The organism is Pseudomonas macauensis, from assembly GCF_047902425.1.
GTDB lineage: Bacteria > Pseudomonadota > Gammaproteobacteria > Pseudomonadales > Pseudomonadaceae > Pseudomonas.
Genome location: NZ_CP138377.1, coordinates 2243952 through 2301622 on the forward strand (window position 1 = coordinate 2243952; position 57671 = coordinate 2301622).

Annotated in this window: 46 protein-coding genes and 3 tRNA genes (1 of these 49 only partly in view); 26 read left to right on the forward strand and 23 right to left on the reverse strand. The window is 64.3% G+C overall.

What is annotated here, in order from left to right:
- Nucleotides 1-74: 74 nt before the first annotated feature.
- The 7 genes from SD196_RS10695 to SD196_RS10725 all read left to right on the forward strand — a co-directional run bounded on the left by SD196_RS10695 (nt 75) and on the right by SD196_RS10725 (nt 10901).
- On the forward strand, nt 75-2783 hold the full coding sequence (locus SD196_RS10695) for a LuxR C-terminal-related transcriptional regulator (protein ID WP_416311425.1): 2709 nt from the start codon (nt 75-77) through the stop codon (nt 2781-2783).
- Nucleotides 2784-5507, forward strand: a complete 2724-nt coding sequence (locus SD196_RS10700) for a LuxR C-terminal-related transcriptional regulator (protein ID WP_416311426.1) — start codon at nt 2784-2786, stop codon at nt 5505-5507.
- Between the two features lie 229 nt (nt 5508-5736).
- Nucleotides 5737-6192, forward strand: coding sequence for a DUF6160 family protein (locus SD196_RS10705; protein ID WP_275607692.1), 456 nt, complete (start codon nt 5737-5739; stop codon nt 6190-6192).
- An 81-nt stretch (nt 6193-6273) separates the two neighbouring features.
- Nucleotides 6274-7035 carry a C39 family peptidase gene (locus SD196_RS10710; protein ID WP_416311427.1) on the forward strand — a complete coding sequence of 254 codons (762 nt, stop codon included), beginning with the start codon at nt 6274-6276 and terminating at the stop codon, nt 7033-7035.
- A 48-nt stretch (nt 7036-7083) separates the two neighbouring features.
- Entirely contained in the window at nt 7084-8088 is a 1005-nt protein-coding gene (locus tag SD196_RS10715; protein ID WP_416311428.1) for a transporter, read from the forward strand.
- 18 nt (nt 8089-8106) lie between these two features.
- Nucleotides 8107-9705 carry an outer membrane protein transport protein gene (locus SD196_RS10720; protein ID WP_275607689.1) on the forward strand — a complete coding sequence of 533 codons (1599 nt, stop codon included), beginning with the start codon at nt 8107-8109 and terminating at the stop codon, nt 9703-9705.
- Between the two features lie 11 nt (nt 9706-9716).
- Nucleotides 9717-10901: a MalM family protein gene (locus tag SD196_RS10725; protein ID WP_370601298.1), complete on the forward strand. Its 1185-nt coding sequence runs from the start codon at nt 9717-9719 to the stop codon at nt 10899-10901.
- Between the two features lie 413 nt (nt 10902-11314).
- Here the strand turns inward: SD196_RS10725 and SD196_RS10730 are convergent, their stop codons facing one another.
- The 6 genes from SD196_RS10730 to SD196_RS10755 form a co-directional block, all read right to left on the reverse strand.
- Nucleotides 11315-12301, reverse strand: coding sequence for an alpha-L-glutamate ligase-like protein (locus tag SD196_RS10730; protein ID WP_416311429.1), 987 nt, complete (start codon nt 12299-12301; stop codon nt 11315-11317).
- 3 nt (nt 12302-12304) lie between these two features.
- Nucleotides 12305-13840: an inactive transglutaminase family protein gene (locus SD196_RS10735; protein ID WP_331314095.1), complete on the reverse strand. Its 1536-nt coding sequence runs from the start codon at nt 13838-13840 to the stop codon at nt 12305-12307.
- A gap of 4 nt (nt 13841-13844) precedes the next feature.
- Nucleotides 13845-14384, reverse strand: a complete 540-nt coding sequence (locus SD196_RS10740; RefSeq protein ID WP_275607686.1) for an ATP-dependent zinc protease — start codon at nt 14382-14384, stop codon at nt 13845-13847.
- A gap of 269 nt (nt 14385-14653) precedes the next feature.
- On the reverse strand, nt 14654-15544 hold the full coding sequence (locus SD196_RS10745; RefSeq protein WP_331314098.1) for a DUF2950 domain-containing protein: 891 nt from the start codon (nt 15542-15544) through the stop codon (nt 14654-14656).
- Nucleotides 15545-15554: 10 nt separating this feature from the next.
- Nucleotides 15555-17156 (reverse strand): DUF3300 domain-containing protein, encoded by a 1602-nt coding sequence (locus SD196_RS10750; RefSeq protein ID WP_416311430.1) that lies wholly within the window; start codon nt 17154-17156, stop codon nt 15555-15557.
- A 161-nt stretch (nt 17157-17317) separates the two neighbouring features.
- On the reverse strand, nt 17318-18136 hold the full coding sequence (locus SD196_RS10755; RefSeq protein WP_152222596.1) for a pyruvate, water dikinase regulatory protein: 819 nt from the start codon (nt 18134-18136) through the stop codon (nt 17318-17320).
- A 165-nt stretch (nt 18137-18301) separates the two neighbouring features.
- Between SD196_RS10755 and ppsA the strand changes: the two genes are divergently transcribed.
- The 8 genes from ppsA to SD196_RS10795 all read left to right on the forward strand — a co-directional run bounded on the left by ppsA (nt 18302) and on the right by SD196_RS10795 (nt 26358).
- Nucleotides 18302-20671: a phosphoenolpyruvate synthase gene (gene ppsA, locus SD196_RS10760; protein WP_275607683.1), complete on the forward strand. Its 2370-nt coding sequence runs from the start codon at nt 18302-18304 to the stop codon at nt 20669-20671.
- A 67-nt stretch (nt 20672-20738) separates the two neighbouring features.
- Entirely contained in the window at nt 20739-21713 is a 975-nt protein-coding gene (locus SD196_RS10765) for an alpha/beta fold hydrolase (protein WP_331314105.1), read from the forward strand.
- Between the two features lie 105 nt (nt 21714-21818).
- The gene (rraA, locus tag SD196_RS10770; protein ID WP_152222602.1) at nt 21819-22307 is read left to right on the forward strand and encodes a ribonuclease E activity regulator RraA; all 489 of its coding nucleotides are present in this window, start codon (nt 21819-21821) and stop codon (nt 22305-22307) included.
- 94 nt (nt 22308-22401) lie between these two features.
- The gene (locus tag SD196_RS10775; RefSeq protein WP_275607681.1) at nt 22402-23400 is read left to right on the forward strand and encodes a zinc transporter ZntB; all 999 of its coding nucleotides are present in this window, start codon (nt 22402-22404) and stop codon (nt 23398-23400) included.
- Nucleotides 23401-23449: 49 nt separating this feature from the next.
- Complete coding sequence (locus SD196_RS10780) at nt 23450-23704, forward strand: CrfX protein (RefSeq protein WP_275607680.1); 255 nt, start codon at nt 23450-23452, stop codon at nt 23702-23704.
- A gap of 2 nt (nt 23705-23706) precedes the next feature.
- Nucleotides 23707-24531: a mechanosensitive ion channel family protein gene (locus SD196_RS10785; RefSeq protein ID WP_275607679.1), complete on the forward strand. Its 825-nt coding sequence runs from the start codon at nt 23707-23709 to the stop codon at nt 24529-24531.
- 72 nt (nt 24532-24603) lie between these two features.
- Nucleotides 24604-25194, forward strand: coding sequence for an RNA polymerase sigma factor SigX (gene sigX, locus SD196_RS10790; protein WP_275607678.1), 591 nt, complete (start codon nt 24604-24606; stop codon nt 25192-25194).
- A gap of 108 nt (nt 25195-25302) precedes the next feature.
- Nucleotides 25303-26358, forward strand: coding sequence for an OmpA family protein (locus SD196_RS10795; protein ID WP_275607677.1), 1056 nt, complete (start codon nt 25303-25305; stop codon nt 26356-26358).
- 69 nt (nt 26359-26427) lie between these two features.
- Here the strand turns inward: SD196_RS10795 and cobA are convergent, their stop codons facing one another.
- The 12 genes from cobA to acnB all read right to left on the reverse strand — a co-directional run bounded on the left by cobA (nt 26428) and on the right by acnB (nt 43424).
- A complete protein-coding gene (gene cobA, locus SD196_RS10800; RefSeq protein WP_275607676.1) occupies nt 26428-27165 on the reverse strand; it encodes a uroporphyrinogen-III C-methyltransferase in 738 nt (245 codons plus the stop codon).
- A gap of 37 nt (nt 27166-27202) precedes the next feature.
- Entirely contained in the window at nt 27203-29917 is a 2715-nt protein-coding gene (locus SD196_RS10805) for a molybdopterin-dependent oxidoreductase (protein WP_416311431.1), read from the reverse strand.
- Nucleotides 29918-29954: 37 nt separating this feature from the next.
- Nucleotides 29955-30296, reverse strand: a complete 342-nt coding sequence (gene nirD, locus SD196_RS10810; RefSeq protein ID WP_331314115.1) for a nitrite reductase small subunit NirD — start codon at nt 30294-30296, stop codon at nt 29955-29957.
- A 57-nt stretch (nt 30297-30353) separates the two neighbouring features.
- Complete coding sequence (gene nirB, locus SD196_RS10815) at nt 30354-32804, reverse strand: nitrite reductase large subunit NirB (RefSeq protein ID WP_416311432.1); 2451 nt, start codon at nt 32802-32804, stop codon at nt 30354-30356.
- A gap of 261 nt (nt 32805-33065) precedes the next feature.
- Nucleotides 33066-34871, reverse strand: coding sequence for a protein kinase domain-containing protein (locus SD196_RS10820; protein WP_416311433.1), 1806 nt, complete (start codon nt 34869-34871; stop codon nt 33066-33068).
- Nucleotides 34872-34873: 2 nt separating this feature from the next.
- Entirely contained in the window at nt 34874-36085 is a 1212-nt protein-coding gene (locus tag SD196_RS10825) for a nitrate/nitrite transporter (protein WP_275607671.1), read from the reverse strand.
- Between the two features lie 587 nt (nt 36086-36672).
- On the reverse strand, nt 36673-37164 hold the full coding sequence (locus SD196_RS10830) for a cytochrome C (protein WP_370601307.1): 492 nt from the start codon (nt 37162-37164) through the stop codon (nt 36673-36675).
- A 79-nt stretch (nt 37165-37243) separates the two neighbouring features.
- Entirely contained in the window at nt 37244-37672 is a 429-nt protein-coding gene (locus SD196_RS10835) for a thioesterase family protein (RefSeq protein WP_416311434.1), read from the reverse strand.
- Nucleotides 37673-37756: 84 nt separating this feature from the next.
- Nucleotides 37757-38446 carry a polysaccharide lyase family 7 protein gene (locus SD196_RS10840; protein ID WP_275607668.1) on the reverse strand — a complete coding sequence of 230 codons (690 nt, stop codon included), beginning with the start codon at nt 38444-38446 and terminating at the stop codon, nt 37757-37759.
- Between the two features lie 207 nt (nt 38447-38653).
- Entirely contained in the window at nt 38654-39232 is a 579-nt protein-coding gene (locus tag SD196_RS10845) for an ANTAR domain-containing response regulator (RefSeq protein ID WP_331314126.1), read from the reverse strand.
- 2 nt (nt 39233-39234) lie between these two features.
- Nucleotides 39235-40437, reverse strand: a complete 1203-nt coding sequence (locus SD196_RS10850; RefSeq protein WP_416311435.1) for a CmpA/NrtA family ABC transporter substrate-binding protein — start codon at nt 40435-40437, stop codon at nt 39235-39237.
- Between the two features lie 377 nt (nt 40438-40814).
- Entirely contained in the window at nt 40815-43424 is a 2610-nt protein-coding gene (gene acnB / locus SD196_RS10855; protein ID WP_370601310.1) for a bifunctional aconitate hydratase 2/2-methylisocitrate dehydratase, read from the reverse strand.
- Between the two features lie 430 nt (nt 43425-43854).
- On the opposite strand from acnB, the gene SD196_RS10860 reads away from it, so the two are divergent.
- Nucleotides 43855-44331, forward strand: coding sequence for a DUF1289 domain-containing protein (locus SD196_RS10860; RefSeq protein ID WP_331314132.1), 477 nt, complete (start codon nt 43855-43857; stop codon nt 44329-44331).
- 156 nt (nt 44332-44487) lie between these two features.
- Here SD196_RS10860 and SD196_RS10865 read toward each other — a convergent pair whose 3' ends face one another.
- A complete protein-coding gene (locus SD196_RS10865) occupies nt 44488-45351 on the reverse strand; it encodes a universal stress protein (protein WP_331314134.1) in 864 nt (287 codons plus the stop codon).
- Nucleotides 45352-45516: 165 nt separating this feature from the next.
- On the opposite strand from SD196_RS10865, the gene SD196_RS10870 reads away from it, so the two are divergent.
- On the forward strand, nt 45517-46134 hold the full coding sequence (locus SD196_RS10870) for a tRNA-(ms[2]io[6]A)-hydroxylase (RefSeq protein WP_331314136.1): 618 nt from the start codon (nt 45517-45519) through the stop codon (nt 46132-46134).
- A gap of 82 nt (nt 46135-46216) precedes the next feature.
- On the opposite strand, the gene SD196_RS10875 is transcribed toward SD196_RS10870, so the two are convergent.
- The 3 genes from SD196_RS10875 to SD196_RS10885 all read right to left on the reverse strand — a co-directional run bounded on the left by SD196_RS10875 (nt 46217) and on the right by SD196_RS10885 (nt 48905).
- Nucleotides 46217-47548 carry an SPFH domain-containing protein gene (locus SD196_RS10875; protein ID WP_331314138.1) on the reverse strand — a complete coding sequence of 444 codons (1332 nt, stop codon included), beginning with the start codon at nt 47546-47548 and terminating at the stop codon, nt 46217-46219.
- Between the two features lie 123 nt (nt 47549-47671).
- Entirely contained in the window at nt 47672-48394 is a 723-nt protein-coding gene (gene lpxH / locus SD196_RS10880) for a UDP-2,3-diacylglucosamine diphosphatase (protein WP_416311436.1), read from the reverse strand.
- Between the two features lie 4 nt (nt 48395-48398).
- The gene (locus SD196_RS10885; protein WP_331314142.1) at nt 48399-48905 is read right to left on the reverse strand and encodes a peptidylprolyl isomerase; all 507 of its coding nucleotides are present in this window, start codon (nt 48903-48905) and stop codon (nt 48399-48401) included.
- A gap of 121 nt (nt 48906-49026) precedes the next feature.
- On the opposite strand from SD196_RS10885, the gene SD196_RS10890 reads away from it, so the two are divergent.
- Both SD196_RS10890 and cysS read left to right on the forward strand, forming a co-directional pair.
- Complete coding sequence (locus tag SD196_RS10890) at nt 49027-50709, forward strand: glutamine--tRNA ligase/YqeY domain fusion protein (RefSeq protein WP_331314863.1); 1683 nt, start codon at nt 49027-49029, stop codon at nt 50707-50709.
- A 3-nt stretch (nt 50710-50712) separates the two neighbouring features.
- Nucleotides 50713-52101: a cysteine--tRNA ligase gene (gene cysS / locus SD196_RS10895; RefSeq protein ID WP_331314144.1), complete on the forward strand. Its 1389-nt coding sequence runs from the start codon at nt 50713-50715 to the stop codon at nt 52099-52101.
- Nucleotides 52102-52162: 61 nt separating this feature from the next.
- Here cysS and folD read toward each other — a convergent pair whose 3' ends face one another.
- Nucleotides 52163-53017, reverse strand: coding sequence for a bifunctional methylenetetrahydrofolate dehydrogenase/methenyltetrahydrofolate cyclohydrolase FolD (folD, locus tag SD196_RS10900; protein WP_416311437.1), 855 nt, complete (start codon nt 53015-53017; stop codon nt 52163-52165).
- Between the two features lie 263 nt (nt 53018-53280).
- On the opposite strand from folD, the gene SD196_RS10905 reads away from it, so the two are divergent.
- The 7 genes from SD196_RS10905 to lon all read left to right on the forward strand — a co-directional run.
- Nucleotides 53281-53357: transfer RNA gene (locus SD196_RS10905), tRNA-Arg, on the forward strand.
- Nucleotides 53358-53386: 29 nt separating this feature from the next.
- Nucleotides 53387-53462 (forward strand) — tRNA-His (locus SD196_RS10910).
- 52 nt (nt 53463-53514) lie between these two features.
- A tRNA-Leu gene (locus SD196_RS10915) sits at nt 53515-53599 on the forward strand.
- A gap of 142 nt (nt 53600-53741) precedes the next feature.
- A complete protein-coding gene (gene tig, locus SD196_RS10920) occupies nt 53742-55052 on the forward strand; it encodes a trigger factor (RefSeq protein WP_416311438.1) in 1311 nt (436 codons plus the stop codon).
- A 93-nt stretch (nt 55053-55145) separates the two neighbouring features.
- Nucleotides 55146-55784 (forward strand): ATP-dependent Clp endopeptidase proteolytic subunit ClpP, encoded by a 639-nt coding sequence (clpP, locus tag SD196_RS10925; RefSeq protein ID WP_041711910.1) that lies wholly within the window; start codon nt 55146-55148, stop codon nt 55782-55784.
- Between the two features lie 108 nt (nt 55785-55892).
- Nucleotides 55893-57173, forward strand: a complete 1281-nt coding sequence (clpX, locus tag SD196_RS10930; RefSeq protein ID WP_207888318.1) for an ATP-dependent Clp protease ATP-binding subunit ClpX — start codon at nt 55893-55895, stop codon at nt 57171-57173.
- A gap of 133 nt (nt 57174-57306) precedes the next feature.
- Nucleotides 57307-57671, forward strand: the 5' end (the start) of a protein-coding gene (gene lon, locus SD196_RS10935; protein ID WP_416311439.1) for an endopeptidase La. The gene runs 2032 nt beyond the window's last position; the window shows 365 of its 2397 coding nt (coding positions 1-365); its start codon is at nt 57307-57309; its stop codon lies beyond the right edge, outside the window.

A 57671-nucleotide genomic window follows, 5' to 3' on the forward strand; every position in this document is an offset into this window, starting at 1 on the left:
TTCTGTTAAGAATTGAATTATCCCGCGGGGATTATGCTCCGTACCACAACGATAATGACACAGGGATACAGGCCGTGGATGTAGTACTTGAGCCCGCAGCCGGCAGCCTTTCGCGCTCCAGATTAACACCCCCTCAGGTGCCTGCTGACTATTTGATTCGTCCCCGACTCCAGAATGCTCTGGATCGTCATCCATACGCCTCCGTGCTTTCGTTCAGCGCACCGGTCGGTTTTGGCAAGACCACCGCCCTCGCGGCGCTGGCCAGGTCGCGTGAACTGACCGGCGAAGCCGTCGCCTGGATTTCGCTCGAAGAACAGGACGACGACCCCGGCCGCTTCTGCCTGAAGCTCATCCAGGCGTTGTCCGGCGCCTTGCCGGGCATCGGCGAGGATGCGCAGGGTTACTTGCAGAACACCATGCGCGTGCCGGTGGTGGCGGTGATGGAAAGCCTGCTGATCGACCTGTCGCGCCATGAACACAAGGTGCTGCTGGTGCTGGACGATCTCCATGCGATCAGCCACGCCGACGTGTTCACCGGCCTCAACCGCCTGGTGCAGTACGCGCCGCCCGGATTGACCCTGGCCATCGGCAGCCGCTCGCAGCCCCCGCTGAACCTTGCCACCTGGCGCGCCAAGGGCCTGCTGCTGGAGATCGGCCAGGACGAGCTGCGCCTGAGCGAAGACGAAACCCGCGAATACCTCGCCCGCGACGGTCTGCAACTTGACGACACCTGCCTGCAGAGCCTGCACAGCCAGACCGAAGGCTGGGTAGCCGGAGTGCACCTGGTCAGCCTGTGGCTGCGCCAGCAGGCGGGAACGCCCGAGGACCTCAAGGCGCTGAGCAGCGACAAGGCTGCCGTGGGCGATTACCTGCTGCGGGTGGTGTTCGAGCACCTGCCGGGCGATATCCAGGACGCGCTGCTGGCTCTGAGCATTGCCAACCGGCTGAGCGGCGACCTGGCCAACACCCTGACCGGCCGCCAGGACGGCCAGGCCCTGCTGGAGCGCCTGGACAGCATGCAGCTGTTCCTCCTGCCGCTGGACCGTGATCGCCACTGGTACCGCTTTCACCAACTGTTCGCCGATTTCCTCCGGGCGCGCCTGCGCGAGCGCGACCCGGAACGCTTCAAGCAACTGCACTTCAACGCCAGCCTGTGGTTTACCAACCACCACATGCCGACCCTGGCCATCGAGCACGCGTGCCTCGCCGAAGACCCGGAGATGCTTGCAGCATTGGTGGATGGCTGCGGCCTGGAATTGATCAACCGCGGCCAGCTGTACCTGATCTCGCGCTGGCGCCGCCATGTGCCGAACGAAATCGCCGAGCGCTACCCGATCCTGGTGCTCAGCGATGTCTGGACCCGCGCCTCGGAGCTCAGCCTGCCAGAAGCCAATCGCATGATCGATGAGCTGCTGGCGCGCTGGGGCGACCACAAGGGCAGTGGTCCGATGGGCGACCAGTATCTCTCGGCGCTGGCGGTCAAGGCGGTGCTGGCGCTGCAGAAGGACGACCTGGAGCAGTGCATCACCCTGGCCAGGAAGGTCGAGAGCCAACTGGGGCGCAATTCCGCCTTCCTCGAAGGAGCGGTGCTGCTGATCGCCGCCTTCGCCCAGGTGGTGCGCGGCCAGGCCGACCAGGCCCGGCGGCTGATGGGGCTGGCGCAGCAGCGCAACCATTTCCTCGATGGCCGCTACCTGCACATGCAGCTCTCCACCATCGAGGTGGTGCTGGCGCTGGAGCAGGGCCAGGTCAAGCAGGCGCAGTTGCTCATCGAGCGCCTTCGCCAGCAGGCCATGCCGCTGTTCGACAAACGCTCCCAGGCCCTGGCGCTGCCGACCATCGCCGAGGCGCTGACCGCCTACTACCGCACCGACATCGACGGCCTCGAAGAGCGCCTGCGCTGGGCGTTGGGCCGGGTCGACGTGGTCAACCCGATCGACCTCTACGCCCAGGGCATGCAATGCCTGGCGCGCATCCAGCGCCTGCAGGGGCGCGGCAAGGAGGCGTTGGGCACCCTCGGGCTGATGCAGACCCTGGCCTCGCGCAACCACTCCTGGCGTTTCTTCGCCATGGCGGTGGGCGAGGAGATCAACCTGATCCTGCAGGAACCGGCCACCGACCGCTGCAAGCGCGCCGAGCAGCGCCTGAAAGCCATCGACTGGCAGAAGCTCGCCAGCCATTACAAGCAGATGCCGTTCAATCCGGTGCTCTGGGTGCTGGGCATCAGCCGCGTGCGCCTGTTGCAGGCGCGCGGGCATTTCAGCGAGGCGCTGCACGAGATCACCCAGCTGCGCGGCATGCTGCAGCCGGGCTGGCATGGCTTGCAGCGCCTGCGCCTGGACCTGCTGGCGGCGCTGAGCTACCAGCGCCTGGGGTACCAGGAGCGCTCCCACAGCCTGCTCGGGCAATGCCTGGTGGGCGCCGAGCGGGAAGGGGTGCGGAGCATTTTCATCGAAGAAGGTGAGGGGATTCGCCAGCTGTTGCAGCAGCTCGAGTCCACTGAGCGACAACCGGCCCTGCAGGCGTTCATTCGCGGTCTGCTGACCGTCTGGCCGGGGCAGGAAGCACGCAGGTCGCCCGAGGCGCTCGAGGAAGGTCTGACCGACCGCGAACGCGAGGTGGTGTGCCTGGCCGCGCAGGGGCTCTCCAACGAGGAGATCGGCCGACAGCTGTCGCTGGCGCTCGGTACCGTCAAATGGCACCTGCACAACATCTACGAGAAGCTCAAGGTACGCAATCGTACCCAGGCGATCCGCCGTGCCCGCGAGCTGAGTCTGCTCTGAATGACGACCCTGACCTCCCTGCCGCAGCCGCCGATGCCGCTGCTGCGTACCAAGCTGTTCCCGCCGCGCACCGACAGCAGTGTGCTGCTGCCGCGCCGTGCGCTGATCGATCGTCTGTTCGCCGCCCGCCAGCAGCGGGTGCTGGTGCTCAGCGCGCCGGCGGGGTTCGGCAAGAGCACCGCGCTCAGCCTGTTCCGCCAGCGCCTGCAGCAGAGCGGGGCGCGGGTGGCCTGGCTGTCCTGCGACGAGGGTGACAGCGAGCCGCAGCGCCTCGTGCAATACCTGGTGGCGAGCATCTGCAGTGTCGAGGAAGGCTTCGGCGTCAACACCTCGAACCTATTGCAGTCGGATATGACCCTGCCGCTGGAGGGCATCATCGATGCCTTCCTGTCCGACCTGCGGCGGCTCGACGGCCCGCTGTACCTGATCCTCGACGACTTCCACCAGATCCGCCATCCAGCCCTGGCCCACGGTGCGCGCTACCTGATCGAGCACCTGCCGGAGAATGTGCGGCTGGTCACCAGCACCCGCTATCGCCCGCGCTTCCTGGTGGATGAGCCGGCGCTTGCGCCGCTGACCTTCTGCCTGAGCGGCGACGACCTGCGCCTGACCCGCGAAGAGACCGACACCTACCTCATCGAACTCAAGGGGCTGTCGCTCAGCGACGCCGAGCTCAGGCTGCTGCACAAGCGCACCGAGGGCTGGATTACCGCGCTGCACCTGGCGGCGCTGGCGCTGGCGCGGCATCCGGATCGCGCGGCGTTCCTCAAGGGCTTGTCCGGCTCCGAGCGCGACCTCGCCGACTACCTGGCCGAGGATGTGCTGCGCAGCCTGCCTGAGTCGCTGCAGCAGTTCCTCGACCAGACTTCGGTGCTGGACGAGTTCTGCGCCGAGCTGTGCAACGCCCTGACCGGCCGCCGCGACGGCCTGGACATGCTGATGCGGCTGCAGAACGAGCAGCTATTCATCATCCCGCTGGACGACCAGCGCGAGTGGTTCCGCTATCACCACCTGTTCGCCGAGTTCCTCCAGGGCCGGCTGGCCCGGCACGCGGACCCGACGCCGTTGCTGCACGCCGCCGCGCGCTGGTGCGAGAGCCACGACCTGGCCGACCGCGCGATCAAGTACGCGCTGCGCGCCCGCGACTATGGATTTGCCGCTGACCTGCTGGAGCGCCAGGGCGCCAAGCTGATCGCCGGCAACCGCGTCTACGGCATCCTCGGCATGCTCGGCAACATTCCCGCCGAGGTGATTCGCGAACATCCGGTGTTCCAGATTTTCTATGCCTGGCAGTTGGCCTTCGAACAGAAGTTCGCCGAGGCCGAGGCGTTGATCGAAGAGCTCAGCGTCCGGCTGCTGCAGGGGCAGGGCAAGGTGCGCAACTTCGGCCTGGCCGAGTTGCTGGCGGTGGCCCAGGTGCTCAAGGCGCTGGTGCTGCTCTACCAGGACAAGCTGGAGGGGTGCCTGAAGGTGGCCCGTCAGTGGCTGGCGCTGGTGCCGGGCAATCAGCCGGTGTTCCGCGCCAGCCTGTCGTGCATCCAGGCGGCGGCCTATGCGCTGCTGGGGGATTATGCCGAGGCGGCGAGCGCCATCGGTGTCGCCCGGGAATGCCTGCGCATGGCCGATAGCGAATACCTGCAGGTGGTGGCGAGCATGATCGAGGCGCTGATCTGCAAGGAGCGCGGCGAACTGGAGCGCGGCCGCACCATCGCCGAGAGCGCGCGCGGCCGGGTGGAGCGAGTGTTCGGCCGCCGCAGCCGGGTCGGAGGGCCGCTGTCGCTGGCCTATGCCGACATTCTCTACGAGCAGGACCGGCATGCCGCGATCCTCGCTGAACTGCCCTTGGCGACCACTTGGCGCGATGTCGCCACACCCGTGGAGCTGCTCAGCCGTGGCCAGTTGGTGATGGCCAAGGCGCGCTTCTTCGCCGGCGAGTCCGAACAGGGATTGGCCCAGCTCGACGAATGGCTGGTCGACCTGCAGTCGCCGGGCTATGAGCGGGTCTACGCGCTGTCCATGGGTTGCAAGGTGCAGCTGCTGTTGTGGATGCGCCGGCCGAACGAGGCGGAGCGGGTGTGCCTGCAATTGGCGCGGCACCTCTCCGGACTCTCCGCCGAGCGCTACGCCGACGCCCAGGCCGCGCTGGTGATGGCCGAGGCACGCCTGGCGCTGTCCGAGCGCCATGCCGAACGTGCGCAGCAGCGTCTGGAAGCCTGTCTGGCGGGCTTCACCTCGCCCTACCAACGCGACCGGCGGTTGCGTTTGTCGTTGTTACTTTCTGTGGCGTTTTGGCAGAAAGGTAACAGCGAAAAAGCCTTCGCCTTGTTCGCGCCGACGCTGGAAGAGGCATGGAATCTGGGCTACCGCCGGCTGTTCCAGGACGATGCCCTGTGGCTGCTGCCGCTGTGGGAAGCCTGGAAGGCGGCCGAACCCAAGCGTGCCGCCGCCTGGCAAGGGGTGGCGGAAATGCTCCGCGAGCAGTGCCGGCGTCTCTCCGTCGACCCTGAAAGTTTCGATGAAAATCAAGATGTTAGTCACCGCGAGCGGGAGATCCTGCGGCTCGTGGCGGCGGGCTTGTCGAACCGCGACATTGCCCAGGCGGTGCATCTGTCGGAGGCCACCATCAAGTGGCATCTGCACAACCTGTTCGCCAAGCTCGGTGTGCGCAGTCGGACCCAGGCGGTACTCAAGGGCAAGAGCCTGGGGTTGCTCAGCGAAGCCTGAGTCGGGCGGTGGGTTTTGCGCCATCCCTTGGATGGGCTGGCAGGTGGGGGGCGGGTCAGTAGCTTGGAGATCAGGACGCGAAGCATGGTGCTTCACGAATCCATGCCCACGGCGCCTAGGGAAGTAGTCGTGGGTCTGGAGGGCCGGCGTAGCCGGCCGACCTGCAGCGGGGCAGGACGCCCCTTGCAGTGCCTGGGGCAACCCACCTGAACACTGGAGAGAAATAACAATGAAAAAAATCAAGCAACTGGTTCTTGCAAGCGCAGTTCTGGCTACTCCGTTCCTGGCACATGCCGACATGCAATCCATGGATGACGCTGCTCTGTCCGGTGTGACCGGCCAGGACGGCATCAGCATCGCCGGTACCTTCAACGCATCCATCGGTGCCGTTACCTACAAGGACTCCGACACCACCAACGGCACCCTGTCCCTGGAAGGCATCCACCTGCCCAGCCTGACCATCGCCGACAACGCTCCGATGACCATCGACGTGGTGACCACCAATATCACCCCGGCTGGTGGCGGCACCGCTGTTGCCACCCAGCAGCTCGCCATCGGCCTGCCTTCCGTGACTGGCGACGTGACCGTCGACGCCGTCAAGGTCGGTTCCGGCGCCAGCATTGGCTCCCTGACCATTTCCAACCTGAACCTGGCCGGTTCGACCGTCAAAGTCTGGGGTCACTGATCCCCGAGGTTGCAAGCGCAGTAACCCTTGCCGGCATCTGCCGGCAAGGTTCTTCCGGGTGTTGAGTAGTAGGGGGGTGGAATGTTCGAGATTCTGCTGGGAAGCCTGCTGGGGCTGTTCGGTTTCACCCAGGCCGTGGACACCAAGCCACAACAGCAGGGCACAGTGAACATCTCGCAGCCGCTCACGCCCAATGGCCCGTTCCGCGAGTCGGTGCAGCTTGAGCCGATGAGCCAAGTGCAGTTCCGCAACGTCATCCACCAGGCCTATGACTACAGTTGCGGCTCGGCGGCGCTGACCACGCTGCTGGACTACTACCTGGGGCGCAACCTGGAAGAGCGTCAGGTCATGGAAGGCCTGATCAAGTACGGCGAGGCCGACAAGATCGTCCAGCGCCGTGGCTTCTCGCTTCTGGACATGAAGCGCTATGCCGCCGCACTCGGCTACAAGAGTGGCGGCTTCCGTGCCGAGTTCTCCGACCTGGACTCGCTCGAACACCCGGCGCTGGTGCCGATCCACTATGCCGGCTTCAAGCATTTCGTCGTGGTCCGCGATGTCTATAACGACCACGTCTTCGTTGCCGATCCTGCCTTGGGCAACATCAGTTTCACCCGCGCCCGTTTCGAGGATATCTGGGACCAGAACGTCCTGTTCGTCATCTACCCCAGCGGCCAGGAACCCAGGAATGCCCTGGCGTTGCAGGACGCCGACCTGCGTCTGGTGGATGACCGCACCGTCAGCCTGCTGGCGTTCCGGGAGTTCCCGGAGATGAGCAAGTTCACCCAGAACCAGATCGGGGAGGCCGCCTCCGGCGGGGATGTCCAGTACATCCGCCGCAAATGATTGCCTGATCGGCCCGTACGAATAAGAACAAGACCAGGGGATAGCAACATGAATTTGAAGGGGTTTGCGTGCGTTGCCGCTCTGGCTTTGCTGGTCAGTACCGCCGCCGTGGCGGAAGAGGCGACGTCCGAGGACGCGCGCGATGCGCTGGCCAAGAAGGACAGCGATGCCGACAGCGCCAAGGCGCTGGAGCAGGTGTTCCAGGCCACCGAGAAGAGCTACACCCTGCTCAAGAAGGGCGAGCGCCAGCTCACCTATGGTTTCGATTACTCGCTGATGCGCGATACCCGCATCCAGGCCGTGCGCTCCGGTCAGAACGTCTACAGCGTGCTGGCGCAGAGCGAGGCGCAGCACACCTTCACCAACTCCTTCACCTTCGACTACGGCATCTGGGACAACCTGACCTTCAGCATGCGCCTGCCGTTCGTGGCCAAGTACGACACCGAACGCGACATCCATGCCTACAGCCTGGGCGACATTTCCGCGACCCTGCGCTGGCAACCCTGGGAATCGCGCCGCGGACGCCCGGTCACCACCCTCTACGCCACCCTCGGCCTGCCCACCGGCGACAGCCCCTACGAGATGGACGTCGAGAAGGACGTCTCCACCGGCAACGGCTATTACAGCCTGGGCGTGGGCGCCAACACTTCCTACGTGATCGATCCGGTCGTGCTCTATGGCTCGCTCGGTTACACCTACAACATGCAGGTCGACGACATCCACCAGGCCCAGTACGGCGAAGAACTGGAGAAGGTGGTGCCCGGCGATACCATCAACTTCGCCATGGGCATGGCCTACGCGCTGTCCTACGACGTCTCGCTCGCCACCTCCTACCAGATGGCCTACTCGATGAAGAACAAGTACTACTTCAACGACCGGACGGTGGAGGCACCCGAGCAGACCAGCGCGATCATGAACTTCTCGCTCGGCCTTCGAACGTCACCCGACTACATCGTCAACGTGAACGCCGGTTTCGGTCTGACCGAAGACTCGCCGGATGTACTGCTGGGGCTGTCCCTTCCCCTGGATATCCAAGGCCTCAAGGCCCAGTAACCGACGAGCGAACTCCACATGACAATGCGCATTTCGCCACTCGCGTTGGCGATGGCAGGGGTGAGCCTTGGCTGGTCGTCGCTGGCCGGGGCCCAACTGGCAAACGATCTGACCATCGGCAACCCCAAGGCCATGGCCATGGCCAACGCCGTCACCGCCGATTCCACCGGCATCGACGCGGTGCACTACAACCCCGCCGCGCTGACCAAGCTCAAGGGCCGGCAGACCCAGCTCAAGCTGGTCACCGGGGTGATGGACATCCGCGCCGACTTCAAGGCTCCGCCCAACTATGGCGATGCCGCCTTCGGCCTGGATGACGACCCGGTGGCCAACAGCAGCAGCCGTACCCTGACACCGACCATGTACCTGCCGGGCCTGGGCGGGATGACCGACATGCCGTTGCTGGTGGCGCCGCTGGCGGGGCTGTCGATCAACCCGCCGGGCTCGAAATTCACCTTCGCCACCAACGTCTACGCGCCCCAGGCGCTGGGCTACTCGCGCGACTCCGACAGCGATCCGGCGCGCTACGAAGGGCGCCGGGTATCCCTGCAGCGCATCACCTACTTCTCGCCCTCGGTGGGCTACGAGATCAACGACACGCTTTCGGCGGGCCTGTCGATCGGCTTTTCGCACCAGGCCATGGCCCTGGATACCGACTTCCGCAACCCCGGCCTGCTCACCGGCCTGCTGCAGACCCTGCACGACACCACCTGCGTGCCGGGCGCGCAGGAAATCGTCGAGCTGGTGTTCAACGTCTGCGGCGGCCGCATCGGTCCCTACGACTCGCTGGCCAACCTGAAGCTGGACATGCAGCAGAGCCTGTCGCCGAGCTTCAACCTCGGCATCCTCTGGGAGCCCCGCGACTGGTTCGCCTGGGGCGCGACCTACCAGAGCGAGTCGCGCATGCACCTCAAGGGCAAGTACCGGGTCGACTACAGCCAGGACTGGCAGGGCTTCTGGTCCGGCCTGCAGAGCTCGATCTTCGGCGCCTTCCTGAGCCCCCTGTTCCCCTACGGCAACACCGACGAGGAACACGGCGTGGCGACGCTGAACATGGTCAACCCGGACAGCTTTTCCACCGGCATCAAGGTGCGCCCGTTCGACAAGTGGCAGTTCAACTTCGACCTGAAGTGGACCGACTACAGCGACTGGAACAAGCTGGAGATCGAGTTCGACAAGGAGCTCGACCTGTTGCGCATCGCCAAGAACTTCGCGCCCAACGGCGCCACCGACCACAGCATCATCCTCGACCGCGGCTACCAGGACACCTGGAGCTACGCCATGGGCATGCAGTACGACGTCAACGATCGCCTGCAACTGCGCGCCGGCTACGAGTACCGTCCTTCGGCAATCCCCAAGGACAAGGCCGACGCCCTGGTGCCGATCGGCGACGCCGATCTCTACGGCCTGGGCCTGGGCTACCAGTGGGACAAGGACACGGTGATCGATCTGGGCTTCAACTACTTCGTGTCGAAGCAGAGCATCAAGTCCGGCAGCAGCTGCAACCTGAACTGCACCGGCATCGACAACCTGGTCTACAACCCCTATGCGGGGCTTGACGTCAGCACCACGGTGAAGGCCTATATCTTCGCCATGACGTATCGGACGACTTTCTGAGGGCATCGGACATGGGCAAGCGGACTTTGCTGACGGGCTGCCTGATCGCCGCCGGACTGGCCGCCCCGGCGATGCAGGCCGCCAGCGGGCGCTACCTGTCCTGGGTGGACGACAACGGCCAGGTGCACAACACCTTCGTCGACGCCAGCTTCAGCCAGCAACAACGCCAGGCCGACAAGCGCATTGACCAGAGCGACCGGGCGCGCCAGCTCGACGCATCCGGTACCCAGTGGCCGGGCGCACAGCCGGCCGGGGAGAGCAAGCGCCGCTACTTCACCTGGGTCGATGCCCAGGGCAACATCCAGAACAGCTTCTATGCCGCCGGCCAGGTACCGCCGGGGCGCGCCGACTACGTGCTGCCCAACGGCGACCACTCTTCCGAATACATCGATGCCGAAGCCTACGAGGACAAGGGCTTCGTCCGCAGCGAGAACGGTAACCCGTACTACACCTGGGTCGACGAGCAGGGGCGCATGCACAACTCGCCGATCAGCGCCGAGCAGCGGGCCGAAGCGTTCCGCCGGGGCGAGCAGGGTGGTGGCAAGGTCGCCTATACCGAAGGGCGACAGATCGATTTCAAGTCGCGTCCGGCGGACCTGCCCGGCCTGGATGGCAGCGGCGAGCAGACCGACGCCATGAAGGCGCTGCTCAAGGGCAGCGGCAAGACCCTCGACGACCTCTACCAGGACCTGCAGCGCCGCTGTTGCGAGCAGATGGCCGATGGCGACTTCACCGAGTTGAGCGCCGAAGAGCCGCGCTATGAAGAGCTGAACAAGTTCTCCCCGAGCTTCGACTTCCCCATGGGCAAGAGCTACTTCGTGGCGATGAAGCTGCCCAGCTCGCAGCGGGTCTACGGCCTGCGCGTGCGCAGCTTCGCCAACCACCAGGTGGTGTACCCGTCGCTGCTGTTCCTCGACGAACGCAAGCGCCCGACCCGCTTGGTGAGCGATGCGGTGTACAAGCTCAACCCGGAAACCTGGTACCGCTATGCCTTCATCGAGGGGACGGTGCCGGTGCGTGCCAACCAGGGCGAGCGTTACGTGCTGCTGCTCACCACGGATGAAGATCGCAGCTTGCAGACACTCGACAACAAACCCTACAAGCGCCCGCTGGAAAACCTGGCGGTGAACGAGGCGGGGATGAAGGTGCGCGAGCATGGCGACCAGGGTGGGTTCGAGCTGGCCGTGGTGCGCTGATCCGACGCCTTTCGTAGGAGCGAGCTTGCTCGCGAACCGCCCAACATCGAAGTCGTCAGGGAATCCGTTCGCGAGCAAGCTCGCTCCTACAGGTGCCACCCTGCGTTTCGTGGCCGCAACAAGCTCGGCAATCGCCGGACCTTTTCATGGGGCAGCACGTAGGGCGTACAACCGTTCGCGGTTGTACGCCGATACACCCGAAGCGCCGGCAGGAGCTGTGGTTGATCTCGAAGCGCTCGGCGACGGGCGTCCGAGTGGATCTCCGTGTAGGCGGGAACCAGGGGTAAACGGCGTATAACGTCGAACGTTATACGCCCTACATTCGTGGCTGTGGTGTGTTGAGCCGGGGGGCTACACCTCGCACCCATGAAAAAGCCCGGCAATCGCCGGGCTTTTTCATGGGGCAGGGCGCCTCAGACTTCCTTTGGCTGCACGTGTCCGAACAGCTCCTGGGCGAAGCGCACGCGCTCTTCCACGGTCTCCTTCACACCCTTGGCCTCCATCTCGGCAATGTGCGCCTCGACGGCATGGGTGCGCAGGGTCAGGCCGCAGTCGTTGGCGATCTGGATGTTCAGGCCGGGGCGGGCGTTCAGTTCGAGGATCAACGGGCCCTTGTCCTGGTCCAGCACCATGTCCACGCCGATGTAGCCCAGTCCGCAGAGCTCGTAGCAGCCAGCGGCGAGCTTCATGAAGCCGTTCCAGTTGGGCAACTGCACGCCGTCCACCGCGTTGGTGGTGTCCGGGTGCTTGCTGATCTTGTTGTTCAGCCAGGTGCCGCGCAGGGTATGGCCTGTGGCCAGGTCCACGCCCACGCCGATGGCGCCCTGGTGCAGGTTGGCCTTGCCGTTGGACTGGCGGGTCGGCAGGCGCAGCATCGCCATCACCGGGTAGCCCATCAGTACGATGATGCGGATGTCCGGCACGCCTTCGTAGCTGATGCTCTTGAAAATCTGGTCCGGGGTGACCCGGTACTCGATCAGCGCGCGGTCGCGATGGCCCCCCAGGGAGTACAGGCCGGTAAGGATGCTCGACAACTGGTGCTCGATTTCCTCGTGGCTGATGATCCGCCCGGAGACCGTCTTGTAGCGGCCCTCGAAGCGATCGGCGATCACCAGGATGCCGTCACCGCCGGCGCCCTGCGCCGGCTTGATCACGAAGTCGTTACGGTCACCGATGATTTCCGGCAGGCGCTCGATCTCTTTCTCGGTGGAGATGATCCCGTACATTTCCGGTACGTGGATGCCCGCCTCGATCGCCCGCTGCTTGGTGATGATCTTGTCGTCGACGATCGGGTACAGGTGCCGCTGGTTGTACTTGAGCACGTAGTCCGCGTTGCGCCGGTTGATACCCATGATGCCGAGGGCGCTCAGGGCTTTCCATCGCTTGATCAGGCCGAACATGGCTTAGTCCTTGAGGAAGGCTTTGAAGCGGAACAGTTCGGTCAGGCGGTACCCGCGGTAGCGACCCATCGCCAGCATGAACGCCACCAGGATCAGCAGCACGGCCGGGAAGGTGAACACGAAGTACACCAGCTCCGGAATGCGCATCAGGATGTGCGCCAGGGCAGCGGCGACCAGGGTGCCGATGGCGGCCTTCATGGCGTGCGCGGCGCCGCGCTCTTCCCAAGTGATCGACAGGCGCTCGATGCTCATGGTCAGGATCACCATCGGGAACAAGGCCACCGACAGGCCGCTCTCGAAGCCCAGCTTGTGGCTGAGCAGGCTGATGGCGGCGATCATCACCACCACGAAGGTCAGCACCACCGACAGGCGCGGCAGCATCTGCAACTTCAGGTGTTCGAGATAGGAGCGCAGCGACAGGCCCAGCGCGGTGATCACGGTGAACAGGCCGATACCCCATTGCAGGCCGGTTTCGCGGAAGGCGAGGGCGATCAGCACGGGGGTGAAGGTACCCAGGGTCTGGATGCCGATCAGGTTGCGCAGCACCAGGATCACCAGCACGCCGAACGGGATCATGATCATGATCTGGAAGGTCTGCTGGGTGGACAGTGGCAGGCCGTACAGCGAGTACTCGAGGAAGGCCGCGTCGGTGTTCTCGTCGGACAGCTTGGCCAGGCGGATGGCGTTCATCTCGCTGCTGTTGAGGCTGAAGTTGACCTGGGCCTTCTTGCCGCCTTCGATGGACAGCAGGCTTTCATCGCCCAGCCACCAGATCAGGCGGTCGGCGGGCAGGCCGCGCTCGCCGGTTTCCGGGTTGAAGTACAGCCACTCCTTGCCGTTGAAGCTGCGCAGCCAGAGCTCGGGCTGCTGCGGCTGGTTGGCCACCAGGCGAATGGTGTGCACGCGCTCCAGCGGCACGTGGGCCACGGCCAGCAGGGTCTCGACCACATGGGAGCGTTTTTCCAGGCTGGTGTCGCCGGCCAGCAGCAGCTTGACGTTGTCGTCGCTGAGGTTGTTGGCGCGCTTGATGGCTTCGCTGACGAAGGTCTCGACGTCCGCCGAATGCTGGCGGATGGGGGCGATCAGGGCTTCGGCGGCGATCTTCTCCGGGCCTTCCAGGGGCAGGCTGTCACGGAAGATCGGGCCTTTTTCCTTGGGCTTCTCGCCGGCGGCGCCGGTGTAGCGCTTGGTCAGCACCAGGCGATAGTAGAGGGTCTGCTGGCCGCTGGCGCGGCGCGAGGACCAGGTCACCTTGCGGTTGCCGTCGGCGCGGTTGATGCCCACGCCGTAGTTGTTGGAGACGAAGCTCTCGTTGAGGCTGACGTAGTTCTGGCTCAGCGGCGGGACGAACATCTGCACCTTCACCGGTGTCTTCGGCGTGGCGACGAATTCGACCTTGGCATCGATGTTCCACAAGTCGTCGGTCTCGGCCTCGGTCATCGGGATGCCGAGGATGAAGATCTGGTAGGCGGTGATCGCGACGCCCAGCGTCAGCAGGATGGCGATCAGGACCTTCAGATGCAGGGTAAGAGAGCGCATGGGATTACTCGGCAGGTTTCGCTACGGGTTGGCAGCCGGGCTTGCCGGCAGCGTATTTCAGGCTCGGGTCGACCAGGGCGCCGAAGCGCTTGAGCGCGTCGGAGCCGATCAGAAGCGGGTATTGGAAGGCGCTGCGGTCGGTAAGGTTCACTTCGATGGTGCGTCGGACCTTGCCCATGCAGACGTCCAGCTCGATCACCGGGCGGGCGGTATAGTCCTTGCCTTCGTCAGGGTCGTAGTCGCCATGACGGCGCTTGATCTTGCTGATGCGGGCCAGGGGCTTTTCGATCGGCTGGCTGTCGGCGGTGTCGGTGGCCAGGTAGAAGCGTACCCAGGTCTCACCGTCGCGCTTGAAGCGCTTGATGTCGCGGGCGCTGAGCGAGGCGGTCTTGGCGCCGGTGTCGAGCTTGGCTGCCAGCTCCAGGCTCAGGTCGTCGATGCGGGCGTATTCGTTCAGACCGTAGACGGTCTTGCCGGCAGCGGCGCTGACGCCGGAAAACAGGACGATGCTCAGGAGCAGCAGGGCAGTGGGCTTGATTCTCATGGGTCTTGATGAGTGGGTGGCCGCAAAGCCTTGGAAAAGTGGGTGTCCCGGTCGTCACCCTCGCTCGGACATGGCCGGATTGCCACCGGGCTGGGCCCAGGGACGCCAGGCAATAGCGCGGCGAATTCTACCATGTGGTTTTTACGTGGCGACAGTCGGTTGGTCTCTTGGCAGGGTATTTGTCAGCGACTGCCCCGTGCACAGTAGACGCAGGGGCAGTCGCTGCACCCGCTCTCGACAGCCTGGCTGCCGCGGGCGGGCGTTGAGGCTCAGGGACTTTCCGGGACCTTGACTTCGCTCCAACTGCTGTCGGGGTCGAAGCGGGTCATCTTCAGGGCGATCTTGTCGCCATTGGGGCCCAGGTTCTTGGAGAAGACCTCCCCGTCGTGGCTGATCATGAAGCTCATCACGCCCGTGTCGCCATAACGGACCGGCCAGGCGATCAGGGCGAAGCCTCGGGTCATCTTGCCGCCGATCAGGTAGTCATAGGCGCCGCCGGGGGCCGAGGGACCCTGGGCGGTGAGTATGCGGTAGTGGTAGCCGTGCCAGCCGCCGTCCGGGAGTTCGTCGCCGAACAGGGGGCCGAGCGGGCTTTCCTCGCCGTCTTCCTCTTGCGGCCAGTACAGGCCGTCGTGGCGGCCATCGCTGCTGACGAATTTCTGGGCGTATTCCAGTACGCCGTCGCCATTGCGGTCGACTTCGGCAAAGTCCATCTGCGCATCGTGATAGGCCTGCACCGCGTTTATCGCTGCTTCTTCGTTGCGGCCGATGCGGCGGACGCGAATTTCCTCGCCGCCCGCCTTGGCGTTGAATGCCCAGCCCTGCTTCTCGTGGAGGATCGGCAGGGGCAGTGTCCATGGATCATTGCCGACTACCAGGTGGGCACGGTCGGGGCCGTCTTTCTCGATCTGGTGCTTGTCCTTGTAATGCGCGAGGAAGGCATCCACTTCATCCCGGTCGATGCCTTCGGGCGGGATGTAGCTGCGCCAGTCCTTGCCGAGTAGGGCGGTCAGGCGCTCCGGGTCGGCCTTCTCGGTGCCGAGCGCGGCGACGAAGGCATCGGCGGCGGCTTCCGGTGTGGGAAAGGTTTCCTGCGCCAGCAGGCTGCAGGGCAGTGCGCCCAGGAGGGCGAGCGCCAGTAGGCGCGATGCGAAATGCATGATTCGTCTCCTATCGGCGCCGTCCGCCGCCGGAAAATGCGCGGGCTGGACGTTGTACGGTGTGCCCGGCGCGTGCGGCCTGAGGCCGGCTGGCGACGGCGCGGCTGGCTTGTCCGCGCTCGGAGAACGCTCGGGATTGCCTTGGGTTGTTGGCTCCGACGAAGGCATTGTTCCGCGGCGCCTGGGTCCTGGCGCGCTGCTGGCGGGCCTGCTCGCGGATTTGCGAGTTGTTCTGCGCACGTGGCCGTTGCTGTGCCTGGGCGCTGCGGTTTTGCGCAACGCTTTGCGCACGCTGCCGGGCGTCGGGGTTGTTGCGCAGTTCCCGGGTGGCGGCCTGCGCGCGCTCGCGGGCTTGCGGATTGTCCCTCAGGTCGCGGGTGGCAGCCTGGGCGCGTTCGCGGGCCTGCTCATTGTTCACCGCCGGTGGGGTGATGCCGCGCTGGGCAAGGCTCTCGCGGGCCCGGGCACGCTCCTGGGTGCGTGCGGAGTCGAAGCCGCGCAATGCCTCGCGCTGCTCGCCGCCTGCCAGCCGGCGGTTGTACTGCTCGCGGCTGGCCGCGTCACGGTAGGGCACGCCATTGCGGTAGGTGGGGTCATGGCGCCAGGTGGCGCGGTTGCCGTTGAACTCGCGGTTCACGTTGCGATTGATGTTCCGGTTGCTGTTGAAGTTGTTGTAGTGCTCTACATCCACGTCGATCTCATGGTCGTCCCAGTCGCAATCGCCCCAGAGCGAATTGACGATGGCGATGCCCGCGCCGAACGCCAGGCCGGTGGCCAGCGCGGTAGCGACGGGGTACTGGTATTGGGGCGGAGGCGGGTAGTAGGTCGGCGGGCTGGAGGGATAGGCCCAGGTGCCGTAGACCTGATTGGGGTTATAGCTGGGAACGTAGACCACCTGCGGGTTGGTCGGCTCGATGACGATCGTCTGCGAGGGGGCGGGCTGCTGCACGACCACCGTGTCGCCGCCGGGAGCTGGTTGCGTGGGAGGCGGGGCCGCCGGCTTGATGCTGATGGTCTGCTGTTCGTTGGATTTCAGGTTGCCGGCAGCCTGGGCCTGGCGGCGCAGGCGCTGGACGGAATCCATCACGGCGTCGGGCTGCGCCAGGAAGGCGTCGCCGACGCGTTGAACCCAGGCGGGGTCCTGTTCCAGTGTGGCCAATACGACAGGGAACGCCACCAGCGACTGGACGCTCGGGTCCCACGGCTGATTGGCAACCTGCTTCACGGCCTCGTCGCCGCTTACGCCGGGGTGGGCCTTGGACCAGGCGGCTGCATCGGCCACATTGCCCGGGTAAGTGGTTGCCATCAGCACTTGGGCCAGCAGGGAGTCCGGGTACAGCGCCAGCGGCGCGAGCATCTGGTCGAGTTCTTCGGTGCTGAATACAGCCTGAGACGGATTTGCCGGTGCGGCCGGAGGCGCTGCTGTCGCCGCAGCAGCGGGTGGCGCTGGCGCGGCTGCCGGTGCAGGGGCAGGCGCTGCAGGGGGTGCGGCAGCGGGTTGGCCGGCGGCTGGGGGCGTGGGTGTGGTGACCTTGGCGTTGGGCGGCTCGCTCTTGTCGCAGCCGGCCAACGCCAGCAGGGCAGCCAGAATCAGGTGCTGACATTCGCGCATGGCGCTCTCCTTTGCCTGTGCCGGGGAATGCCCGACCCGTCGAAAACGCCACGGGCAAATCTCGGGTCTACAGAATGATAGGCGGGTTGGCGAGAGGCTGCCGAAAGACTAACGGCCGGGGATACCGGCCGTCGATTGAGGGTACTTCGAGAGTTGGGCGGCTACTTGAGCCGGCGTTCCACGCCTTTCTCGACGAGGATCTTGGCGGAGATCTCTTCCACCGAGAAATGCGTCGAGTTGATGTAGGCGATGTTCTCGCGGCGGAACAGGTTCTCCACCTCGCGGACCTCGAACTCGCACTGGGCGAAGCTGGCGTAGCGGCTGTTGGGTTTGCGCTCGTTGCGGATGGAAGTCAGCCGGTCGGGATCGATGGTCAGGCCGAACAGCTTGTGCTTGTAGGGCTTGAGCGCGTTGGGCAATTGCAGGCGCTCCATGTCTTCCTCGGTCAGCGGGTAGTTCGCCGCGCGGATGCCGTACTGCAACGCCATATAAAGGCAGGTCGGGGTCTTGCCGGAGCGCGACACGCCCACCAGGATCAGGTCGGCCTTGTCGTAGTAGTGGGTGCGGGCGCCGTCGTCGTTGTCGAGCGCGAAGTTGACCGCGTCGATACGCTCCATGTAATTGGAGTTGTGGCCAATGCTGTGGGATTTTCCGACGGAATACGACGAGTCGGCGGATAATTCCTGCTCGAGCGGGGACAAAAACGTCGAGAAGATGTCAATCATGAAACCGTTGGATTGCGCAAGGACCGAACGGATCTCGCGGTTTACGATGGTATCGAAGATGATCGGGCGTGCCCCGTCCGCCTCGGCAGCGTTGTTGATTTGCTGTACCATGACGCGCGCTTTTTCTTCGGTATCGATGTAAGGTCGCGTCAGTTTGACGAAATTGATGTTCTCGAACTGCGCAAGAAGGCTCTGGCCGAGGGTTTCGGCAGTAATGCCGGTGCCATCGGAAATGAAGAATGCAGTTCGTTTCATATGCGCTGCGGGCCTTAAGGTAGGAACGTTTCTTGGCTATGATAGGCCGCGCGTTTGCAAGGCCCTTTGCCGGGGCATTCTTACTCATTTTTCTGGCCCGGGCCAGAAGAGTGGCGCCGCACCGGCCCGTACGACCTTTTCCAACACCTTAGTGGAGAGATCACCTTGGTAGAGTACGTAGTTTCCCTCGATAAGCTCGGCGTCCATGATGTCGAACGTGTGGGGGGCAAGAACGCATCCCTGGGCGAAATGATCAGCAACCTCGCCGGTGCTGGTGTTTCCGTACCAGGTGGTTTCGCCACCACCGCCCAGGCCTACCGTGACTTCCTCGAGCAGAGCGGCCTTAACGATCGCATCCATGCTGCGCTGGACGCTCTCGATGTGGATGACGTGAATGCCCTGGCCAAGACCGGTGCGCAGATCCGCCAATGGGTGATGGATGCCGAATTCCCGGCCCAGCTCGACGCCGATATCCGCAAGGCCTTCACCGAGATGGCCGCCGGCAACGACAACATGGCCGTTGCCGTACGCTCCTCGGCAACCGCCGAAGACCTGCCGGACGCCTCCTTCGCCGGCCAGCAGGAGACCTTCCTGAACATCCGCGGCGTGGACAACGTGATCCGCGCGGCCAAGGAAGTCTTCGCCTCCCTCTTCAACGACCGTGCCATCGCCTACCGCGTGCACCAGGGCTTCGACCACAAGCTGGTCGCCCTGTCCGCCGGTGTGCAGCGCATGGTCCGCTCCGAAACCGGCACCGCCGGCGTGATGTTCACCCTGGACACCGAATCCGGTTTCCGTGACGTGGTGTTCATCACCGGCGCCTATGGCCTCGGCGAGACCGTGGTGCAGGGCGCGGTGAACCCCGACGAGTTCTACGTCCACAAGCCGACCCTGGAAGCCGGCCGCCCGGCGATCCTGCGTCGCAACCTGGGCAGCAAGGCCATCAAGATGGTCTACGGCGAAGAAGCCAAGGCCGGCAAGTCGGTCAAGGTGGTCGACGTGGAGAAGGCCGATCGCGCCCGCTTCGCCCTGTCCGACGCCGAAGTGACCGAGCTGGCCAAGCAGGCCCTGATCATCGAGAAGCACTACGAGCGTCCGATGGACATCGAGTGGGCCAAAGATGGCGACGACGGCAAGCTGTACATCGTCCAGGCCCGCCCCGAGACCGTGAAGAGCCGCGTCAGCGCCACCGTGATGGAGCGCTACCTGCTCAAGGAAAAGGGCAAGGTCCTGGTGGAAGGCCGCGCCATCGGCCAGCGCATCGGCGCAGGCCCGGTGAAGGTGATCCACGACGTTTCCGAGATGGACAAGGTCCAGCCGGGCGACGTACTGGTCTCCGACATGACCGACCCGGATTGGGAGCCGGTGATGAAGCGTGCCAGCGCCATCGTCACCAACCGTGGCGGCCGTACCTGCCACGCGGCGATCATCGCCCGTGAACTGGGCATCCCCGCTGTCGTCGGCTGTGGCAACGCCACCGCGGCGCTGAAGGATGGCCAGCGTGTGACCGTATCCTGCGCCGAAGGCGACACCGGCCTGATCTATGAAGGCGAACTGGGCTTCGACATCCGCCAGAACTCGGTCGATGCCATGCCGGAGCTGCCGTTCAAGATCATGATGAACGTCGGCAACCCCGACCGCGCCTTCGACTTCGCCCAGCTGCCGAACGAAGGCGTGGGCCTGGCTCGCCTGGAATTCATCATCAACCGCATGATCGGCGTGCACCCCAAGGCGCTGCTGAACTTCGCCAGCCTGCCGGCGGACATCAAGGAGAGCGTCGAGAAGCGCATCGCCGGTTACGACGATCCGGTCGGCTTCTACGTCGAGAAGCTGGTCGAGGGCGTCAGCACCCTGGCCGCTGCCTTCTGGCCGAAGAAGGTCATCGTGCGTCTGTCGGACTTCAAGTCCAACGAATATGCCAACCTGATCGGCGGCAAGCTCTACGAGCCGGAAGAAGAGAACCCGATGCTCGGCTTCCGTGGCGCCTCGCGCTACATCAGCGAGTCCTTCCGCGACTGCTTCGAGCTCGAATGCCGCGCGATGAAGAAGGTCCGCAACGAGATGGGCCTGACCAACGTCGAGCTGATGGTGCCCTTCGTGCGTACCCTGGGCGAAGCCTCCCAGGTCGTTGACCTGCTGGCCACCAACGGCCTCAAGCGTGGCGAGAACGGCCTGCGCGTCATCATGATGTGCGAGCTGCCGTCCAACGCCCTGCTGGCCGATGAGTTCCTGGAGTTCTTCGACGGCTTCTCCATCGGTTCCAACGACCTGACCCAGCTGACCCTGGGCCTGGACCGTGACTCGGGCATCGTCGCGCACCTGTTCGACGAGCGTAACCCGGCGGTGAAGAAGCTCCTGTCCAACGCCATCCAGGCGTGCAACCGTGCCGGCAAGTACATCGGCATCTGCGGCCAGGGCCCGTCGGACCATCCGGACCTCGCCAAGTGGCTGATGGAACAGGGCATCGAGAGCGTGTCGCTGAACCCCGACTCGGTTCTCGACACCTGGTTCTTCCTCGCCGAAGGCCACTCCTGACAGTTCCTTCACCATCCATGAGAAGGGCGGGTGATTTCACCCGCCCTTTTTTGTGCCAGCCGATTCCATGCAAAGCAGCAGTCAACTCTTTCCCGTCGCGCTGATGAGCGCAGAGTTCCGCGGTGACCTCACCGAGGACGTATACCGCTTGAAACCGGGTAACAGCCCCGATTCCAGTGTCGAGCTGGTGCTGACCCGTCTCGGGCAGCGCGATGGCTCCCGTGGCGTGCCGGTGATCCTTCTGCACGGCAGCTTTTCCAACCGCCGCTTCTGGTATTCACCCAGGTGCATCGGCTTCGGCCCGTATCTGGCGCGTGCCGGCTTCGACGTCTGGATTCCGGAGATGCGCGGGCACGGGCTTTCTCCGCGCAATCAGGACTATGACCGCAACCGCGTGGCCGACTATGCGCGCTTCGACCTGCCGGCCATCGCCCGCTTCGTCGTCGAGCAGAGTGGTCAGGCGCCGCACTGGATCGGCCATTCCCTGGGCGGTATCACCCTCGCGGCGGCGCTCGGTGGCGGCTATCTGGAGGACGGGCAGGCGGCCAGCGTGGCGCTGTGTGGCAGCCAGATCAGCCGTACCTACTGGCCGCTCAAGCTGCCGCCGGTGGCCTGGAGCGGGCGCTTCCTGCTCAAGCGCATGGGCGGGCTGTCCGGCTCCAGGCTCAAGCGCGGTCCGGAAGACGAGCCGCTCGGCCTGGCTCTGGAAACCCTGCGCTGGTACAGCCTGTTCGGTCGCTTCGGCGAGAAGGACAACGACTGGTGGGGCGGTCTGCAGAACGTCAAGGTGCCGGTGCTGGCGGTGGCCTCCGACGGTGATTACCAGGACCCGGCCTGGGCCTGTCGCCAACTGCTGGAGCAGTTTGGCTCCGAGGCTCGGGAATACCTGCGCCTGGGCAAGCGCCACGGATTCTCCGAAGACTATGGTCATGTCGAGATGCTGATCAGCAAGGGCGCGCAGCGTGAAGTCTGGCCTCTGTTGCAGCACTGGCTGGAGCACGGTGCATTGCCGGCCGGGCAAGGCGCTCTGGCGCAGGCTTGAGCGTTCCTCGCTGGCGCCGTAGCGGTTAGACTGTGACGCCAGTGAGCCTTTCGGTCACGTCAGGGCCGGATTGCCGTATCCGTTTTCATCAAGAGGAGCGTCTCCATGCATTACGTCACCCCCGATCTGTGCGATGCCTACCCGGAGCTGGTCCAGGTCGTCGAGCCGATGTTCAGCAACTTCGGCGGGCGGGACTCCTTCGGTGGCGAGATCGTCACCATCAAGTGCTTCGAGGACAACTCGCTGGTCAAGGAGCAGGTCGAGAAGGACGGCAAGGGCAAGGTCATGGTGGTGGACGGCGGCGGCTCCCTGCGCCGCGCGCTGCTGGGCGACATGCTGGCCGAGAAGGCGGCGAAGAACGGCTGGGAAGGCATCGTGGTGTATGGCTGCATCCGTGACGTCGACGTGATCGCCCAGACCGACCTGGGCGTGCAGGCGCTGGCCAGTCACCCGATGAAGACCGACAAGCGCGGCATCGGCGACCTGAACGTCGCAGTGACCTTCGGTGGCATCACCTTCCGCCCGGGCGAGTTCGTCTATGCCGACAACAACGGCATCATCGTTTCGCCTAAAGCGTTGAAAATGCCGGAGTAAATCGAACCTCCGAGCGCGGTTCGAGTCAATGCCGGAAGCGAAGGCTTCCGGCATTTTTCATGGAGCGCCCCCAAGGGCGAACGCGGGAGAGGGCATGCAGGCATACGAAAGTGGCACCGAGCGTGGCTTGATCGACGGCTTCGTGCTTGATGGGCGTGGCGGTGCCCGGGAGATATCCCGCAACGAATTGCCGTTGCTGGACCTCAAGCCCGAGGAAAGTCTCTGGGTGCACTGGGACCGCGGTGTGCCGGAGGCGCAAGCCTGGCTGCGTGAGTCCAGCGGGCTCAACGAGTTCGCCTGCGACCTGCTGCTGGAGGAGGCGACCCGTCCGCGACTGGTCGATCTGGGTGGCGAGCGCCTGCTGCTGTTCCTGCGGGGCGTGAACCTGAACCCCGGAGCGGTGCCCGAGGACATGGTGTCGCTGCGCGTCTACGCCGAGTCGCAACGGGTGATTTCCCTGCGTTTGCGCCCGCTCAAGGCGGTGGCCGACCTGCGCACCGACCTCGCGGCCGGGCGCGGCCCGAAGACGGCGTCGGAAGTGGTGCTGTATCTAGCGCATTACCTCACCGACCGGGTCGATACGCTGATCGGTGGTCTGGCCGACCAGCTCGACGCCATGGAGGAAGCCATCGAGGAGGACGAGCGCAGCATTCCCGATCAGCACCAACTGCGGACGCTGCGCCGGCGGGCTGCCGGGTTGCGGCGCTATCTCTCGCCGCAGCGCGATATCTACGCGCAGATGATCAAGTTCAAGCTGTCCTGGACGGTCGCCGATGACGCCGACTACTGGAACGAGCTGTACAACCGCCTGACCCGGAACCTGGAGGAGCTGGAGCTGGTTCGCGAGCGCATCAGCCTGATCCAGGAGGCCGAACATCGTCGAATTACCGAGCGAATGAACCGCACCATGTATCTGCTGGGTATAATTACCGGCTTTTTCCTGCCCATGAGCTTCGTGACGGGGCTTCTGGGTATCAACGTCGGCGGCATTCCCGGCTCCAGCGCACCCTACGGCTTCGCCGTGGCCTGCCTGCTGATCCTTGGGATTGCCACCTTCCAGTGGTGGATCTTCCGCCGCCTGCGTTGGCTCTAGGTTGTGACTTTTGAGGTGGTGAGGGCGTCAAGCACCTCACACAGGCGAGGTGCGTATGCACGACCCATTTGAAGAATCCTTGCGTGATCTGCTGAAGATGCCGCCGGAGCAGCCGGGCGACGACTCGCGCCTGGATCGCGTGCTCAAGACCGCCAACCGCCAGGTCGGCGCGGGCGACCTGTTCAGCCTCATGGGCCACTGGCTGGAGGCGCTGTCCATTGGGGTCACCCGTGGCGCCGCGCACCTTGCACCCGTATCGCGCCACGTGCAGAATTCCGCCCCTTCCGCTGACAAGGCCGATTGAACATGCAATTCGACATCTGGACGCAAAGCCTGCTCACCGCCATGAACACCCTGTGGGGCAAGCTGGCCGGGTTCATTCCGAACCTGCTCGCCGCGCTGGTGATCGTGCTGCTCGGCTTCATCGTCGCCAAGCTGCTCGACGCGCTGCTGTCCAAGCTGCTGGCCAAGCTGGGCCTGGATCGCCTGATGGCGGGCACCGGCCTGACCAAGCTGATGTCCCGGGCCGGGATCCAGGTGCCGGTCTCGACCCTGATCGGCAAGATCATCTACTGGTTCGTGCTGCTGGTGTTCCTGGTCTCCGCTGCGGAGTCGCTGGGCCTGCAGCGCGTATCCGCCACCCTCGACATGCTCGCGCTGTACCTGCCGAAGGTCTTCGGCGCGGCGCTGGTGCTGATCGTCGGCATTCTCCTCGCCCAGCTGGCCAACAGCCTGGTGCGCGGCGCCGCGGACGGTGTCGGTCTCGAATACGCCAATGGCCTGGGGCGTGTCGCCCAGTGGCTGGTCATCATCATCAGCATCTCGGTGGCCATCGGCCAGCTCGAGGTCAAGACCGACCTGCTGAACTACATCATTGCCATCGTGCTGATCACCATCGGCCTGGCGGCAGCGCTGGCCCTGGGCCTTGGCAGCCGCGAAGTCGCCGGCCAGATCATCGCGGGCATTTATGTGCGTGAGCTGTACCACGTCGGGCAACAAGTGAAAGTCGCGGATGTCGAAGGCATCATCGAGGAAATTGGTACCATCAAGACTATCCTGCTGACGGAAGAGGGCGAGCTGGTGTCCATTGCCAACCGCATCCTGCTCGATCAGCGAGTGACCAGTCGCTGAGATGATGACCGATCGCCGATGCCGCTCCACGCGAGCCGCGTCGGCCGCTGACATGACCTGGCCCGACCCGACTTGAACACGCCGCAATCACTTCCCTTGCGCTACGACCCGCGCCAGCTTACCGATGAGGAGCTGGTGGAGCGTTCTCATGCGGAACTGTTCCACGTGACCCGAGCCTATGAAGAGCTGATGCGCCGCTACCAGCGCACGCTGTTCAATGTCTGTGCCCGATATCTGGGCAATGACCGGGACGCCGATGATGTGTGTCAAGAAGTGATGTTGAAGGTTCTGTATGGTTTGAAGAACTTCGAGGGTAAATCGAAGTTCAAGACCTGGCTGTACAGCATCACTTACAACGAGTGCATTACCCAATATCGGAAGGAGCGGCGCAAACGGCGATTGCTCGATGCGCTGAGTCTGGACCCGGTGGAGGAGGCTTCCGAAGAGAAGGCTCCGAAAGTGGAAGAGCGCGGTGGACTAGACCGATGGCTAGTTCATGTCAATCCCATTGATCGGGAAATTCTGGTATTGCGATTCGTGGCCGAGCTCGAGTTCCAGGAAATCGCCGATATCATGCACATGGGGTTGAGCGCTACCAAAATGCGCTACAAGCGTGCACTCGATCGATTGCGCGAAAAGTTTTCCGGTGTGACGGAATCATAGTTTAGTAAATATTGTCTCTTTGGCCGGGAAGTTCTGATAAACTTGCCACCCAAGTTGTACGGCCTATGGTTTGACAACTTATTGACCACCAAGATGGGGATTTAACGGATGAAACTGAAGAACACCCTTGGCGTCGTTGTCGGCTCTGTAATCGCCGCCACCGCTGTAAACGCCTTCGCTCAAGGCCAGGGCGCGGTCGAGGTCGAGGCCTTCGGCAAGCGCTACTTCACCGACAGCACCCGCAACATGAAGAACGCGGATCTGTACGGCGGCTCCGTCGGCTACTTCCTGACCGACGACGTCGAGCTGGCTCTGTCCTACGGTGAGTACCACGACGTTCGTGGCACCTACGAGACCGGCAACAAGAAGGTTCACGGCAACCTGAGCACTCTGGATGCCATCTACCACTTCGGCACCCCGGGTGCTGGTAACCTGCGTCCGTACGTGTCGGCAGGTATCGGTCACCAGAGCCTGACCAACATCAATTCCGACAACGGCGGTCGTCAGAACCTGACCATGGCCATGATCGGTACCGGTCTAAAGTACTACTTCACCGAGAACTTCTACGCCAAGGCGAGCCTCGACGGTCAGTACGGCCTGGAGCAGCGTGACAACGGTCACCAGGGCGAGTGGATGGCTGGTCTGGGTGTTGGTATGAACTTCGGTGGTGGCAAAGCCGCCCCGGCTCCGGAGCCGGTTGCTGAAGTCTGCTCCGACTCCGACAACGACGGCGTCTGCGACAACGTCGACAAGTGCCCGAACACCCCGGCCAACGTCACCGTTGACGCCAACGGCTGCCCGGCTGTTGCTGAAGTCGTTCGCGTTCAGCTGGACGTGAAGTTCGACTTCGACAAGTCCAAGGTTAAAGAGAACAGCTACGCTGACATCAAGAACCTGGCTGACTTCATGAAGCAGTACCCGTCCACCTCCACCACCGTTGAAGGCCACACCGACTCCGTCGGCACCGACGCCTACAACCAGAAGCTGTCCGAGCGTCGTGCCAACGCCGTTCGTGACGTACTGGTCAACGAGTACGGTGTTGAAGGCGGCCGCGTAAACGCTGTTGGTTATGGTGAGAGCCGTCCGGTTGCTGACAACGCAACTGCCGAAGGCCGCGCTGTTAACCGCCGCGTAGAAGCCCAAGTAGAAGCCCAAGCCAAGTAATTGGTCTGAGCTGCTGAGAAAAACCCGGCCTAGGCCGGGTTTTTCTTTGCCTGCGAGAAAGTTTTCGGATCAGGCGGTACGCTCCAGAGCGAGCTGTTGCGCGGCGGCGGCCACCTCGCCGATCACCAGGATTGCCGGGCTTTTCAGGGCAAAGCGCCGGGCATCTTCGAGCATGTCCTTGATCCGGCTGCGGTACTCGCGCTGGCTGGGCAGGGAGGCATTCTCGATCATCGCCACCGGCATCTCGGCGGGCATTCCGCCGTCCAGCAGGCCGTCGCGGATTTCCGCCAGTTTCGCCACGCCCATGTACACCACCAGCGTCGTGCCGCCCTCGGCCAGGCCGCGCCAGTTCAAGGGGCTGTCGTCCTGGGTGTGCGCGGTTACAAGGGTCACACCTCGACTCACGCCGCGCAGGGTCAGCGGGATGCGACACTGAGTCGCAGCTGCCAGTCCGGCAGTGATGCCGTTCACCAGTTCGCACTCGATACCCCGCACACCAAGCCACTCGGCCTCCTCGCCGCCACGCCCGAAGATGCACGGATCGCCACCTTTGAGGCGCGCCACACGCCGTCCTTGGCGGGCATGGCGCAGCATCAGCCGGTGGATGAAATCCTGCGGCGTGGAGCGGCAGCCGCCGCGCTTGCCGACGGAAATCACCCGCGCCGTCGGGCAGTGTTCCAGCACCGCCGGGTTCACCAGATCATCGATCAGGACCACCTCGGCCTGTGCCAGGGCGCGTACTGCCTTCAGGGTCAGCAGTTCCGGATCACCCGGGCCCGCGCCGATCAGCCAGACTTTTCCACTCATGATCCATCTCCTCGGGCTGCCGTCTACGCGGCGTGATTCAGGCCGTTGCGGCCAGCGGACGCTGGGCCAGCAGGCGCTTGATTTCCGGTACGCAGGAACCGCAGGCGGTCCCGCACTTGAGTTCGCACTTGAGGCCGTCCAGGTCCAGGTCCTGGTCGATGCCGGCCTGGATGCGGCTCTGGCTGACGTCCAGGCAGTTGCACAGGATCTTGTCGGCCGTAGCGCCGGCTTTGCCCGGCGCGGCACTGAGGGGCGCGAGTAGCCAGCGGCGCAGTTCCTGATCGGCGCGGCCTTCCTTCCACAGTTCGCGCAGCCAGGCGTGCGCTGCCGTTTCGCCCGCCAGGCGCAGCGAGACGATGCGCGATTGCTCGATGCGTACGCGTTTGCCGACCGAGAGACGGGGGTCGTCGTACGCCATGACTGGCCCATCGTTGAGATTGAGCAGCGCATCGATGGAGGCCAGCCATTCCGCGCTCGGCGCCTTATGGTGCGCGGCCCGGATCACCAGGGCCGGGCGCTCGCGGCCAGTGGGGCTGAAGCTGGCGTAACGCAGGCCTTCGAACAGCGGGCGCAGGGCATCGAAACGTTTCTGTACATCGCCTTCCACCAGGGCGAAGAACTGCCAGGGCAGCTCGATACGGCTGACTTCCACCGTGGCGTGTTTCAGCTCGGGCTGACGTGACAGCGGGTCCACGGCCGGCAATGTGAGTACGTTGACGCCCAAACCTTTGAGGAAGCGGTCACCCCAGTGCATCGGCAGGAAAGCCTGGCCGGGCCGCAGACGATCGTCGGCCTGCACCGGCAGCACCAGCTCGCCACGACGACTGTGCAGGCGGACCAGTTGGCCGTCGCTGATGCGTCGGCGGCGCAGTTCGTCCGGGTGCAGGCCAAGCACGGCTTCTTCTACGTGACCGAACAGCTGCGGCGCGGTGCCGGTGCGGGTCATGCCGTGCCACTGATCACGCAGGCGCCCGGTGTTGAGGATCAGCGGATAGCGCGCATCGCGTTTTTCCTTCGGTGCGCGATAGGGCTCGGCGATGAGCCGGGCGCGGCCATTGGCGGTGGGGAATTGCCCGTCGCTGTAGAGGCGCTCGGTGCCTTGGGTTGCGTGCAAAGGGAAGGGCCATTGCTGCGGGCCGCGAGTGTCCAGCAGGGCGTAACTGATGCCGGATAGGTCGAGATCGCGCTCGCGGGTCAGCAATTTGTACTCATCGAACAGTGCTGCCGGCGAGTCGAAGTCGAACAGGCTGGTCTCGCCGGGGCGCAGGCGCTGCTCCAGGCGGCGGGCGAAATCGCAGACGATGCTCCAGTCCGCGCGCGCCTCGCCGATGGCGGTTATGGCCGGGCGCACATGACTGATGCGGCGTTCGGAGTTGGTCACCGTACCTTCCTTTTCGCCCCAGCTGGCGGCCGGCAGCAGCAGGTCGGCGTACTGGCAGGTTTCGCTGGTGCTGAAGGCTTCCTGGACGATGACGAAGGGGCAGGCGGCCAAGGCTTCGCGCACGCGGGTCTGGTCTGGCAGGGACTGCGCCGGGTTGGTGCAGGCGATCCACAGGGCCTTGATGCGTCCGTCCCGCACGCCGTCGAACAGCTCGATGGCGCTCAGGCCGGGATTCTGCGGCAGGTGCTCGACGCCCCAGTAGGCGGCGACTTCCGCGCGGTGTTCGGCATTGCCGGCTTCGCGATGGCCGGGTAGCAGGTTGGACAGGCTGCCGGTCTCGCGGCCGCCCATGGCATTGGGTTGGCCGGTGAGGGAGAAGGGGCCGGCGCCGGGACGGCCGATCTGCCCGGTGGCCAGGTGCAGGTTGATCAGTGCACTGTTCTTCGCGCTGCCGGCGGTGGATTGGTTCAGGCCCATGCACCAGAGCGAGAGAAAGGAGGGCGCTTGGCCGATCCACTGGGCGGCGTGCTGCAGGTCATCCACGGCGATGCCGCAGATTTCCGCCACGGCGAGCGGGCCGTAGTCGCGCACCAGCGCCTTGAGTTCGTTCAGACCTTCGGTGTGAGCATCGATAAAGGCGCGGTCGATCCAGCCTTCCCAGAGCAGGATGTGCAGGATGCCGTGGAACAGCGCAACGTCGGTGCCGGGCAGGATGGCCAGGTGCAGGTCGGCCTGTTCGGCGGTGTCAGTGACGCGCGGGTCGATGACGATCAGCTTCATCTCCGGGCGCCGCGCGCGGGCCTCTTCCAGGCGACGGAACAGTATCGGGTGGGCGTAGGCCATGTTGCTGCCGGCGATCATCACGCAGTCGGCCCGCTCGATGTCCTCGTAGCTGCAGGGCGGGGCGTCGGCGCCAAGGCTGCGCTTGTAGCCGACTACCGCAGAAGACATGCACAGCCGCGAGTTGCTGTCGATGTTGTTGGTGCCGACCAGGGCGCGGGCGAGCTTGTTGAAGGCGTAGTAGTCCTCGGTGAGCAGTTGGCCGGATACGTAGAAGGCCACGCTGTCCGGTCCGTGCTCGCGAATGGTCTCGGCGAAGATGCCTGCCGCATGCTCCAGCGCGGTGTCCCAGTCGGTCCGGGTGCGCGACAGGCCCTTGCCCAGGCGCAGCTCCGGGAACTGCGCGCGGGCGGAGGCATCGCCGGTGAGGTGCAGGGTCGAACCCTTGCTGCACAGGCGGCCGAAGTTGGCCGGATGCTGCGGGTCGCCCTGTACGCCCAGGATGCGCTCGTCGTCGTGTTCGATCAGTACGCCGCAGCCCACGCCGCAGTAGCAGCAGGTGGATGCGGTGGTGCGACGGTTCGGGTTCATGGCGCGGCCTCGCTGCAGTGTTTCGGCAAAGTGGGGATCAGGCGCAGTGGGCCTGATCCAGAACAGCAAGACCGCGCAGGGCCAGCAGCACCCGGCCGTCCTCGACCTTCACGTCGTGGCGATGGGCGCAGCCCTGGTCGGGGGCGACGGCTTCGCCATTGGCCAGTTCGATCTGCCAGTTATGCAGCGGGCAGGCCACGCGCTTGCCGTAGATGAGCCCCTGGGACAGCGGGCCGCCCTTGTGCGGGCAGCGGTCGTCGAGGGCGAAGACTTCGTCGTCGGAAGTGCGGAAGATCGCGATGTCGCCCTGGGGGCCGGCGATGACGCGCGAGCCCAGCGGGTTAATGTCGTCCAGGGCGCAGATGTCCAGCCAGTTCATGAGATGTCTCCAGCGATGCGGTGATTGGGGGCCCCGGTGACGGGGCCCGTCGTGCACTCAGGCGGTTTCCAGTTGCTTGAGCGGAATCCGTTCGAATTCCTTCTTCAGCGGTTGCTGGGCGATGCGCTCCTGCCACGGGTCCTGCTCCAGCGACAGGGAGAATTGCAGGCGCGCGTTGAGCGCCTGGCGGTTCTCCGCGTCCTCCAGCACGGCCTTCTTGATGCGCTCCATGCCCACGCGTTGCAGGTAATGCACGGTGCGTTCGAGGTAGAAGGCCTCCTCGCGGTAGAGCTGCAGGAAGGCGCCGCTGTACTCGCGCACTTCTTCGGCGGTCTTGAGCTTGACGAAGAACTCCGCCACCTCGGTCTTGATCCCGCCGTTGCCGCCGATGTACAGCTCCCAGCCCGAATCCACGCCGATGATGCCGATGTCCTTGATGCCGGCCTCGGCGCAGTTGCGCGGGCAGCCGGAGACCGCCAGCTTGACCTTGTGCGGCGACCACATGTTGAACAGGTCGTGCTCCAGGTCGATGCCCAACTGGGTCGAGTTCTGCGTGCCGAAGCGGCAGAACTCGCTGCCCACGCAGGTCTTCACCGTACGGATGGACTTGCCGTAGGCATGGCCGGAGGGCATGTCCAGCTCCTTCCAGATTGCCGGCAGGTCGTCCTTCCTGATGCCCAATAGGTCGATGCGCTGGCCGCCTGTGACTTTCATCATGGGCACCTGGTACTTGTCGGCGACGTCGGCGATGCGCCGCAGTTCGGCGGCATTGGTCACGCCGCCCCACATACGCGGGACCACCGAGTAGGTGCCGTCCTTCTGGATGTTGGCGTGGGCGCGTTCGTTGATCAGGCGCGACTGCGGGTCGTCCTTGGCCTCGCCCGGCCAGGTGGAGATCAGGTAGTAGTTCAGTGCCGGGCGGCAGGTGGCGCAGCCGTCCGGAGTGCGCCAGTCCATGAAACGCATGGCGGAGCTCAGCGAGGTCAGGTGATGCTCGCGGATCGCTTGGCGTATCTGGCCGTGGTTGAGGTCGCTGCAGCCGCAGATGGCTTTCTCGCTCTTGGGCTTCACGTCCGCCGCGCCGCCCACGGTGCTGATCAGGATCTGTTCCACGAGCCCTGCGCAGGAACCGCAGGAGCTGGCGGCCTTGGTGTGCTTCTTCACCTCGTCGACGCTGAACAGGCCGTTCTCCTGGATCGCCTTGACGATGGTGCCCTTGCACACGCCGTTGCAGCCGCAGACTTCGGCGCTGTCAGGCATGTTCGCCGCGCTGTTCTGGCCCTGATGGCCGACGTCGCCAATGCTGCTCTCGCCGAACATCAGATGGTCGCGGATCTCGGCGACGTTGTGGTTCTCTCGGATCTGCCGGAAGTACCAGCCACCGTCGGCGGTGTCGCCGTAGAGGCAGGCGCCAACCAGCACGTCGTCCTTGATCACCAGCTTCTTGTACACGCCGCCGATGGGGTCGGAGAGGGTGATGGTCTCGGTGCCTTCGCCGCCCATGAATTCGCCAGCGGAGAACAGGTCGATGCCGGTGACCTTGAGCTTGGTGGAGGTCACCGAGCCCTGGTAGCGGGCGAAGCCGAGCATGGCCAGGTGGTTGGCGCAGACCTTGGCCTGCTCGAACAGCGGCGCCACCAGGCCGTAGGCGATGCCACGGTGGCTGGCGCATTCGCCCAGGGCGTAGATGCGCGGATCGTAGGTTTGCAGGGTGTCGTTGACCAGGATGCCGCGGTTGCAGGGCAGGCCGGTCTTCTCGGCGAGTTCCGTATTGGGGCGTATGCCGGCGGCCATCACCACCAGGTCGGCGGCGATCACCTCGCCGTCCTTGAAGCGCACGGCGCAGACGCGGCCGCTGCCGTCGTCGATCAGCTCCTCAGTCTGGGTGTTGAGGCGGAAATGAATGCCGCGTGATTCCAACGCACTTTGCAGCAGTTTGCCAGCAGTGCGGTCCAGCTGGCGCTCCAGCAGCCAGTCGGAGAGGTGCACCACGGTCACGTCCATGCCGCGCTGCTTGAGACCGTTGGCGGCCTCCAGGCCGAGCAGGCCGCCGCCGATGACCACCGCGTGGCTATGGCTGCCGGCGGTGTCGATCATGGTTTGGGTGTCGGCGATGTCGCGGTAGCCGATCACGCCCTCCAGGCGGTTGCCCGGCACCGGCAGGATGAAGGGGTTGGAGCCGGTGGCGATCAGCAGGCGGTCGTATTCAGCTTCGCTGCCGTCCGCGGCGTAGACCTTGCGGCGGTGGCGGTCGATGCGGGTGACCTTGCGGTTGAGCAGCAGGCGGATGCCATTCTCGCTGTACCAGTTGAGGTCGTTGAGGACGATGTCCTCGAAGGCCTGTTCGCCGGCCAGCACGGGGGAGAGCAGGATACGGTTGTAGTTGGGGTGGGGCTCGGCGCCGAACACGGTGATGTCGTAGAGGTCGGGCGCGATCTTCAGCAGTTCTTCGAGGGTGCGCACACCGGCCATGCCGTTGCCGATCAGTACGAGCTTGAGCTTTTTCATGTCAGGGCTCCGTCACGCAATCGCGGAAAACAAAAAAGGCGTCCCGCCGGTTACCCAGCGAGGACGCCTTTGTCCAAGGGATCGAGAAGTGCGAGCCTCTTCGTTGAGGGACGCGCTTTTGTAGATTGTTGCTGTGGGTACTGCAGGGCACGTGCCAACTTGTGCTGTGCCAGTATTTTCGTGCCTTGCACTGCATTGGCCGGTGATTTTTCCGGGGCGTGTGCACTGCGCTGAAGCGTTTTGAACCGAACTGGTGCGCCCTCAGCCGCGATGCATCAGCCAGAGAATCAGCCCCAGGTTGACGGCCAGGGAGGCGAGGGCAATCCCGCGCCAGACCCGCAGCGGCTCGCGCTCCAGCAAGGGGCGTGGTCGTGCTGGAGCCTGGCGTTCGCCTTGTTCCAGGGTGAGCAGGCATTGCTCGGCGGTTTCGAAACGTTGCTGCGGCTGCGCTGTGATCAGTCGACCCAGCCAGTCGTCCAGCCAGGCCGGGACGTCAGGTCGATAACGACTGGCCGGGGCGGGCGTGCCGAAGCGCGGATGCTGGAAGGCTTCGATCTCGCCGTAGGGATAATGGCCGCAGAGCAGGCGGTACAGCGTGACGCCGGCGGCGTAGAGGTCCTGGCGGGCGTCCGGCGCTGCGCCCTGGAAGGCTTCGGGTGCGAGGTAGCTCGGGGTGCCGGGCAGGTCGTGCGGGTCCTCGCGGGACAGGCCCGGGCAATACGCCAAGCCGAAGTCCAGCAGGCGCAGCTCGCCGTCGTTGGCCCAGTGCAAGTTCTCCGGCTTGATGTCGCGGTGCAGGATGTTGCGCCGGTGCAGTTGGCCCAGGCCGCGCAGCAGGCGTTGGGCGATATCCATCCAATCCGGCAGGTTCAGCGGGCCGTTCAGCTTGAGGTGCTCGTCCAGGGGCTGCCCGGGGTATTCGCGCATTACGTAGTAGAGGTGCTGGCGTTGCGGCAGGCTGTGCAGCTCGGGAAAGTAGCGGCCCTGTACGCGGCGCAGGAACCATTCCTCCAGCAGCAGCGACTGGCCGGCGTCCGCTGCATCGCTCAATGCCGGTGGCAGGGTCTTGAGCAGCCAGGGGCGACCCTGGCGGTCGCGCACGCGGTAGATCAGCGACTGACGCGACTGTGCGAGTCGGCCTTCTACCTGCCAGCCCTCGAACTCCTGTTCGTCCCGCAATGCCGGTGGCGCCGGCCAGTGGTCGAGCTGGGCGAGGGCATCGCCGAGGCTGGCCGGCGGCAATTCGTCCACGCGCAGGAGCAGCGCACTGGCGTTGTCCTGGCTGCCGGCCAGATGCGCGGCGTTGACCAAGGCATCGGTGCAGGCTTCGAGGGATTGCGCGTCTTCCAGCAGACGCTGGATGGCGTTGTCGCCCAGCGCGGCCCAGACACCGTCGCTGACCAGCAGGAAAGATTGCCCGGCTTCCAGCTCTCCGTCGCAGTAGTCCACCACCAGGTGCTGGTCGAGGCCCAGGGCGCGCTTGAGCACGTGCTGCATGCCGGGCTGCTCCCAGACGTGGTCCTGGGTCAGGCATTCCAGTTGTCCTGCGTGCCAGCGGTAGAGGCGGCAGTCGCCGACGTGGGCGAGGGTGAAACGCCGCCCGCGTAATACCAGGGCGGTCAGCGTGGTGAGCAGCGGCTGGCCGCCGCCATTGGCCTGCAACCAGCGGTTCTGCGAGAGCAGCAGGCGGTCGAGGGCCTGGGCGACGGCCCAGGTCTCGGGGGTGGCGTAATAATCGGCGGCCAGCGCCTGCAGCGTCAGGCGCGCGGCCAGACCGCCGTCGGCGCAATGGCTGACGCCGTCGGCGATGGCGAACAGGTGCCCCTTGCTGGCGGCCAGCCCTGCGGGTGGAGTGACCACCCGCAGGGCATCCTGGTTCTCGTCGCGCGGGCCGGTGGCGCTGGCCTGGGCGAAGCTCAGGCGCAGCTCATTGTAGGAGCGAGCTTGTGATCCACAGGGATGTGGGGAATGCCGACTATTGTCGGGAACACAATCGGCCTCGCGAACGCCTTTCCCGGTGACTGCCGCGTTAAGCGGTTCGCGAGCAAGCTCGCTCCTACAGGTCATGGCTACACCCGCGCGGCGGTGACGGCTGCGCTGCCCCAGGTGGTGCGCCAGCGTAGCTTCACCCCATGCAACCCGAACCAGGCGAGCACGCCGAGGCTGGCGAACAGCCAGAGACCGAGCTGGTAGTCGCCGGTGGCCTGCTTGATCGCACCCAGGCCCGCTGTCAGGCAGAAGCCGCCGATACCGCCGGCCATGCCGATCAGGCCGGTCATCACGCCGATGGTCTGGCGGAAGCGCTGCGGCACCAGCTGGAACACCGCTCCGTTGCCCGCACCGAGGCTGAGCATGGCGACTACGAAGAGACTCAGTGCCGCCACTGCGCTGGGCAGGTGGAAGCCCACGGCGGCGATGCAGATGGCGGCAACGGTGTACATCACTAACAGGCTGCGGATGCCCCCAATGCGGTCGGCCAGGGCACCGCCCAGTGGACGCATCAGGCTGCCGGCGAAGACGCAGGCGGCGGTGTAGTAGCCGGCTTTCACCGGGTCGAGGCCGTATTGGTCGTGGAAGTAGCCGGGCAGGGTGCTGGCAAGGCCGAGGAAGCCGCCGAAGGTGACGCTGTAGAAGAACATGAACCACCAGCTATCACGGTCGCCCAGGGCCTTCAGGTAATCCCCCAGGGATTTTGCCGGCGGTCGCTCCGGAGCGTTGCGGGCGAGCAGGGCAAATACCACCAGGGTCGCCAGCAGCGGGATCAGCGCGAAGCCGAAGACGTTCTGCCAGCCGAAGGCGGCGGCGATGGCCGGGGCGAACAGCGCGGTCAACACGGTGCCGGAGTTGCCGGCGCCGGCGATGCCCATGGCCTTGCCCTGGTGCTGCGGCGGGTACCACTGCGAGGCCAGTGGCAGCGCCACGGCGAAGGAGGCGCCGGCCATGCCCAGCAGCACACCGAGGATCATCGCCTGTTCCAGGCTGTGGATGCCCAGCTGCCAGGCGCCCAACAGCGCGCAGATGACGATCACCTGGCCGAGGATGCCGGCGGCCTTCGGCGACCAGCGATCGGCCAGCAGGCCCATGAGAAAGCGCAGGATGGCGCCGGAGAGGATCGGCGTGGCGACCATCAGCGCGCGCTGCTGGGTGGTCAGTTGCAGGTCGGTGGCGATCTGCACTGCCAATGGGCCGAGGACGTACCAGACCATGAAGCTCAGGTCGAAATACAGGAAGGCGGCAAACAGGGTCGGCGCGTGGCCGGCTTTCCAGAAACTCGTGTTCATCGAACACCTCATCAGCAACGGTTGAGAACCCCGGTCGTGCGCCACAAGGCAGCCGCCGGGGTCGAGAAAGGTCGGAGGGGGCTGATGACGTTTTGACGCAGGCCGCGTTGCCGCGACAAATCACGCCAGGCGAGGCGCGGGATGCAGGAAATGGTCATTCCCTTTTCAAGTCGCGCAACGACGCATGGCGTGATTTGCCGCGCAACCCGAAGGGACGGGCCGCATTTTGCGCAGTGCTGCGTTACTCGTCGTTCGTTTGGAATGACCAAATCACTCTCCTCGCGCCTTGCCCTGCGCAAAATGCGGCGCTGTCGCGGTCGCGGCAAAACGTCATCAGACCCCTGAGCCCCTACGCCGGGGCAAACGAAAAAGGCGTCGCTCCACCCACCGCACTGCGCGGGTGTGGATGCGACGCCTTTGTCGAAGTCGGGTAATCGCCGTTGATTACCATCACCTTGCGTAGAGCAAGGCGCGGGCCAAGACCGCAAATCTCAGGTGAACCAATGGGTTAGCAGAGAGCGTGAAGCCTTGGGTGTGCCACAACGGGGCGCTCGCGGTCAGGGCGTGCTCCCCGTTGGGGCGGCGGGTCATTGGGTGGGCGGGGAAGGGAAAACCACCGCTGGACCCTTGGGGGCGCTGCCCGGCGGTAGGTAGGCAGGGGCGACATTTCCTGCCGGTCCCAGTTGGCGGACGAAGCGGTAAATGCTGCGCAGATCGTCCTCGTTCATCACACGCAGCACATAGGATGGCATCGGCGGCCGGAAATTCGCCTGTCGCGCCGTGGCCAGCCACTGCTCCTCGCTGCGGCCCTGCATGTACAGGCGCAGATTGGCGGGGTAGGTGGTGCCCCAGGGGCCGTTCCAGCCCAACTGGTCGCCGATAAGCCAGGTGCTTTCCGGGACTTTCTCGGGGGCCATGGCGTAGCCGGGGGTATGGCAGTCGTTGCAGCCGGCGATCTGCACCAGATAGCGGCCGCGTTGCAGGGGATCGGTGTCTGCCGCCGGGCACGGCGTGGACAGGGTCAGGATAGGCAGGCACAGACAGCCGGACAGCGCGCCCACCCGAAGGAAGGACGGCATTGGGAGTTCTCCTCTGATGTCGGTTTGATAGACGGCTCCAGAGGTATAGCGCGTTGCCAGCATCGCCGCCCGGCGAGGATCAGGCGATCCAGTTCACATTGGGGAATGCGTCACGAAACGCCTGAGGAATGGGGGTGACCTTGCCGGCCTGGTAGTCGAAGAACACGAAGCCGGACTTGGCCATGGCGACCAGGGTTCCGTCCGCTGGGCGGGTGATGCGGAAGATGATGTCGCCGCCGTACTTGTTGAAGTCCATGACGCCGACTTCGAACAGCAACTGGTCGCGGGCGTGGGCCTCGGCGCGGTAGGTGGTGGCCAGGTCGGTGACGATGATGCCGCTCTCGCGGATGCCGTAATCGAACAGGAAGCGCGCGCGGGCCTCGGAGATCATGGAGATCATCGAGTCGTTGCCCAGGTGCTTGGCGCCGTTGATGTCGGTGACGCGCACGGTCAGCTTGGTGCCGTAGATGAAGAGTTCTTCGGGGAATTCCAGTTTCAGGCGGGCCATGGCGCTCTCGGATCGGGGAAGGTGCGCCATTGTACGGAGCCCGCCGCCGGTTTCGCAGTGCCATAGGCGGGCTGAATGGGCGCGTCAGTGCGCCAGGTTGACGTGGTAGAAGGTGACGCGACCACCCTCGTCAGTGGGACCGTAGTTGTCGTTGATATAGGCGCCGGCCTTGAAGTAGAGCAGTTGCTTGCTCCAGGTGGTGCTCAGGGCCTGGCGGTAATACTGCTGCTCGCCATCGGAGGTTTCGGCGCGCAGGCCTAACTGGCCGGTGGACGTCACACGCAGGCTGTAGGTGACTCGCTCGTTCAGGCGCACATCGGTGAGCAGCGGGATATTCTTGCTTTCGCTGTCGTCCGGGTGGTTGCGCACCAGGGCTTCGATACTGCCGGTCTGGGTCTTGGGGTAGTAGTGGTACTGCAGCTTCACCAGCGGTTCGCCGTCGCCGCTGGTAGGCGATTTGCTGTGGATCTGGCCGATGATGATCTTGTTCTGCGAGGGAACGCGACCGACGCTGACTGTGGCGCGCAACTCGTTGTCGCCGCCGGTGTAGTACCAGTTGTAGATGCTGCCGTCGCGTTTGGTCTCGCGCAGCTCGGTACGCGGGTAGGTGCTGTCTTCGCTGTGGGAGCCGTTGACCGGCACCCAGAACACGATGGTGTCGCCATCGCGCTTGAAGTAGCTGCTCTGGTAGCCGTCGAGCAGTTGCTGGGTGGTGATTTCGGTGGGGCGGGGGTCGCTGGGAACGCTGAGGTTCCAGGTGGAAAGGTCGATCATGCTGTCTCGCTCACTAGGGGGCGGATGCGACCGGCAGGTACCTAGCCGACGGGTCGCACTACGGACTTCCATGGTCATGCAATGGAAGCGAGGGCACCGCGCGAGGTTTAGCGCGGCGCGCGGAGGATACGCAGTGGCCGCACCGGCGGGGGCCAGCAGGCGGGCTGGCGTTCTGATCGCGGGGTGCCGCCGCTGGCAGATGGCCTGTCAGTGCCCCAGCATTTCGTGCATCGCAATGATCTGCTCGGCCACCTGCACCAGCTTCTGCTGGCGCCCCATGGCCTGGCGGCGCATCAGGGTATAGGCCTCTTCCTCGGCGCAGCCCTTCATCTTCATCAGCAGCCCCTTGGCCAGTTCGATGCGCTTGCGCTCGGCCAGTTGCTGCTCGCGGGCCTGCAGTTGCGCGCGCAGTGCCTGGTCGCTCTCGAAGCGGGCCATGGCGACGTCGAGGATCGGTTGCAGGCGCTCGGCCTGGATGCCCTCGACGATGTAGGCGCTGACCCCGGAACGGATGGCCTGGCGCATCACTTGCGGGTCGTGTTCGTCGGTGAACATGACGATGGGGCGCGGCTGGTCGCGGCTGACCAGCACCACCTGTTCCAGTACATCGCGGCCGGGGGATTCGGTATCGATCAGGATCACATCCGGGCGCAGGGCTTCCACGCGTTGCGCCAGGTCGACGGTGAGGCCTGATTCGTCGACCACCTCGAAACCGGATTCCACCAGCGCTGCCTTGAGGCGCCCGACCTTCTTCGGGGTGTCGTTGATCAGCAGGACGCGCAACATGCTCAGTCTCGCTCCGTCAGGGCATTCAATTCGAAGCCGTGGGCATAGCTGGTCGGATCGCTGCCATCCCAGATTCGCCCATCGATCAGCGTCGAGCTCCGCATGTCGACGTTCGGCACCGCTACGCCAATGGCTTCGGCGGCTTCGCGGTACAGGTCGAGCCGTTGGACCCGGCGGGCAATGCCCAGGTAGTCGATGTCCTCGCGCAGCAGGCCCCAGCGGCGGAACTGGGTCATGAACCACATGCCGTCGGACAGCCACGGGAAGTTGGCCTGTCCGCCGTCGTGGAAACGCAGCGGATGGGCATCCTGCCAGGCGTGGCCGAGGCCGTCCTGATAGCGACCGAGCAGGCGTGGCTCGATGCTGGAGACCGGTGCGTCGATGTAGTCGCGCCCGCTGATCAATTGCGCAGCGCTGCGCAGGTTGTCCTCGCTGGCCTCGATGAAGCGGCTGGCATCGAGCAGGCTCATCACCAGGGCGCGGGCGGTGTTGGGGTATTGCTCGACGAAGGCGCGGGTGGTGCCCAGCACCTTTTCCGGGTGGTCCGGCCAGATCTGCTGACTGGTCGCCAGGGTGAAGCCCAGGCCTTCGTCCACCGCCAGCGCGCCCCAGGGGCCTCCGGCACAGAAACCATCGATGCGCCCGGCCTTCAGGTGCTCCACCATCTGCGCCGGCGGCACCACCAGCGAGCGCACGTCACGCAGCGGGTGGATGCCGTGACTGGCCAGCCAGTAATACAGCCACAGGGCATGGGTGCCGGTGGGGAAGGTGTGCGCCAGGGTCAGCGGCGCACCGTTGTGGAGCGCGTGCTGGCGGAGTGCTTCAGCACAGGTCACGCCGTCGCGCATCAGCGGAGCGGAAAGATTGATCGCCTGGCCGTTCTGGCACAGCCCCATGAGCACGGCCATCTCGGTGGCGGGTGTGCCGCCCAGGCCGAGCTGCATGCCGTAGATCAGGCCGTAGAGCCCCTGGGCCGCATCCAGCTCGCCGCTGAGCAGGCGATCGCGCAGGCCGGCCCAGGAGCTTTGCCGCTGCAGGTTGAGGGTCAGGCCGTAGGGCTGGGCGAAGCCCTGAGTGGCGGCGACCACCAGGGATGCGGAGTCGGTGAGGGCCATGAAGCCCAGATTCAGGGCGCTCTTCTCCGGTGCGTCGGAGCCGGCGACCCAGGCCAGGCTGTCCGGACGGCCTCTGGTGCTGTCGATCATTTCCACCTCTGAAGGCAAAGGGCGTCGCTCCGCTGACCATCGATGGGCGGGAAGGCGACGTCATCGTCTTTCAGGGCCCGCCGTTGGGCTGCCTGCTGCAGGGCGTTCAGCAAGGGGTGTGCCAGGTACGGCGGAAAAAACAAGCCCCGCCACAAGGGCGGGGCTCAGAGGAAGGGAGCGCACCTCTGGAGGGTTCCATCAAGGGCACCTGAGCACGGATATCGGCAGGGCCTGCTGACACCTTAGACACGCCGGCGACAGGCGCAACGGTCAATAAGTATTAGCCCCATCGTGAGTAGTGGTTCAGGTCGCTCTATTTCGGCCGCCACAAAAGAAAAGCCCCGCACGGGGCGGGGCTTTTCATCACGCTAGGAGTCTCAGACCTGAACTGCCGGGATCTTCGCGTTGGCTGCAGCTTCGCGGAACTCGGCGATCTGGTCGAAGCTCAGGTAGCGGTAGATATCGGCAGACATGCTGTCGATGTCCTTCGCGTAGGCCATGTACTCCTCGACGGTCGGCAGCTTGCCGATGATCGAAGCGACGGCGGCCAGCTCGGCGGATGCCAGGAACACGTCGGTGGCGTCGCCCAGACGGTTCGGGAAGTTACGGGTCGAAGTGGAGACCACGGTCGAACCGGTCTGTACGCGAGCCTGGTTACCCATGCACAGCGAGCAGCCCGGCATTTCCATGCGCGCGCCAGCCTTGCCGTAGATGCCGTAGTAGCCTTCCTCGGTCAGCTGGTGGGCGTCCATCTTGGTCGGCGGAGCCAGCCACAGACGGGTCGGAATGCCACCCTTGACCTTGTCCAGCAGTTTGCCGGCAGCGCGGAAGTGACCGATGTTGGTCATGCAGGAACCGATGAAGACTTCATCGATCTTGCGGCCTTCGACGCTGGACAGCAGGCGAGCGTCGTCCGGGTCGTTCGGAGCGCAGAGTACCGGCTCCTTGACGTCGGCCAGGTCGATCTCGATGACCGCGGCGTACTCGGCGTCCTTGTCGGCTTCCAGCAGTTGCGGGTTGGCCAGCCAGGCTTCCATCGCTTGCGCGCGGCGCTCCAGGGTGCGGGCATCGCCGTAGCCTTCGCCGATCATCCAGCGCAGCAGGGTGATGTTGGACTTCAGATACTCGGCGATGGCCTCTTCCGGCAGCTTGATGGTGCAACCGGCAGCCGAACGCTCGGCGGAGGCGTCGGACAGCTCGAAGGCTTGCTCGACGGTCAGGTCGTTCAGACCTTCGATCTCGAGGATGCGGCCGGAGAAGATGTTCTTCTTGCCTTTCTTCTCGACGGTCAGCAGGCCAGCCTGGATCGCGTAGTAGGGGATGGCATGGACCAGGTCACGCAGGGTGATGCCCGGCTGCAGCTTGCCCTTGAAGCGCACCAGAACCGACTCGGGCATGTCCAGCGGCATGACGCCGGTGGCAGCGGCGAAGGCGACCAGGCCGGAACCGGCCGGGAAGCTGATGCCGATCGGGAAGCGGGTGTGCGAGTCGCCGCCGGTGCCGACGGTGTCAGGCAGCAGCATGCGGTTCAGCCAGCTATGGATGATGCCGTCGCCCGGACGCAGGGAGACACCACCGCGGGTCATGATGAAGTCCGGCAGGGTGTGGTGGGTCTTGACGTCGATCGGCTTCGGATAAGCGGCGGTGTGGCAGAAGGACTGCATCACCAGGTCGGCGGAGAAGCCCAGGCAAGCCAGGTCTTTCAGCTCGTCGCGGGTCATCGGGCCGGTGGTGTCCTGGGAACCGACGGTGGTCATCTTCGGTTCGCAGTAGGTGCCCGGGCGTACGCCCTGGCCTTCGGCCAGACCGCAGGCGCGGCCAACCATCTTCTGGGCGAGGGTAAAGCCCTTGCCGCTGTCGGCCGGCGCTTCCGGCTTCTTGAACAGGTCGGACGGAGCCAGACCCAGCTCGGCGCGGGCCTTCTCGGTCAGGCCACGGCCAACGATCAACGGGATACGGCCGCCGGCGCGGACTTCGTCCAGCAGAACCGGGGTCTTCAGCTCGAAGGTAGTGACCACTTCGCCGCTGTCATGACGCACGACCTTGCCTTCGTACGGGTACACGTCGATGACGTCGCCCATGGCCAGGTTGGTGCAGTCGAATTCGATCGGCAGGGCGCCGGCGTCTTCCATGGTGTTGTAGAAGATCGGGGCGATCTTGGTACCGAAGCAGAAGCCGCCAGCACGCTTGTTCGGAACGTAGGGGATGTCGTCGCCGAAGAACCACAGCACCGAGTTGGTGGCGGACTTACGGGACGAACCGGTGCCGACCACGTCACCGACGTAGGCAACCGGGAAACCCTTGGCCTTGACGGCTTCGATCTGCTTCAGCGGACCGACGGAGCCCGGCTGGACCGGTTCGATGCCGTCGCGAGCCATCTTCAGCATGGCCAGGGCGTGCAGCGGGATGTCGGGGCGCGACCAGGCGTCCGGAGCGGGGGACAGGTCGTCGGTGTTGGTTTCGCCGGGGACCTTGAACACGGTCAGGGTCAGCTTCTCGGCGACGGCCGGCTTGGCCTTGAACCACTCGCCTTCGGCCCAGGATTGCAGCACGGCCTTGGCGGCGGCGTTGCCTTTCTTGGCGCGCTCGGCAACGTCGTGGAAGGCGTCGAACATCAGCAGGGTGTGCTTGAGTTGCTCGGCGGCGACTTCGGCCAGCTCGGCGCTGTCCAGCAGCTCAACCATGGTGGCGATGTTGTAGCCGCCCTGCATGGTGCCCAGCAGCTCAACGGCGCGGGCCTTGGTCAGCAGCGGGGAAGTGGCTTCGCCCTTGGCGATAGCGGAGAGGAAACCGGCCTTGACGTAGGCGGCTTCGTCGACGCCCGGCGGCACGCGGTTGGTGATCAGATCGAGGAGGAATTCTTCTTCGCCGGCCGGCGGGTTCTTCAGGAGTTCGACCAGACCAGCGGTCTGCTCGGCGTTCAGCGGCTGGGGCACGACGCCCTGGGCGGCACGCTCTTCTACGTGTTTGCGGTAGGCTTCAAGCACAGTTTTTCCCTCATCAGTGGTCCCGGAGGACGCGTATCCAGGAGACCCTTCCGATCCATTCGTCAGGCATGGTGGACGGTAATCCACTGACCTACGACGGCACCGGCGATCTCCGGGCAGAAGCTGTTTTCAAAGTTTTACGCCGGTGTGGCCTGGGACGTAGGGGCCTGAACGCTTGAGGGGAGCGCCCAGGCCGCGCGGCTGCCGGAATCTGTGCTTCGTGACGCTTTGAAAACAGCTTCTTTCGGACAATGACGCCAAAAAGGCGAGGGGATTCTAATGCAAAAAGCCGGTGTTGGTAAGCCGATTTGCTACCCCCGCAAGGGTGATATTGCCTAGACAATGGTCGTGTCCGACCACAGGGCAACCCGGTTTGCGAGGAGGCCCCCTCGGACACTAATATGCCGCTTTGCCCGCTACTCCTTCCGTCATGTCTTCTTCGCGCATCAAAACTCCCTGTGTCGGGCTCTGTTCGACGGTTTACGGCGACCTGGTCTGTCGTGGCTGCAAGCGTTTCCACCATGAAGTGGTGCACTGGAACGGCTACAGCGACGAGGAGAAACGCTCGGTGCTGAGCCGCCTGGAGGTTCTGCTGACCCAGGTGATGATGGCCAAGCTGGAAGTCTTCGACCCGCAGCGCCTGCGCGCGCAGCTGGAGCAGAGGCAGATCCGCTTCGTCCCCGAGCAGTCGCCCTACTGCTGGGCCTACCAGCTGATCGCCCGCGGCTCGCGGATGATCAACCAGGTGGAAGCCTATGGCCTGGCGCTGCTGCCGGAATTCCGCGACTGGCCGCTGCCGGAGCTGCGCGATGCCATCGACAAGGAGTTCTTCATCCTCTCCGAGGCGCACTACGAGCGCTATATCGCCCCGCGCTTCCTGGCCGAGGGGATGGAGTCGCGGGTCTGAGGCGAACGATGCCTGCATGAAAAAGCCGCCCGACGGGCGGCTTTTTCATGCTCTATGTAGGAGCGGCTTGTTCGCGAACCATTTCCCGGCAGCTCCGGTGCTGGGCGCTTCGCGAGCAAGCTCGTTCCTACAGGATGTCGCTCCGCATTTGTCCCGTCAGGGTTGGGCTGCCAGCTCTTCCAGGTGGGCGATGATGTCGTCCGGCTTGAGCACCAGGACGTCGCTCTCCAGCGCATCCAGTACCACCTCGGCGGTATTGCCGATCAGCGCGCCGGAGAAGCCGGTGCGCGCCACACTGCCGATCACTGTGACGGCAGCCGTCAGGCTGTGCGCCGCACGCGGGATGAGCACGTCGGCCGGGCCTTCCTCGATATGCAGGTGGTCGTTGTCAACGCCGTACTCGGCCTGGAACGCCCGGCAGGCCTCGCGGTACTTCGCCTCGATGGTTTCGCTGAGCTGGAAGGTCGGGTCGGCGGCCGACAGCATCGGCGAGGGGTGGGCGCTGATCACGTGCAGCTCGCCATGGGCCAGTCCGGCGATGTCATAGGCATGGCTGACGATGCCGGCGTGCAGGGTGCGGTGCTCGGTGTCGCTGTTGCCCACGTCCACCGCCGCAAGGATGTTGCGTCCGGCCCAGGGCTGGTTGGTTTTCACCAGCAACACGGGGGAGGGGCAGTGGCGCAGCAGCTTCCAGTCGTCCGGGGTCAGCAGCGCCTTCTTCAGCGGGTTGTCGGGGGTGTGCTGCTTGATTACCAGGCCGCAGCCTTCGGCCTGCTGCTCGGCGATGATGGTCTGGTGCAGACCGTCCTTCCAGGCCTGCCGGCTGGAGGCGCTGAAGCCTTCTTCGCGCAGCCCCTGGGTGAGCTCTTCGAGCGCGGCAGTGCAGTCGCCGCGCTTCTCGCAGGCCAGCAGATGCAGGTGGGACTGGGTGACGCTGGCGATCAGGCGCGCCCGTTTCAGGGCGAGACCGTCCGGCTGGTCGGGGTCCACGACTACGAGGATGCTACGGATGGCTTGCATGATCGTCTCCCTTCGTGCGCGTTGTTTATGTGGAACAACTGTAGTCGGGATATCGCCGTCATGACGTTGAGGCATATCAAGGGCGGACGCTGGTTCCGCGCGGCTGCATTCGTATAATGCCCCGCATTTATGACACCGGCCAGCCGGTGGAACGCTTCGTTGGAGTTGAGCATGCTGTCTGAAATCAGGGAATTCCTCGGTTGTGCCACGCCGGATGCGTGGGTGGAAGCCGCGCTGCGGGATCAGGCGGTGATGCTGATCGACCACAAGAACAACGAGTTCAAGGCCGCCAGCACGGCCCTGGCCCTGATCGCCAAGTACAGCGCCCACGAGGAACTGGTGAACTTCATGTCGCGCCTGGCCCGCGAGGAGCTGCGCCACCACGAGCAGGTGCTGGCGATCCTGAAGAAGCGCGGTATTCCGCTGCGGCCGATCTCCGCCAGCCGCTATGCCTCCGGCCTGCGCGCCGTGGTGCGCAACCATGAGCCGCACAAGCTGGTGGACACCCTGATCGTCGGTGCTTTCATCGAGTGCCGCAGCTGTGAGCGTTTTGCTGCGCTGGTGGATCACCTGGATGCGGATCTGGCGAAGTTCTACGGCTCGTTGCTCAAGTCCGAGGCGCGGCACTTCCAGGGTTACCTGAGCCTGGCGCGCCGTTACGGCGATGACGCGGACATCGATCGTCGCGTGGTGGAGATTCGCGAGGTGGAAGCGGAGCTGATTCGCTCGCCGGACAGCGAATTCCGCTTCCATAGCGGTGTGCCGAGCGAGCTGGCGGCCTGATTCGCGAGCCGGAATGAAAAAAGCGCCCGGATGGGCGCTTTTTTCGTAGGGCGTACAACCGTTCGCGGTTGTTCGCCCTGCATCAGTCTTTGACCTTCAGGTCCAGCGCCAGATCGCGCGCGGCCTTGGTCGCCAGCACGCCCATCAGCTGGCCGATCTCGTCCTGGCGGCTGCTGGCGCTGGTCGGGCCGCTGGCCATCATCACGCTGGGCACCGGCGCCTGGGCGGCGGCCTCGGCCCATACTTTGTTGATGGCGATCAGTGCGTCGAGTTTGGGCTGCAGCGCGCCGTCCGCCTTGATCACTGCTTCACGGGCGTAGGCATCGGCGTCGGCGGTGATCTTGGTGGCCTGGGCGGTCACGGCGGCCTTGTCGCGCAAGAGTTCAGCGGTCTGTTTCTCGATCTCGGCGCGCTGCTTCTCGCGCTCGGCGTTGATCACCGCCAGTTGCTTGTCGGTTTCCGCCTGGGTGGTGCGCTCGATCTGGTCGCGCAGGGTTTCCTGGCGCTTGGCTTCCACTTCCTTCTCGCCGCGGGCGGTGACCAGCAGCTTCTCTTCCTCTTCCTTCAGACGGTTCTGGCGGGCCACGGCCAACTCGGCCAGGGCCTGCTGTACCTTGACCATGCGCTGCTTGTACTGGGGGTTCGGGTCGACGTTGGTGATGCGCGCTTCCACCACTTCCACACCGAACTTGCGGAACTGCTGCTGCTTGCGCACCGGGATGCCCTTGGCGTCGGTGACCTTCTCGGTAACGAACTGGCTGGCGTTGTTGTCGCCGAAGCTGCCCTGCTCGGTGCCGGCCTGCAGGATGGCGGTCTGGTGGGGCAGGGCGCCGCGCGGGCCGCGGACTTCCTTGCGCTTGATCAGGTACAGGCCGTCGTTGAGCTGGTTCTCGAACTCCGCGGCGAACTCGCTGCGGGCGCCGGCGTAGTAATCGTCGGCGCTCATCAGCGAGGCGGTGGCCTGCAGGGTTTCCTTGATCGCCGGTACCAGCGCGGTGCGGATGAAGTTGTCCGGGTTGCGGTATTCCTGGGCCATCTTCAGGAAGGAGTCGCCGCCGGGCAGACGGAAGCGTGCCGAGGACTCGACCTTGGCGTCGACGTTGCCGAGGAACACGATGGGGAAGGCTTCGATGGTAGCGCCGAGGGCGTCGTTGTCGGGGTTGTTGTCGTTCTCGTCCATGACCAGCACGGACTGCACGCTGATCGCCTTCTTCCAGGTGGTGGCGCGGCCGAACCACTTGGTGGCATAGCCCACGTCGTCGACGATCTTCTCTTCCCCGAAGATGGTGCGCACGTGGGTCATGTAGCCGGCTTCGTTATAGAAGAACACCCCGTTGAACAGGATGAAACCGGCGGCGGCCACCGCCAGCGGCGCGGCGGCATATTTGATGAGGCTTTCCTTGGAGATCAGCATGGTTCTTCCTTGAGTGAGCAAACCGGCAATGCTGCGCAAGGCCGCCGGTGCCGGTCAAGAGGAAACATCTGACAGTGCGGGTAGGTTGGTGTCGGAAGGCCACCATGCTGGTGGCCGGGGCTCTCAGAGCGGGAAGGGCGCCTGCTGCAGTCCCTGGTCGTCGGCTTCCAGGGCCCAGCCCTGGCGGTCCCAGTCGCCGAGGACGATGCGCCGGGCGGGGCGCCCGTCGATCTCCAGTTCGTGTACGGCCGGACGATGGGTATGGCCGTGGATCAGGATACGTACGCCCTTGTCGCGCATGATGCGCTCCACTTCCGCGGGGGTGACGTCGACGATCTCGCTGGCTTTCATGCGCGTCTGAGCGCGGCTTTCCTTGCGCAGCTTGCGCGCCAGCTTGTGGCGGGTGGCCAACGGCAGGTTGCGCAGGATGAACAGCGTGAGCGGATTGCGCAGCCAGCGGCGCAGCTTCATGTAAGCCTCGTCGAGGGTGCACAGAATGTCGCCGTGCATCAGCAGCACCTTTTCGCCGCCCAGGTCGATCAGGCTTGGGTCGCGCAGCAGGGTGCAGCCGGCCTCGCGGCAGAACGCCTTGCCGATCAGGAAGTCGCGATTACCGTGCATCAGGTAGATGCGTGTGCCGCTGTCGGACAGTTCACGCAGGGCGCGGGCGATGGAGTGCTGGAACTCGTCCATGCCGTCGTCGCCGATCCAGGCTTCGAAGAAGTCGCCGAGGATGTACAGAGCTTTGGCCGTGCGGGCGCGGGTAGACAGGAAATGCAAGAACGCCCGGGTAATGTCCGGGCGTTCCGCTTCGAGATGCAGGTCCGAGATGAACAGGACGCTCATCGACTCACTCGCCGAGGATTTCGGCTTTCTCGATGATCACGTCGTCGGCCGGCACGTCCTGGTGGCCAGAGCGCATGGTGGTGGCCACGCCCTTGATCTTGTTGACCACGTCCATGCCGTCCTTCACCTGGCCGAACACGCAGTAGCCCCAGCCCTGAACGGTCGGCGCGCTGTGGTTGAGGAAGTCGTTGTCGGCGACGTTGATGAAGAACTGCGCGCTGGCAGAGTGCGGCTCCATGGTGCGGGCCATGGCGACGGTGCCGACCTTGTTGCCGACGCCGTTGTTGGCTTCGTTCTTGATCGGCTTGTTGGTGCTCTTCTGCTTCATGCCCGGCTCGAAACCGCCGCCCTGGATCATGAAGTTGTTGATCACGCGGTGGAATACGGTGTTGTCGTAATGGCCGGCCTTCACGTACTCCTTGAAGTTGGCCACGGTTTCCGGCGCCTTGTCGTCGAAGAGTTCGAGGGTGATATCGCCGAAGTTGGTCTGCAGTTTGACGGTGGTAGTCATCAGGGAATTCCGCTGGTTGGAAAAATCGAAGGCCTGTCAGGGGGTTGACAGCTTCGGCTATGATAAGCGCTTTGGTTTGGCTGGCCTACCCTGGCCGAACACCAGCATGATCAAGGACACCATGAGCAAGCCTACCGCCGATACGAAAGAAGCCACTGTTGCCGCCAACTTCCTGCGCCCGATCGTTGCGGCCGATCTGGAAAGTGGCAAGCACCAGAAGATCGTCACCCGCTTCCCGCCGGAGCCCAACGGCTACCTGCACATCGGCCACGCCAAGTCCATCTGTCTGAACTTCGGCCTGGCCAAGGAGTTCGGCGGTGACTGCCACCTGCGCTTCGACGACACCAACCCGGCGAAGGAAGACCAGGAATACATCGACGCCATTGAAGCCGATGTGAAATGGCTTGGCTTCGACTGGGTCGGCCCGGTGCGCTATGCGTCCAACTACTTCGACCAACTGCACGCCTGGGCGGTAGAGCTGATCAAGGCCGGCAAGGCTTTCGTCTGCGACCTCAATGCCGAGGAAATGCGCGCCTACCGTGGCTCCCTGACTGAGCCGGGTAAGAACAGCCCGTTCCGTGATCGTTCGGTGGAAGAGAACCTGGACCTGTTCGCCCGCATGAAGGCCGGCGAATTCCCGGACGGCGCACGTTCGCTGCGTGCGAAGATCGACATGGCCTCGCCGAACATCAACCTGCGCGACCCGATCCTCTACCGCATCCGCCACGCCCATCACCACCAGACCGGCGACAAGTGGTGCATCTACCCCAGCTACGACTTCACCCACGGTCAGTCGGACGCCATCGAGGGCATCACCCACTCCATCTGCACCCTGGAGTTCGAGGATCACCGCCCGCTGTACGAGTGGTTCCTGGCCAACCTGCCGGTCCCGGCCCAGCCGCGCCAGTATGAATTCGCGCGCCTGAACCTGAACTACACCATCACCAGCAAGCGCAAGCTCAAGCAACTGGTGGACGAGAAGCACGTCGACGGCTGGGATGACCCGCGCATGTCGACCCTCTCCGGCTATCGCCGCCGCGGTTATACCCCGGCCTCGATCCGCACCTTCTGCGACATGATCGGCGTAAACCGCGCTGGCGGCGTGGTGGACATCGGCATGCTGGAATTCGCCATCCGTGACGACCTGGATGCCAACGCCGGCCGCGCCATGTGCGTGCTCAAGCCGCTGAAGGTGGTGATCACCAACTACCCGGAAGGCCAGGTCGAGAGCCTCGAGCTGCCGTGCCATCCGAAGCAGGACATGGGCATGCGCGTGCTGCCGTTCAGCCGCGAGATCTACATCGACGCCAGCGACTTCGAAGAAGTCCCGCCGGCCGGCTACAAGCGCCTGATTCCGGGCGGCGAAGTGCGTCTGCGCGGCAGCTACGTGATCCGCGCCGACGAGGCCATCAAGGATGCCGACGGCAACATCGTCGAACTGCGCTGCAGCTATGACGAGAACACCCTGGGCAAGAACCCCGAAGGCCGCAAGGTCAAGGGCGTGATCCACTGGGTGCCGGCCGCCGAGAGCATCGAGTGCGAAGTGCGCCTGTACGACCGCCTGTTCCGCTCCGCCAACCCGGAGAAGTCGGAAGAGGGCGGCAGCTTCCTCGACAACATCAACCCGGACTCCCTGGTGGTGCTCAAGGGTTGCCGCGCCGAGCCGTCGCTGGCTGGAGCCACCCCGCACGATCGCTTCCAGTTCGAGCGCGAGGGTTACTTCTGCGCCGACTCGAAGGATTCCAAGCACGGCGCCCTGGTGTTCAACCGCACCGTGACCCTGCGCGATTCCTGGGGGCAGTGAGGCATGGCTGACTTGCAGATCTACAGCACGCTGTCCAAGACCAAGGACGCCTTCAAGCCGCTGGTGGGTAACCAGGTGCGCATGTACGTGTGCGGCATGACCGTCTACGACTTCTGCCACATCGGCCATGCCCGTGTGATGGTGGCGTTCGACGTGATCGCTCGCTGGTTGCGCCATCGCGGCTATGACCTGACCTACGTGCGCAACATCACCGACATCGACGACAAGATCATCCGTCGCGCCCAGGAGAACGGCGAATCGTTCGAAGACCTGACCGCCCGAATGATCGCCGCGATGCACGAGGACGAGGCGCGCCTGTCGGTCCTGCGTCCGGACATCGAGCCGCGCGCTACCGGCCACATCGCCGGCATGCACGAGATGATCCAGACCCTGATCGACAAGGGCTACGCCTACGCGCCGGGCAATGGCGACGTCTACTACCGGGTTGGCAAGTTCGCCGGCTACGGCAAGCTGTCGCGCAAGAAGATCGAAGACCTGCGCATCGGTGCGCGGATCGAGGTCGACGAATCCAAGGAAGACCCGCTGGACTTCGTGCTCTGGAAAGGCGCCAAGCCCGGCGAGCCGAGCTGGGAGTCGCCTTGGGGCGCCGGTCGTCCGGGCTGGCACATCGAGTGCTCGGTGATGTCCACCTGCTGCCTGGGCGAGACTTTCGACATCCATGGCGGCGGCCCGGACCTGGTGTTCCCGCACCACGAAAACGAGATCGCCCAGAGCGAGGCGGCCACCGGCAAGCTCTACGCGGCCAGCTGGATGCACGCCGGCGCGGTACGTGTGGATGGCGAGAAAATGTCCAAGTCCCTGGGCAACTTCTTCACCATTCGCGAAGTGCTGGAGAAGTACCATCCGGAAGTCGTGCGCTTCCTGCTGGTTTCCAGTCACTACCGCAGTCCGATCAACTATTCCGAAGACAATCTGAAGGAAGCCAAGGGCGCGCTGGAACGCTTCTACACCGCGCTGCGCGGCCTGCCGCAGGTGGCTGCCGTGGGAGGCGAGGCCTTCGTCGAGCGTTTCGCCGCGGCGATGGACGATGACTTCGGTACGCCGGAAGCGGTTGCCGTGCTGTTCGAGATGGCTCGCGAGATCAACCGTCTGCGTGATAGCGAGCCGGCAGCGGCGGCTGGTCTGGCGGCCCGTCTGCGCGAGCTGGCCGGCCTGCTGGGCGTGCTGCAGCTGGATGCGGACGAGTTCCTCCAGGCTGGCGCGGCGGGCAAGGTCGACGCTGCGCAGGTCGAGGCGCTGATCCAGGCGCGCCTGGATGCCCGCGCGGCGAAGAACTGGGCCGAGTCCGACCGCATCCGCGACGAGCTGACCGCTCTGGGTGTGGTGCTGGAGGACGGCAAGGGCGGCACTACCTGGCGCCTCGCCGAGTAATCGCTCCTTCGGAAATGAAAAAGGCCGCTGATCAGCGGCCTTTTTCTCGTGCGCGACGAACTCAGGTGTGCAGGTGTTCGGCAGCGTACAGGGTGTTTTCCAGCAGGCAGGCGCGGGTCATCGGGCCGACGCCGCCCGGAACCGGGGTGATCCAGCTGGCGCGCTCGGCGGCCAAGTCATATTCCACGTCGCCCACCAGCTTGCCGTCAGCCTGGCGGTTGATGCCCACGTCGATGACGATGGCGCCTTCCTTGATCCACTCGCCCTTGACCAGGCCCGGCTTGCCGGCGGCCACGACCACCAGGTCGGCACGGCGCACGTGGTCGGCCAGGTCGCGGGTGAAGCGGTGGGTCACGGTGACGGTGCAGCCGCCCAGCAGCAGTTCCAGCGCCATGGGGCGACCGACGATGTTGGAAGCGCCCACTACGACTGCATCCATGCCGTACAGGTCGACGCCGGTGCTTTCCAGCAGGGTCATGATGCCCTTCGGGGTGCAGGGGCGCAGCAGCGGGATGCGCTGGGCCAGGCGGCCGATGTTGAAGGGGTGGAAACCGTCCACGTCCTTGTCCGGGCTGATGCGCTCCAGCAGCTGGGAGGCATCGAGGTGGGCGGGGAGGGGGAGCTGGACCAGAATGCCGTCGATGGCCGGATCGGCGTTCAGGCGGTCGATCAGGGCCAGCAGCTCTTGCTGGGTGGTGCTGGCGGGGAGGTCGTACGCCTGAGAGAGGAAGCCTACCTCTTCACAGTCCTTGCGCTTGTGCGCGACATAGACCTGAGAGGCGGGGTCGCTGCCGACCAGGATCACAGCCAGGCCGGGGATGCGCAGTCCTTGCTGGCGGCGTTCATTGACGCGTTGGGCAATCTGCTGGCGGAGGCTGGCGGCGATCGCTTTGCCGTCGATCAGTTTTGCAGTCATGTCGGGGGGATAACCATTAAGGCGGGTGAAAAGATGGCGCGCATTTTCGCACGCTGCCTTCATAAGGCAAAGGCAGGCACCCTCGATTTGCCGTAACTCCTTTATCTCTTTGAATTTTTTTTAAAAAAGTTGTTGACGAGGTATGGGCGCATCGATAACATGCGCCCCGCTTGCCGAGCACAGCCCGAAGCGAAAGCAGAAGGTAGTGCAAACCGGTTCAGTGGTTTCCACTGATCTGCTAAGCAAGGGTTGCAGCCACTAAAGCGCCCGTAGCTCAGCTGGATAGAGCATCCGCCTTCTAAGCGGATGGTCGCAGGTTCGAGTCCTGCCGGGTGCGCCATGTGGCGTTCGGTACAAGCATGTAATATGGTGGGCGTAGCTCAGTTGGTAGAGCACAGGATTGTGGCTCCTGGTGTCGTGGGTTCGATTCCCATCGTCCACCCCATATTCCGAAGCGCCAGGCCTAAAGCCTGGCGTTTTCGTTTCTGCGGTTCCCTGCGGACGTGGTGAAATTGGTAGACACGCTGGATTTAGGTTCCAGTGGCGCAAGCTGTGAGAGTTCGAGTCTCTCCGTCCGCACCATCTTCTCTCCATTAGCTCTCGCATCCGTGAATTCCCGCAGCTTCCGGTCTTGGTGACTTCTGCATTTCTAGCTACTAGAATGCTTGCCCTTGATTCTGGGAGCCGGGAGGACCGGCTTACGTCTGTGCCACGAGGAATATCCATGCAAGTTTCCGTTGAAAGCACCTCCGCTCTTGAGCGCCGCATGACCGTTGGCGTGCCGGCCGAGCGCATCGAGACCGAAGTCAACAAGCGTCTGCAGCAGACCGCTCGTCGCGCCAAGGTTCCCGGCTTCCGTCCCGGCAAGGTGCCGATGAGCGTCATCCGTCAGCGCTACGAAGCCTCCGCTCGTCAGGAAGCTCTCGGTGACCTGATCCAGGAAACCTTCTACGAAGCCGTGGTCGAGCAGAAGCTGAACCCGGCCGGTGCTCCGTCCGTCGAGCCGAAAGTGTTCGAAAAGGAGAAGGGCCTCGAGTACGTGGCTACTTTCGAAGTCTTCCCCGAGTTCCAGGTTGCCGGTTTCGACGGCATCAAGGTTGAGCGCCTGCAGGCCGAGGTGGCCGACGCCGACCTCGACAACATGCTGGACATCCTGCGCAAGCAGAACACCCGTTTCGAGGCCGTTGACCGCGCCGCTCAGAACGATGACCAGGTGAACATCGACTTCGTCGGCAAGATCGGCGGCGAAGCCTTCGCTGGCGGCTCCGCCAAGGGCACCCTGCTGGTGCTGGGCTCCGGCCGCATGATCCCGGGCTTCGAAGAAGGCCTGGTCGGCGCCAAGGCCGGTGAAGAGCGTGTTCTGAACGTGACCTTCCCTGAGGACTACCAGAACCTGGACCTGGCTGGCAAAGCCGCCGAGTTCGCCGTTACCGTCAACAGCGTCGCCGAGCCGAAGCTGCCGGAACTGAACGAAGAGTTCTTCGCTCTGTTCGGCGTGAAGGAAAGCACTCTGGAAGGTTTCCGCACCGAAGTTCGCAAGAACATGGAGCGTGAACTGCGTCAGGCCATCAAATCCAAGGTGAAGAACCAGGTGATGGAAGGTCTGGTCGAGACCAACCCGATCGAAGTTCCGAAGGCCCTGATCGGCAACGAAGTCAACCGTCTGCGCGTGCAGGCTGTCCAGCAGTTCGGTGGCAACATCAAGCCTGACCAACTGCCGGCCGAACTGTTCGAAGAGCAGGCCAAGCGCCGCGTTGTGCTGGGTCTGATCGTCGCCGAGCTGGTCAAGCAGCACGAACTGAAGGCTGACGAAGCCCGCGTTCGCGAAATGATCGAAGAGATGGCTTCCGCTTACCAGGAGCCGGAACAAGTTGTTGCCTGGTATTACAAAAATGACCAGCAACTTAACGAAGTTCGCTCGGTTGTACTGGAAGAACAAGTTGTAGATACTGTCCTGCAGAAGGCCAATGTGACCGACAAGCAGGTATCCTACGAAGACGCGGTCAAGCCTGCTGAAGCTCCGCAAGCGGCCTGATCCATCGCTTCGTTCGATTGTCACAAGCCAGCCTTCGGGCTGGCTTGTGCGTCTATAGAGACATGACTTTTTATTAGGGAGTGATCGTCGGACATGCATAATCCTTATATGCCGCAAGTTCCGAACATCCAGGCTGCTGGTGGTCTGGTGCCGATGGTGGTGGAGCAATCCGCCCGCGGTGAGCGTTCCTACGACATCTATTCGCGCCTGTTGAAGGAGCGGATCATCTTCCTGGTCGGCCAGGTCGAGGACTACATGGCCAACCTGGTGGTTGCCCAGCTGCTGTTCCTCGAGGCCGAGAACCCGGACAAGGACATCCACCTCTACATCAACTCCCCGGGCGGCTCCGTGACTGCTGGCATGTCGATCTACGACACCATGCAGTTCATCAAGCCCGACGTGTCCACCATCTGCGTGGGTCAGGCGTGCAGCATGGGCGCCCTGCTGCTGGCCGGCGGCGCCGCTGGCAAGCGCTACTGCCTGCCGCATTCGCGCATGATGATCCACCAGCCTCTGGGCGGCTTCCAGGGCCAAGCCTCGGACATCGAGATCCACGCCAAGGAAATCCTCTTCATCAAGGAGCGCCTGAACCAGGTGCTGGCGCACCACACTGGCCAGCCGCTGGACGTCATCGCCCGTGACACCGATCGCGACCGCTTCATGAGCGGCGAAGAGGCGGTCAGCTATGGCCTGATCGACCAGGTCTTCACTCAGCGTCCTTCCGCCAGCTGAGTTTCTCCGCAATACCGCGGCCGGTAATCCGGCCGCTTCGCGGGCTTGAAAATGCCTGCGAATGCCTTCATCTTGTCCTTCACGTATATCCCCGATTGGAACGATCGAATGACTGACACCCGCAACGGCGAGGACAACGGCAAGCTGCTGTATTGCTCCTTCTGCGGCAAGAGCCAGCACGAAGTGCGCAAGTTGATTGCCGGCCCCTCGGTCTTTATCTGCGACGAGTGCGTCGACCTGTGCAATGACATCATCCGCGAGGAGGTGCAGGAGGCACAGGCAGAGAGCAGTGCGCACAAGCTTCCGGCGCCGAAAGAGATCCGCACCATCCTCGATCAGTACGTGATCGGCCAGGAACGTGCGAAGAAAGTGCTGGCGGTAGCGGTCTACAACCACTACAAGCGTCTGAATCAGCGTGAGCGCAAGGACGACGTCGAGCTGGGCAAGAGCAACATCCTGCTGATCGGGCCGACCGGCTCGGGCAAGACGCTGCTGGCCGAGACCCTGGCGCGCCTGCTCAATGTTCCGTTCACCATCGCCGATGCGACCACCCTCACCGAGGCGGGTTACGTGGGCGAGGATGTCGAGAACATCATCCAGAAGCTGCTGCAGAAGTGCGATTACGATGTCGAGAAGGCCCAGATGGGTATCGTCTACATCGACGAAATCGATAAGATCTCGCGCAAATCGGACAACCCCTCGATCACCCGTGACGTTTCCGGCGAAGGCGTACAGCAGGCCCTGCTGAAGCTGATCGAAGGCACCGTGGCCTCCGTGCCGCCCCAGGGTGGCCGCAAGCACCCGCAGCAGGAGTTCCTGCAGGTCGACACCCGCAACATCCTGTTCATCTGCGGTGGCGCGTTCGCTGGCCTGGAAAAGGTCATCCAGAACCGTTCCACCAAGGGCGGCATCGGCTTCAACGCCGAAGTTCGCAGTCAGGAAGCAGGCAAGAAGGTGGGTGAGGCGCTGCGTGAGGTCGAGCCGGAAGATCTGGTGAAGTTCGGTCTTATTCCGGAATTCGTCGGTCGTCTGCCGATCATCGCGACTCTCGACGAGCTCGACGAGGCTGCACTGATGCAGATTCTGACCGAGCCGAAGAATGCGCTGACCAAGCAGTACGCCAAGCTCTTCGAAATGGAAGGCGTGGACCTCGAGTTCCGTCCGGACGCGCTCAAGGCCGTGGCCCGCAAGGCGCTGGACCGCAAGACTGGAGCCCGTGGCCTGCGTTCGATCCTCGAAGGCATCCTGCTGGATACCATGTACGAGATCCCCTCGCAGACCGAGGTCAGCAAGGTGGTTATCGATGAAAGCGTCATCGATGGCTCCTCCCAACCGCTGCTGATCTACGAGAACAGCGAGCAGCCGGCCAAGGCTGCACCTGACGCCTGAAACCAGAAGGGGCCCTAGGGCCCCTTTTTTCTTCCCATCTACCGCGCTTGTTTTTTCCCAGTCCTAACCCCATCTTAGGCCGAAGGGTCCAATCCCATCGTTTTGGCCAAGTGCCGCTGTAGAGCCGAATATCATGAAAACACTCGTCGAGTTGCCCCTGCTCCCCCTGCGTGACGTAGTGGTGTATCCGCACATGGTCATCCCGCTGTTCGTGGGCCGTGAGAAATCCATCGAGGCCCTCGAGGCCGCCATGACCGGCGACAAGCAGATCCTGTTGCTGGCGCAGAAGAACCCGGCCGACGACGACCCGGGTGCAGACGGCCTGTATCGCATGGGTACCGTGGCCACTGTCCTGCAACTGCTGAAGCTGCCCGACGGCACCGTCAAGGTGCTGGTCGAGGGTGAGCAGCGCGGCCAGGTAGAGCGCTTCATCGATGAGGAAGCCTACTGCCGCGCGGAAGTTTCGATCATTGACGAGGCTTCCATTGGCGAGCGCGA

Bases quoted from the DNA above. Each gene is read 5' to 3' on its own strand.
- SD196_RS10700 (WP_416311426.1), top strand. From the start codon at position 2,784: ATGACGACCCTGACCTCCCTGCCGCAGCCGCCGATGCCGCTGCTGCGT.
- SD196_RS10705 (WP_275607692.1), top strand. From the start codon at position 5,737: ATGAAAAAAATCAAGCAACTGGTTCTTGCAAGCGCAGTTCTGGCTACT.
- SD196_RS10710 (WP_416311427.1), top strand. From the start codon at position 6,274: ATGTTCGAGATTCTGCTGGGAAGCCTGCTGGGGCTGTTCGGTTTCACC.
- SD196_RS10715 (WP_416311428.1), top strand. From the start codon at position 7,084: ATGAATTTGAAGGGGTTTGCGTGCGTTGCCGCTCTGGCTTTGCTGGTC.
- SD196_RS10720 (WP_275607689.1), top strand. From the start codon at position 8,107: ATGACAATGCGCATTTCGCCACTCGCGTTGGCGATGGCAGGGGTGAGC.
- SD196_RS10725 (WP_370601298.1), top strand. From the start codon at position 9,717: ATGGGCAAGCGGACTTTGCTGACGGGCTGCCTGATCGCCGCCGGACTG.
- SD196_RS10730 (WP_416311429.1), bottom strand. From the start codon at position 12,301: ATGTTCGGCCTGATCAAGCGATGGAAAGCCCTGAGCGCCCTCGGCATC.
- SD196_RS10735 (WP_331314095.1), bottom strand. From the start codon at position 13,840: ATGCGCTCTCTTACCCTGCATCTGAAGGTCCTGATCGCCATCCTGCTG.
- SD196_RS10740 (WP_275607686.1), bottom strand. From the start codon at position 14,384: ATGAGAATCAAGCCCACTGCCCTGCTGCTCCTGAGCATCGTCCTGTTT.
- SD196_RS10745 (WP_331314098.1), bottom strand. From the start codon at position 15,544: ATGCATTTCGCATCGCGCCTACTGGCGCTCGCCCTCCTGGGCGCACTG.
- SD196_RS10750 (WP_416311430.1), bottom strand. From the start codon at position 17,156: ATGCGCGAATGTCAGCACCTGATTCTGGCTGCCCTGCTGGCGTTGGCC.
- SD196_RS10755 (WP_152222596.1), bottom strand. From the start codon at position 18,136: ATGAAACGAACTGCATTCTTCATTTCCGATGGCACCGGCATTACTGCC.
- SD196_RS10765 (WP_331314105.1), top strand. From the start codon at position 20,739: ATGCAAAGCAGCAGTCAACTCTTTCCCGTCGCGCTGATGAGCGCAGAG.
- rraA (WP_152222602.1), top strand. From the start codon at position 21,819: ATGCATTACGTCACCCCCGATCTGTGCGATGCCTACCCGGAGCTGGTC.
- SD196_RS10775 (WP_275607681.1), top strand. From the start codon at position 22,402: ATGCAGGCATACGAAAGTGGCACCGAGCGTGGCTTGATCGACGGCTTC.
- SD196_RS10785 (WP_275607679.1), top strand. From the start codon at position 23,707: ATGCAATTCGACATCTGGACGCAAAGCCTGCTCACCGCCATGAACACC.
- SD196_RS10795 (WP_275607677.1), top strand. From the start codon at position 25,303: ATGAAACTGAAGAACACCCTTGGCGTCGTTGTCGGCTCTGTAATCGCC.
- cobA (WP_275607676.1), bottom strand. From the start codon at position 27,165: ATGAGTGGAAAAGTCTGGCTGATCGGCGCGGGCCCGGGTGATCCGGAA.
- SD196_RS10805 (WP_416311431.1), bottom strand. From the start codon at position 29,917: ATGAACCCGAACCGTCGCACCACCGCATCCACCTGCTGCTACTGCGGC.
- nirD (WP_331314115.1), bottom strand. From the start codon at position 30,296: ATGAACTGGCTGGACATCTGCGCCCTGGACGACATTAACCCGCTGGGC.
- nirB (WP_416311432.1), bottom strand. From the start codon at position 32,804: ATGAAAAAGCTCAAGCTCGTACTGATCGGCAACGGCATGGCCGGTGTG.
- SD196_RS10820 (WP_416311433.1), bottom strand. From the start codon at position 34,871: ATGACCTGTAGGAGCGAGCTTGCTCGCGAACCGCTTAACGCGGCAGTC.
- SD196_RS10825 (WP_275607671.1), bottom strand. From the start codon at position 36,085: ATGAACACGAGTTTCTGGAAAGCCGGCCACGCGCCGACCCTGTTTGCC.
- SD196_RS10830 (WP_370601307.1), bottom strand. From the start codon at position 37,164: ATGCCGTCCTTCCTTCGGGTGGGCGCGCTGTCCGGCTGTCTGTGCCTG.
- SD196_RS10835 (WP_416311434.1), bottom strand. From the start codon at position 37,672: ATGGCCCGCCTGAAACTGGAATTCCCCGAAGAACTCTTCATCTACGGC.
- SD196_RS10840 (WP_275607668.1), bottom strand. From the start codon at position 38,446: ATGATCGACCTTTCCACCTGGAACCTCAGCGTTCCCAGCGACCCCCGC.
- SD196_RS10845 (WP_331314126.1), bottom strand. From the start codon at position 39,232: ATGTTGCGCGTCCTGCTGATCAACGACACCCCGAAGAAGGTCGGGCGC.
- SD196_RS10850 (WP_416311435.1), bottom strand. From the start codon at position 40,437: ATGATCGACAGCACCAGAGGCCGTCCGGACAGCCTGGCCTGGGTCGCC.
- SD196_RS10860 (WP_331314132.1), top strand. From the start codon at position 43,855: ATGTCTTCTTCGCGCATCAAAACTCCCTGTGTCGGGCTCTGTTCGACG.
- SD196_RS10865 (WP_331314134.1), bottom strand. From the start codon at position 45,351: ATGCAAGCCATCCGTAGCATCCTCGTAGTCGTGGACCCCGACCAGCCG.
- SD196_RS10875 (WP_331314138.1), bottom strand. From the start codon at position 47,548: ATGCTGATCTCCAAGGAAAGCCTCATCAAATATGCCGCCGCGCCGCTG.
- lpxH (WP_416311436.1), bottom strand. From the start codon at position 48,394: ATGAGCGTCCTGTTCATCTCGGACCTGCATCTCGAAGCGGAACGCCCG.
- SD196_RS10885 (WP_331314142.1), bottom strand. From the start codon at position 48,905: ATGACTACCACCGTCAAACTGCAGACCAACTTCGGCGATATCACCCTC.
- SD196_RS10890 (WP_331314863.1), top strand. From the start codon at position 49,027: ATGAGCAAGCCTACCGCCGATACGAAAGAAGCCACTGTTGCCGCCAAC.
- cysS (WP_331314144.1), top strand. From the start codon at position 50,713: ATGGCTGACTTGCAGATCTACAGCACGCTGTCCAAGACCAAGGACGCC.
- folD (WP_416311437.1), bottom strand. From the start codon at position 53,017: ATGACTGCAAAACTGATCGACGGCAAAGCGATCGCCGCCAGCCTCCGC.
- tig (WP_416311438.1), top strand. From the start codon at position 53,742: ATGCAAGTTTCCGTTGAAAGCACCTCCGCTCTTGAGCGCCGCATGACC.
- clpP (WP_041711910.1), top strand. From the start codon at position 55,146: ATGCATAATCCTTATATGCCGCAAGTTCCGAACATCCAGGCTGCTGGT.
- clpX (WP_207888318.1), top strand. From the start codon at position 55,893: ATGACTGACACCCGCAACGGCGAGGACAACGGCAAGCTGCTGTATTGC.